The 54,669-nt window shown below is 52.4% G+C and carries 48 protein-coding genes and 3 tRNA genes; 32 read left to right on the forward strand and 19 right to left on the reverse strand.

The features are described from left to right. Window positions 1-628 precede the first annotated feature (628 nt). From iroB to HV477_RS24025, 4 genes are all read left to right on the forward strand, one after another. Window positions 629-1,744 (forward strand): salmochelin biosynthesis C-glycosyltransferase IroB, encoded by a 1,116-nt coding sequence (gene iroB / locus HV477_RS24010; RefSeq protein WP_001221110.1) that lies wholly within the window; start codon window positions 629-631, stop codon window positions 1,742-1,744. A gap of 80 nt (window positions 1,745-1,824) precedes the next feature. Next, window positions 1,825-5,481, forward strand: a complete 3,657-nt coding sequence (iroC, locus tag HV477_RS24015; RefSeq protein ID WP_079899040.1) for a salmochelin/enterobactin export ABC transporter IroC — start codon at window positions 1,825-1,827, stop codon at window positions 5,479-5,481. Between the two features lie 109 nt (window positions 5,482-5,590). Further along, entirely contained in the window at window positions 5,591-6,835 is a 1,245-nt protein-coding gene (locus tag HV477_RS24020; protein ID WP_079899039.1) for an esterase family protein, read from the forward strand. Window positions 6,836-6,866: 31 nt separating this feature from the next. After that, window positions 6,867-7,802, forward strand: coding sequence for an alpha/beta hydrolase (locus HV477_RS24025; RefSeq protein WP_079899038.1), 936 nt, complete (start codon window positions 6,867-6,869; stop codon window positions 7,800-7,802). A 41-nt stretch (window positions 7,803-7,843) separates the two neighbouring features. Here HV477_RS24025 and HV477_RS24030 read toward each other — a convergent pair whose 3' ends face one another. From HV477_RS24030 to pipB2, 3 genes are all read right to left on the reverse strand, one after another. Next, window positions 7,844-10,018, reverse strand: coding sequence for a TonB-dependent siderophore receptor (locus HV477_RS24030; protein WP_275888378.1), 2,175 nt, complete (start codon window positions 10,016-10,018; stop codon window positions 7,844-7,846). Between the two features lie 531 nt (window positions 10,019-10,549). After that, the gene (locus tag HV477_RS24035) at window positions 10,550-10,882 is read right to left on the reverse strand and encodes a hypothetical protein (protein ID WP_077463764.1); all 333 of its coding nucleotides are present in this window, start codon (window positions 10,880-10,882) and stop codon (window positions 10,550-10,552) included. A 174-nt stretch (window positions 10,883-11,056) separates the two neighbouring features. Continuing rightward, a complete protein-coding gene (pipB2, locus tag HV477_RS24040) occupies window positions 11,057-12,109 on the reverse strand; it encodes an SPI-2 type III secretion system effector PipB2 (RefSeq protein ID WP_001670212.1) in 1,053 nt (350 codons plus the stop codon). Between the two features lie 517 nt (window positions 12,110-12,626). Between pipB2 and HV477_RS24045 the strand changes: the two genes are divergently transcribed. Next, on the forward strand, window positions 12,627-13,556 hold the full coding sequence (locus tag HV477_RS24045) for a VirK family antimicrobial peptide resistance protein (RefSeq protein ID WP_000178734.1): 930 nt from the start codon (window positions 12,627-12,629) through the stop codon (window positions 13,554-13,556). A gap of 293 nt (window positions 13,557-13,849) precedes the next feature. Continuing rightward, window positions 13,850-14,746, forward strand: coding sequence for an antimicrobial resistance protein Mig-14 (locus tag HV477_RS24050; protein WP_024797803.1), 897 nt, complete (start codon window positions 13,850-13,852; stop codon window positions 14,744-14,746). 721 nt (window positions 14,747-15,467) lie between these two features. Here HV477_RS24050 and HV477_RS24055 read toward each other — a convergent pair. The 3 genes from HV477_RS24055 to tctD form a co-directional block, all read right to left on the reverse strand. Beyond that, complete coding sequence (locus tag HV477_RS24055; RefSeq protein ID WP_001059351.1) at window positions 15,468-16,481, reverse strand: HoxN/HupN/NixA family nickel/cobalt transporter; 1,014 nt, start codon at window positions 16,479-16,481, stop codon at window positions 15,468-15,470. Between the two features lie 132 nt (window positions 16,482-16,613). Next, window positions 16,614-18,029, reverse strand: coding sequence for a sensor histidine kinase (locus HV477_RS24060; protein ID WP_000872338.1), 1,416 nt, complete (start codon window positions 18,027-18,029; stop codon window positions 16,614-16,616). After that, window positions 18,016-18,690 (reverse strand): transcriptional regulator TctD, encoded by a 675-nt coding sequence (gene tctD / locus HV477_RS24065; protein WP_001237934.1) that lies wholly within the window; start codon window positions 18,688-18,690, stop codon window positions 18,016-18,018. Before tctD ends, HV477_RS24060 begins: the two co-directional genes overlap by 14 nt. 154 nt (window positions 18,691-18,844) lie before the next feature. Here tctD and HV477_RS24070 point away from each other — a divergent pair, with 154 nt between their 5' ends. The 9 genes from HV477_RS24070 (at window position 18,845) to csiR (ending at window position 29,385) form a co-directional block, all read left to right on the forward strand. Then, on the forward strand, window positions 18,845-19,822 hold the full coding sequence (locus HV477_RS24070; protein WP_000744416.1) for a tripartite tricarboxylate transporter substrate binding protein: 978 nt from the start codon (window positions 18,845-18,847) through the stop codon (window positions 19,820-19,822). An 11-nt stretch (window positions 19,823-19,833) separates the two neighbouring features. Then, window positions 19,834-20,268, forward strand: coding sequence for a tripartite tricarboxylate transporter TctB family protein (locus tag HV477_RS24075; protein ID WP_001574835.1), 435 nt, complete (start codon window positions 19,834-19,836; stop codon window positions 20,266-20,268). A 10-nt stretch (window positions 20,269-20,278) separates the two neighbouring features. Further along, window positions 20,279-21,793, forward strand: coding sequence for a tripartite tricarboxylate transporter permease (locus HV477_RS24080; protein ID WP_000382034.1), 1,515 nt, complete (start codon window positions 20,279-20,281; stop codon window positions 21,791-21,793). 303 nt (window positions 21,794-22,096) lie between these two features. Next, window positions 22,097-23,074 (forward strand): glutarate dioxygenase GlaH, encoded by a 978-nt coding sequence (glaH, locus tag HV477_RS24085; RefSeq protein WP_000993100.1) that lies wholly within the window; start codon window positions 22,097-22,099, stop codon window positions 23,072-23,074. A 25-nt stretch (window positions 23,075-23,099) separates the two neighbouring features. Beyond that, the gene (lhgO, locus tag HV477_RS24090) at window positions 23,100-24,368 is read left to right on the forward strand and encodes an L-2-hydroxyglutarate oxidase (protein WP_000271921.1); all 1,269 of its coding nucleotides are present in this window, start codon (window positions 23,100-23,102) and stop codon (window positions 24,366-24,368) included. Window positions 24,369-24,389: 21 nt separating this feature from the next. Beyond that, entirely contained in the window at window positions 24,390-25,838 is a 1,449-nt protein-coding gene (gene gabD / locus HV477_RS24095) for an NADP-dependent succinate-semialdehyde dehydrogenase (RefSeq protein ID WP_079899036.1), read from the forward strand. A gap of 14 nt (window positions 25,839-25,852) precedes the next feature. After that, window positions 25,853-27,136, forward strand: a complete 1,284-nt coding sequence (gene gabT / locus HV477_RS24100; protein WP_001095556.1) for a 4-aminobutyrate--2-oxoglutarate transaminase — start codon at window positions 25,853-25,855, stop codon at window positions 27,134-27,136. A 129-nt stretch (window positions 27,137-27,265) separates the two neighbouring features. Next, window positions 27,266-28,666 (forward strand): GABA permease, encoded by a 1,401-nt coding sequence (gabP, locus tag HV477_RS24105; protein WP_000531282.1) that lies wholly within the window; start codon window positions 27,266-27,268, stop codon window positions 28,664-28,666. A 41-nt stretch (window positions 28,667-28,707) separates the two neighbouring features. Further along, window positions 28,708-29,385 carry a DNA-binding transcriptional regulator CsiR gene (gene csiR / locus HV477_RS24110; RefSeq protein WP_000126152.1) on the forward strand — a complete coding sequence of 226 codons (678 nt, stop codon included), beginning with the start codon at window positions 28,708-28,710 and terminating at the stop codon, window positions 29,383-29,385. 21 nt (window positions 29,386-29,406) lie between these two features. On the opposite strand, the gene lysM is transcribed toward csiR, so the two are convergent. Then, on the reverse strand, window positions 29,407-29,856 hold the full coding sequence (lysM, locus tag HV477_RS24115; protein ID WP_000522406.1) for a peptidoglycan-binding protein LysM: 450 nt from the start codon (window positions 29,854-29,856) through the stop codon (window positions 29,407-29,409). A 99-nt stretch (window positions 29,857-29,955) separates the two neighbouring features. Next, a complete protein-coding gene (locus HV477_RS24120) occupies window positions 29,956-30,114 on the reverse strand; it encodes a YqaE/Pmp3 family membrane protein (protein WP_000508175.1) in 159 nt (52 codons plus the stop codon). A 182-nt stretch (window positions 30,115-30,296) separates the two neighbouring features. On the opposite strand from HV477_RS24120, the gene HV477_RS24125 reads away from it, so the two are divergent. The 3 genes from HV477_RS24125 (at window position 30,297) to HV477_RS24135 (ending at window position 31,391) form a co-directional block, all read left to right on the forward strand. Continuing rightward, complete coding sequence (locus HV477_RS24125) at window positions 30,297-30,596, forward strand: helix-turn-helix transcriptional regulator (protein ID WP_000137432.1); 300 nt, start codon at window positions 30,297-30,299, stop codon at window positions 30,594-30,596. A 9-nt stretch (window positions 30,597-30,605) separates the two neighbouring features. Further along, window positions 30,606-31,133, forward strand: a complete 528-nt coding sequence (locus HV477_RS24130) for a rhodanese family protein (RefSeq protein ID WP_000022011.1) — start codon at window positions 30,606-30,608, stop codon at window positions 31,131-31,133. Window positions 31,134-31,211: 78 nt separating this feature from the next. Next, window positions 31,212-31,391, forward strand: coding sequence for a hypothetical protein (locus HV477_RS24135; RefSeq protein WP_000494942.1), 180 nt, complete (start codon window positions 31,212-31,214; stop codon window positions 31,389-31,391). 89 nt (window positions 31,392-31,480) lie between these two features. Here the strand turns inward: HV477_RS24135 and stpA are convergent, their stop codons facing one another. Continuing rightward, a complete protein-coding gene (stpA, locus tag HV477_RS24140) occupies window positions 31,481-31,882 on the reverse strand; it encodes a DNA-binding protein StpA (protein WP_001051100.1) in 402 nt (133 codons plus the stop codon). Window positions 31,883-32,580: 698 nt separating this feature from the next. Here stpA and alaE point away from each other — a divergent pair. After that, window positions 32,581-33,030 carry an L-alanine exporter AlaE gene (alaE, locus tag HV477_RS24145; protein ID WP_000492669.1) on the forward strand — a complete coding sequence of 150 codons (450 nt, stop codon included), beginning with the start codon at window positions 32,581-32,583 and terminating at the stop codon, window positions 33,028-33,030. Window positions 33,031-33,064: 34 nt separating this feature from the next. On the opposite strand, the gene HV477_RS24150 is transcribed toward alaE, so the two are convergent. Continuing rightward, entirely contained in the window at window positions 33,065-33,415 is a 351-nt protein-coding gene (locus HV477_RS24150; RefSeq protein ID WP_000281304.1) for a DUF2002 family protein, read from the reverse strand. Window positions 33,416-33,576: 161 nt separating this feature from the next. Between HV477_RS24150 and HV477_RS24155 the strand changes: the two genes are divergently transcribed. Continuing rightward, window positions 33,577-33,903 carry a DUF883 domain-containing protein gene (locus HV477_RS24155; protein WP_001519557.1) on the forward strand — a complete coding sequence of 109 codons (327 nt, stop codon included), beginning with the start codon at window positions 33,577-33,579 and terminating at the stop codon, window positions 33,901-33,903. A gap of 83 nt (window positions 33,904-33,986) precedes the next feature. Here the strand turns inward: HV477_RS24155 and HV477_RS24160 are convergent, their stop codons facing one another. Continuing rightward, a complete protein-coding gene (locus HV477_RS24160) occupies window positions 33,987-35,321 on the reverse strand; it encodes a PLP-dependent aminotransferase family protein (RefSeq protein WP_001138467.1) in 1,335 nt (444 codons plus the stop codon). Window positions 35,322-35,409: 88 nt separating this feature from the next. Here HV477_RS24160 and HV477_RS24165 point away from each other — a divergent pair, with 88 nt between their 5' ends. The 12 genes from HV477_RS24165 to emrB all read left to right on the forward strand — a co-directional run bounded on the left by HV477_RS24165 (window position 35,410) and on the right by emrB (window position 48,761). Then, window positions 35,410-35,841, forward strand: a complete 432-nt coding sequence (locus tag HV477_RS24165) for a carboxymuconolactone decarboxylase family protein (protein ID WP_000209815.1) — start codon at window positions 35,410-35,412, stop codon at window positions 35,839-35,841. A 271-nt stretch (window positions 35,842-36,112) separates the two neighbouring features. Continuing rightward, entirely contained in the window at window positions 36,113-36,358 is a 246-nt protein-coding gene (gene nrdH / locus HV477_RS24170) for a glutaredoxin-like protein NrdH (protein ID WP_000028870.1), read from the forward strand. After that, window positions 36,355-36,765 carry a class Ib ribonucleoside-diphosphate reductase assembly flavoprotein NrdI gene (gene nrdI / locus HV477_RS24175; protein WP_001275401.1) on the forward strand — a complete coding sequence of 137 codons (411 nt, stop codon included), beginning with the start codon at window positions 36,355-36,357 and terminating at the stop codon, window positions 36,763-36,765. The genes nrdH and nrdI overlap by 4 nt, the downstream gene beginning before the upstream one ends. After that, window positions 36,738-38,882 carry a class 1b ribonucleoside-diphosphate reductase subunit alpha gene (nrdE, locus tag HV477_RS24180; RefSeq protein ID WP_052934597.1) on the forward strand — a complete coding sequence of 715 codons (2,145 nt, stop codon included), beginning with the start codon at window positions 36,738-36,740 and terminating at the stop codon, window positions 38,880-38,882. The genes nrdI and nrdE overlap by 28 nt, the downstream gene beginning before the upstream one ends. A gap of 10 nt (window positions 38,883-38,892) precedes the next feature. Then, window positions 38,893-39,852: a class 1b ribonucleoside-diphosphate reductase subunit beta gene (nrdF, locus tag HV477_RS24185; RefSeq protein ID WP_000777906.1), complete on the forward strand. Its 960-nt coding sequence runs from the start codon at window positions 38,893-38,895 to the stop codon at window positions 39,850-39,852. A gap of 354 nt (window positions 39,853-40,206) precedes the next feature. Further along, complete coding sequence (gene proV, locus HV477_RS24190) at window positions 40,207-41,409, forward strand: glycine betaine/L-proline ABC transporter ATP-binding protein ProV (protein ID WP_079899035.1); 1,203 nt, start codon at window positions 40,207-40,209, stop codon at window positions 41,407-41,409. Then, window positions 41,402-42,466: a glycine betaine/L-proline ABC transporter permease ProW gene (proW, locus tag HV477_RS24195; protein WP_079899034.1), complete on the forward strand. Its 1,065-nt coding sequence runs from the start codon at window positions 41,402-41,404 to the stop codon at window positions 42,464-42,466. Before proV ends, proW begins: the two co-directional genes overlap by 8 nt. A 69-nt stretch (window positions 42,467-42,535) precedes the next feature. Further along, window positions 42,536-43,531: a glycine betaine/L-proline ABC transporter substrate-binding protein ProX gene (gene proX, locus HV477_RS24200; protein WP_001216618.1), complete on the forward strand. Its 996-nt coding sequence runs from the start codon at window positions 42,536-42,538 to the stop codon at window positions 43,529-43,531. Window positions 43,532-43,695: 164 nt separating this feature from the next. Continuing rightward, window positions 43,696-44,880 carry an MFS transporter gene (locus HV477_RS24205; RefSeq protein WP_000165769.1) on the forward strand — a complete coding sequence of 395 codons (1,185 nt, stop codon included), beginning with the start codon at window positions 43,696-43,698 and terminating at the stop codon, window positions 44,878-44,880. 496 nt (window positions 44,881-45,376) lie between these two features. Beyond that, window positions 45,377-45,907: a transcriptional repressor MprA gene (gene mprA, locus HV477_RS24210; protein ID WP_000378431.1), complete on the forward strand. Its 531-nt coding sequence runs from the start codon at window positions 45,377-45,379 to the stop codon at window positions 45,905-45,907. 126 nt (window positions 45,908-46,033) lie between these two features. Beyond that, the gene (emrA, locus tag HV477_RS24215) at window positions 46,034-47,206 is read left to right on the forward strand and encodes a multidrug efflux MFS transporter periplasmic adaptor subunit EmrA (protein ID WP_001275606.1); all 1,173 of its coding nucleotides are present in this window, start codon (window positions 46,034-46,036) and stop codon (window positions 47,204-47,206) included. Window positions 47,207-47,222: 16 nt separating this feature from the next. Further along, window positions 47,223-48,761: a multidrug efflux MFS transporter permease subunit EmrB gene (emrB, locus tag HV477_RS24220; RefSeq protein WP_001187298.1), complete on the forward strand. Its 1,539-nt coding sequence runs from the start codon at window positions 47,223-47,225 to the stop codon at window positions 48,759-48,761. A gap of 48 nt (window positions 48,762-48,809) precedes the next feature. Here the strand turns inward: emrB and HV477_RS24225 are convergent, their stop codons facing one another. From HV477_RS24225 to HV477_RS24260, 8 genes are all read right to left on the reverse strand, one after another. Then, on the reverse strand, window positions 48,810-50,180 hold the full coding sequence (locus tag HV477_RS24225; RefSeq protein WP_000645137.1) for a carbohydrate porin: 1,371 nt from the start codon (window positions 50,178-50,180) through the stop codon (window positions 48,810-48,812). Window positions 50,181-50,525: 345 nt separating this feature from the next. After that, entirely contained in the window at window positions 50,526-51,041 is a 516-nt protein-coding gene (gene luxS / locus HV477_RS24230; RefSeq protein WP_001130194.1) for an S-ribosylhomocysteine lyase, read from the reverse strand. A gap of 149 nt (window positions 51,042-51,190) precedes the next feature. Then, window positions 51,191-52,747: a glutamate--cysteine ligase gene (gshA, locus tag HV477_RS24235; RefSeq protein WP_000611821.1), complete on the reverse strand. Its 1,557-nt coding sequence runs from the start codon at window positions 52,745-52,747 to the stop codon at window positions 51,191-51,193. Between the two features lie 76 nt (window positions 52,748-52,823). Next, complete coding sequence (locus HV477_RS24240; RefSeq protein ID WP_001279499.1) at window positions 52,824-53,249, reverse strand: YqaA family protein; 426 nt, start codon at window positions 53,247-53,249, stop codon at window positions 52,824-52,826. Then, window positions 53,246-53,812 carry a fructose-1-phosphate/6-phosphogluconate phosphatase gene (gene yqaB / locus HV477_RS24245; RefSeq protein WP_000271296.1) on the reverse strand — a complete coding sequence of 189 codons (567 nt, stop codon included), beginning with the start codon at window positions 53,810-53,812 and terminating at the stop codon, window positions 53,246-53,248. Before yqaB ends, HV477_RS24240 begins: the two co-directional genes overlap by 4 nt. 370 nt (window positions 53,813-54,182) lie before the next feature. Continuing rightward, window positions 54,183-54,259 (reverse strand) — tRNA-Arg (locus HV477_RS24250). A 193-nt stretch (window positions 54,260-54,452) separates the two neighbouring features. Further along, window positions 54,453-54,529, reverse strand: a tRNA-Arg gene (locus HV477_RS24255). A gap of 62 nt (window positions 54,530-54,591) precedes the next feature. Beyond that, a tRNA-Arg gene (locus HV477_RS24260) sits at window positions 54,592-54,668 on the reverse strand. Window position 54,669: the final 1 nt, after the last annotated feature.

Raw genomic sequence — 54,669 nt, forward strand, 5'->3', positions numbered from 1 at the left:
TTATCAAAAACCTTGGTTTTCAAGAACCAATAAATCGTGTGGCTGATGCGCTATAAAAATCGCAGAGCGGTGACGATATCCGCATAAGGAGCTGTTCGTTCGCAACATTCGAACGGTGACGTTAAAGCTGGTTTCATTGGTTAATGAAGACGAAGGGGACAAAATTACTACAGAGTTGATACCACAGAGATAGTCCAGGCTCGCAGGTGATACGGGATTTAACGCCGGAAAGTCCACACAGAACACGATCTGCCGCCGGACACCAGTAAATTGCCCCGCAACGCGTTATCAATACTACTCCCTACGTTTCCCGTTACCTTGCCGTTGGTACGTTTACCTCATTGTCTGAAAGGTTATTTGCGAAGTTATCATTAATAATCCACGGGCGTCTGGTATGCGAATCCAGTTCCCCAATCCTGGCGCTTTGCCTTTGCGACCATACGCGCGTAAATAAGCCTGAAACCAAACTTCACCGCTTAACGCTCTCCTCTTTCCCGATTTTTACGCAAAAAATCATCACATGATCAAGGGTCGTATTTGTTATTGCATTCTTCAAATGATATTGGTAATTATTATCATTCTCATTAGCGACTTGTTCGATTTATGACGTGGAGAGAGAGGATTTCTCATGCGTATTCTGTTTGTCGGTCCACCACTGTATGGACTGCTATACCCTGTGCTGTCCCTGGCGCAAGCGTTTCGTGTTAATGGCCATGAAGTGCTGATTGCAAGCGGTGGAAAATTTGCACAGAAAGCAGCAGAAGCTGGGTTGGTGGTATTTGACGCTGCGCCTGGTTTCGATTCGGAAGCGGGTTATCGCCGTCAGGAGGCATTACGAAAAGAAAATAACATTGGAACAAAAATGGGGAACTTCTCATTTTTCAGCGAAGAGATGACCGACCCGCTGGTCGCGTTCGCCGGACAGTGGCGGCCAGATCTCATCGTCTATCCTCCCCTTGGGGTCGTTGGACCACTGATTGCCGCTAAGTATGACATTCCAGTAGTGATGCAAACCGTCGGCTTCGGTCATACGCCCTGGCACATCAAAGGCGTGACGAAATCACTTTCTAACGCCTACCGCCGCCATGGGGTCAGCGCGCCACCAAGAGATCTGGCGTGGATAGACGTCACACCGCCCAGCATGAGCATACTGCAAAATGACGGAGAGCCGGTTATCTCCATGCAATACGTCCCGTATAACGGCGGCGCCGTCTGGGAAGAATGGTGGGAACGTACACCTGATCGCAAGCGTCTTCTGGTTAGCCTCGGCACCGTCAAACCGATGGTGGATGGCCTGGATCTGATTTCCTGGGTAATGGATTCTGCCGGCGAAGTAGATGCCGAAATCATCCTGCATCTTCCGGCAAACGCCCGCTCGGATTTACGTTCGCTGCCGCCGAATGTCCGTCTGGTCGACTGGCTTCCGATGGGCGTTTTCCTTAACGGCGCCGACGGTTTTATCCACCATGGCGGCGCAGGCAACACCCTGACGGCGCTGCATGCCGGCATTCCGCAGATAGTCTTTGGCCAGGGTGCCGACAGACCCGTCAATGCCCGCGCCGTGGTCGAGCGCGGATGCGGCATTATTCCCGGTAAGAGCGGGCTTACGAGCAGCATGATCAATACCTTCCTCGGTAATCGCGCGCTTCGCGAGGCGTCGCAGGAGGTCGCGGCGGAAATGGCGGCCCAGCCTTGCCCGACCGAGGTGGCAAAAAAACTGATCGCCATGCTGCAACACGGCTAACCGCGGCAGCGCAATGACAATATGGCGGCTGAGCCCAGACTGTGTCGCCATAACTCATCTTTCACCGATAAGGAGGCTTAATGCCCGCGACTCATTCCCCCATGCCCGCTCGTGCCTGGATAGTTCGCCTTGCCCGCGTGTGTTGGGAACGAAAAACACTGAGCATCATTGTCATCGTAGCATCAGTATCGACCATTTTACTGGCTGCGCTGACGCCGCTAATAACGCGTCAGGCCGTCAATGACGCAATAGCAGGCGAGACGACCCGCCTGCCGTTACTTGCCTGCGGCCTGCTGTTAATTGCCCTTTTTGATTTTATCGGGAATTACGTGCGCCGCGGCTATGCCGGGGAACTCTCGCTGTGGGTTCAGCATACGTTACGTAGCCGTGCGTTCGACAGTATTCAAAAACTGGACGGCGCAGGCCAGGACGCCTTGCGTACCGGGCAGGTCATTTCGCGTACCAACAGCGATCTTCAACAGGTACACACCTTGCTACAGATGTGTCCGGTGCCGCTGGCGGTGCTCACTTACTATGTGGCCGGTATCGCGGTGATGCTATGGATGTCGCCATCCATGACGCTTATCGTGATTTGCGTACTGGCCGCCCTTGCCATTACCGCCCTGCGCGCCCGTCGCCGTGTTTTCGCGCAAACGGGGCTTGCCTCAGACCGGCTGGCGCACATGACGGAACATATGCGCGAAGTATTGGAACAGATCTCAGTGGTGAAGTCCTGCGTGGCGGAGTTGCGCGAAACGCGTTGGCTCGATGGTCAGTCGCGGCAGATGGTGCGGGTACGCATCGGCGCCGCTATCTCGCAGGCGATGCCGGGCGCAACCATGCTGGCGCTACCGGTGATAGGGCAAATCGTCCTGCTGTGCTATGGCGGCTGGTCGGTAATGAATGGGCGCATCGATCTGGGAACCTTCGTTGCGTTCGCGAGTTTTCTCGCTATGCTGACCGGCCCTACCCGCGTACTGGCATCGTTTTTGGTTATCGCACAGCGCACACAGGCGTCGGTGGAGCGCGTCTTCGCGCTTATCGACACGCGTTCTCGCATGGAAGACGGTACTGAGTCGGTTGAAGGTCAGATTATCGGGCTGGACGTGGAGAAGATGAGTTTCCACTACGACAACGGTAACCGTATCCTCAATGAGATCTCGTTTTCCATTCACGCCGGTGAAACCGTGGCGGTGGTTGGCGCATCCGGCTCCGGGAAATCAACATTGCTGATGTTGCTGGCGCGCTTTTACGATCCCACCTCCGGCGGGGTGTGGCTCAACACCACTACGGGTCAACAGAATATTCGCGACCTGAAACTGACGGCGCTTCGTCGTCGCGTTGGCGTAGTGTTTGAAGACGCGTTTCTGTTTGCCGGTACGGTGGCGGAAAACATCGCCTATGGGCACCCGCAAGCGACTCAGGACGACATTCGACGCGCCGCCGATGCCGCAGGCGCCAGCGGGTTCATCAATGCGCTACCGCAGGGGTTCAACACCCGACTGGCCGAACGCGGAAGCAACCTCTCCGGCGGCCAACGCCAGCGTATTGCGCTAGCCCGGGCACTGATTACCGCGCCGGAACTGCTGATTCTCGATGACACCACCTCGGCGGTCGATGCCGGTACTGAAGCGGAAATTAATACGACTCTTGGTCGTTATGCCGATAATGAGCATATGCTGCTGGTGATTGCACGCCGCCGTTCAACACTGCAGTTAGCCGATCGGATCGTCGTACTGGATAAAGGCCGCGTCGTGGATATCGGTACCCAGGCGGAGCTGGATGCAAGGTGTCCGACGTTTCGCTCGCTGATGAGCGGCGAGGGGGATTTTCTCGCCCTCGCCCCGGCGGAACAACGTGAGCTATGGCCAACAACGCAGGCGGTAAAATCCGACGACGCGCATGAGCGCCAGACACCCGCTGGAAAAGGTTTTGTCGACCGAATGACGCGCGTTCCGGAACGCGCCGTACAGATGGCGCTGGCAGGCCACGGGCGTCAAGTCTCATCGCTGCTGACGCCAGTAGCCTGGATGTTCGTCATCGCCGCCCTGCTTATCGCGCTTGATTCCGCCGCAGGCGTTGGCGTGCTGGTGCTTTTGCAGCGCGGTATTGACTCAGGCGTTGCCGCAGGGGATATGTCGACTATTGGCATATGCGCTCTGCTCGCGCTGTGTCTGGTGGCGATTGGTTGGTGCTGCTATGCGCTGCAAACGATCTTCGCCGCCCGCGCGGCAGAGTCGGTACAGCATACGGTACGCTTACGCAGCTTCAGCCACCTGCTACGCCTGAGTCTTCCCTGGCACGAGAAGCACATCGACTCGCGTCTTACTCGCATGACCGTCGATGTTGATTCACTCGCCCGATTTCTGCAAAACGGTCTTGCCAGCGCGGCCACCAGCATCGTGACGATGGTCGCTATCGCCGCGGCAATGTTCTGGCTTGACCCCATTCTTGCATTAACGGCATTAAGCGCCGTGCCTGTAGTGGTGCTGGCGACGTGGATTTACCGCCGTTTGAGCTCGCCTGCCTACGCTCAGGCACGGCTGGAAATTGGTAAGGTGAACAGTACGCTTCAGGAAAAGGTCTCCGGTATGCGGGTAGTACAGTCACACGGCCAACAGAAGCAGGAAGCCGCCAGGCTACGGGCGTTATCAGATAACTTCCGCGCCACCCGCGTGCGGGCGCAAAAATACCTTGCTGTCTATTTTCCGTTCCTGACCTTCTGCACCGAGGCTGCCTATGCCGCCGTGCTTTTAATCGGGGCGACCCGGGTCGCCGGAGGCGAAATGACGCCCGGGATACTGGCGGCGTTCTTCCTGCTACTGGGACAATTTTATGGCCCGGTACAGCAGTTGTCAGGCATTGTTGATTCCTGGCAGCAGGCAACCGCCAGCGGCAAACATATCAATGCGCTATTGGCGACTGAGGAAACGGAGAATATTGAACCGTCCTCCATAACGCCTGACACTGGCGGCGCGCTACGTCTGGAGGCATTGACATTCCGCTATCCCGAAAAAACGCAACCTGTGCTTGATAATCTCTCGCTCACCATTCCGCCAGGAACGGTAGTCGCGGTGGTCGGACGTAGCGGCGCCGGCAAATCGACGCTGATCAAGCTGCTGGCCGGACTCTACTCTCCCGGTAGCGGGCAAATCCGTGTCGGTGAGCGCTTAATTGATGCCGCGTCGCTTAGTGATTATCGTCGCCAGACGGGGCTGGTCACTCAGGATGTCGCATTATTTAGCGGCGATATTGCCGAAAATATCCGCTATCCGCGGCCAGACAGCAGCAACACGGAGGTGGAGAACGCGGCGCGACGGGCGGGACTCTTTGAAACTGTGCAACATCTGCCGCTGGGGTTTCGTACTCCGGTCAATAACGGCGGCACGGATCTGTCCGCGGGCCAGCGTCAGTTGATTGCCCTCGCCCGCGCCCAACTGGCACAGGCGCACATTCTGCTGCTCGACGAGGCGACAGCGCGTATCGACCGCAGCGCCGAGGAGCGCTTAATAACCTCGCTTACCGGAGTGACGCATACCGAGAAACGCATCGCGCTTATCGTCGCGCACCGGCTGACCACCGCTCGCCGTTGCGATGTTATTGTCGTAATCGATAAAGGATGTATCGCTGAATATGGCAGCCATGAGCAGTTGATAGCGACTCATGGCCTGTATGCTCGTCTGTGGCGGGACAGCGTCGGCCAGACACGCGATACGCAAGAAGAGGTCATGGGATAGTTTTTATCGCCACGATTTACGCAAAAGAAAGCCCGCAAGCGGCTGTTCCTGTAACAGCCGCTTTAGCTATTAGTACTGACCGAAATATAAATGAGATGGAATACAAAGAATGAGACTGAGCCCGCCCGTCGCTCCTGTCGCTATACAGACCGCTACGCGCCTTCGCCGTCAACTCGCCGCCGGAAGCCAGGTTGACGCTTCTCACTTCTGGCGAGAAGCAAACTCGCTCGCGCTGCCGCTGGTGACAGCCATTAACGGCGCAGACGATGAACGGGAAGTCACCTTCCTGTGGCGTGCCGCCTCTCCTCTGCGGGGGGTTTATGTTCGCCTGAACCGTGTCACCGATAAAGATAACGTGGCGAAAGGTATGATGACGCAACTGCCCACAACGGATATCTGGCATCTGACGCTTCGCTTACCGGCGTCCTACTGCGGTTCCTATACGATGGTCGAAATACCACCGGAAACCCCGGACGAGACGGTGTTGCAGCTTGGAAGCCGTTTCGCCTCCCTTGTGGGGAAGGCGGATCCGCTGAACAGCGCGCCGGGAATAAATGTTCGGGGCAATGCGCAGGAATCCGTTCTGGCGCTGGATCATGCCCCGGCACAGGAGGAGTGGTCAGGCTGTCGCGCTTACGCCGGGCAGCTTTTCACCTCAGAGCATCGGCTCGCCGGACAACGTCGCCGTGTGCGGCTGTATCTTCCTGACGTTCCTGTCGAACAACCGCTGGGCTTGCTGGTACTCACGGATGGCGAGATCTGGTTCGACCATCTTGGGGTAAGCGCCGCCATTGACGCCGCCATCCGCAGCGGACGCATCGCGCCGGTGGCCGTACTCGGCATTGATAACATCAACGCGGGTGAACGCGTCGCAATCCTCGGCGGTCGCCGCGAGCTGGTGCTCGACATTGCCGAACGCCTGCTGCCAACCCTTCGCGCCAAATACCCGGAACGACAGTGGGCGGACCGTACACAAACGGTGCTGGCAGGGCAAAGCCTCGGCGGCGTGACCGCGCTGATGGCGGCCCGCCACGCGCCAGAGAGCTTCGGCCTGGTGCTGAGCCACTCCCCCTCAATGTGGTGGACGCCGGACAACCGCAATCGCCCGCCCCATTTCAGCGCAGAAGAGCGCTCATGGGTCAGCGAACATGTGTTATCCGCGCCCTCGCCAGCCGTACGTACGCATCTGTGCGTGGGATCGCTGGAAGGTTCGACGGTCCCGCAGGTCAAACAGTTGCATGAAAAATTGCGCGCCGCCGGCGTTGAAAGCCATTGCAGCGTGTACACCGGCGGTCACGATTATGCCTGGTGGCGCGGCGCGCTGATTGACGGATTACGTCTACTGCCCCGATAAAACTTCACCTGCCAAAAAGGAATCACATCCGATGTATGGTCGCCAGTACCACAACAAGTGCTATCGCATAGCGCTATTTTTAGTGAGTTTTTGTTTTAGCGCGCTGAGTTATGCGCAGCCGGATATGCAGCCATTAGGGCCGAATATCGCTGATAAAGGTTCGGGATATTACCATTTTAGGGTCAATGACTTTCAATCTGCCGATGGCGCAAGACATTACCGGGTATGGACCGCTATCCCCAATAAAGCCGCCCCGCCATCGGGTTATCCTGTCTTATATATGCTGGACGGCAACGCAGTGATGGACAGACTGCCGGAGACGCTGCTCAAACAGCTGGCAGACCACTCGCCGCCGGTGATTGTGGCGATTGGCTATCAGACTAACCTGCCGTTTGATCTTAACGGCAGAGCTTATGACTATACGCCGGCGCCGGGAATCGATCGCGATGACAGTGAAAATAGCCCGCGTTTTCATCGTAAAACCGGCGGCGGGCCAGCGTTCCGCCAGCTACTGGAGAGACATATCGCGCCGCAGGTGGAACAAGGAATAACCATCAACCCCGAACGGCGCGGGGTATGGGGACATTCTTATGGCGGCCTGTTCGTTTTGGACTCCTGGCTGTCGTCATCCTTCTTTCATATCTATTACAGCGCCAGCCCGTCACTCAGCAGGGATAACTTTGCCCTGTTGAATCGCCTTACGGCAGTGAAGCCGTCGCCGTTCTGCCATAAAAAACTCATTATAATGGAAGGTTCATCGTCGAATGGGGATAGCAGGCAACGCCAGATGGCCGAGCTCCTGCAAAAAGTTCAGGAGACCGTGAGAACGCTTGAGAACAACGGCGTTAACGCGGCCCTGCAGAATTACCCGGGCCTGGGCCACGGGCCCATGTTTAACGCCTCTTTTCGTAGTGCATTGCTGGATATCAGTCGCGAACCGGCAAGCCAAGAACCACGCTGCCATTAACCCGTCGCCAGAATATGCCCGCCAGCGGCGGGCATAACCCATCAAAACGAGGCCGTCACACCGGCATAATAAGCCCGCCCCGGTTCGTTATAGGTATTTGCCCCTTCGGCGGAGCGATAGATCTGTTTATCGAAGATATTGCTGATACCGACATTAAGACGCAGGTTCTTATTGATATCGTAGTTAACGTTAGCGCCGACCAGTGAGTAAGCCCCCAGCGCTTTCCCGGACAATCCTTTGGTCTCTTCACTACGCGACTCCGCATGTGTTCGCGGTTTTTGCTTGCCGTATAACGTCCAGTTGACGTTAGCGGAGAGCGCGCTGGTGATAGTCCAGTCGAGGAAGGTATTCACCGTATATTTCGGGATTATCGATAAGGGATTACCGGTATCTTTTTGCTCAGAAGCGATCATATAAGTCGCATTGGTATTCCAGTTCAGACGGTCCGGCATCAGCGGAACAGCCATGCTGGCTTCAATACCTTCAATCAGCGCCTTACCGCCGTTCTGCCACTGCAATACATAAGCGCCAGATGCGCTTCTGCCAATAATCTTATCACCTGCGACAATCTTATTCTGATAATCGTTACGGAAATACGTGACGCTTGCGTGGTAATCGTCTACGGTAAATTCCAGCCCGATCTCTTTATTGATGCTAATTTCAGGATCGAGGTTCTTATTACCGACCAGGTAACAGCCGCCTGACGTAATATCTTTTGGACAACCGTTGCCTTTCGAATAGAGTAAATACCCCTCACTGGTTTGATACAAGTTCGGTGCCTTAAAGGCCCGGGCAATACCGGCTTTCACCTTGACGTATTCACCTAACTCCTGGGAAAGGTTAAGACTGGGACTAAAATTACTCCCGGATTCGCTCAAATAGTCAAAACGCAGACCCGGAATAATATTGGTACCGGCCATGGGTTCGATATTATCTTCAACGTACAGCGCACTGATTTCCGATTTATTTTTGCTGCTACGGTTAGCCGCCGAACCGGGAATCCCGGCGATATTGCTATCCTTAACCGTCAGACTGGTAGAGGAAGGATCGTTCAGCTCATCGCGGTTCCATTCCGCGCCGACGGTGAGCGTTTGCTCAAATAGCCATATCACCGGGACATTCACCTCGCCGCTGGTGCGATACGAGGTCAGGCGGTTAGTGGTAAACGTCTGGTCGTTGGTAATACGCCCCTCGCCGCCGCCGGAGAGTCCCTCATTCATGCGGGTATTATCGGTTTTTTCATAGTAGAACCCCAGGCGGCTTTGCCCCCAGTCCCAGATGCCGTTATGAGTTAGACCGTAATTCTGCCGGTACAGGCGATTGGTCTCCCGCCCGGACTGCGCGAGACTTTTAGTAACCGCGTTCGAAGTACTGTTTTGCGTATCGCCGGCATAGATATTCCCCTGCCGACTGTATCCCGCTTCAAAATCAAGGATTTGCTGCGGGGTCATTTTCCATGAGAAGACGCTATTAATATCTTTATTGGTGACCCCCTCCCGTCCGGCGGCATTTTTGGTACCGGCGGAGGAGTTAATATCCCAGCTGTCGGCATCGGTTCTGTTGAGATTACCGTACAGGCGCATCGTCAACGTATCACCAGCCAACGGGCCGCTAAGGCTAAAGTTACCCCGCCGGGTGTCACCTTCTTTGCTGCTTTCCGGCTGGTTGGTATAGAGCGACAGCGAACCGTGCCAGTCGTTAGTCGGACGTTTGGTGATGATATTCACCACCCCACCTGCGGCACCGGAGCCATAGCGCGCGGCGGCGGGCCCACGGATAACTTCAATACGTTCTACCATCTCCGGCGGTACCCAGTTCGTATCGCCACGGGTGTCGCGTTCTCCGCGCCAGCTATAGCGAACCGAATTTCGCGACGTCACCGGCACGCCGTCAATCAGCACTAAGGTATTTTCCGGCCCCATACCACGAATATCAATTTGTCGGTTATTTCCGCGCGTCCCCGAGGCGCTATTGCCGGTAAGATTAACCCCAGGCATCTTACGAATAATATCGGCAAGATCGTTAACGGGAGGATTCTTCTGAATATCGTCACGAGTAATAATCGAAACGCCCGGCTGTTGCTTTAATACTTGCTCGGCAGTGGATTCAACCACCATCGTTTCGCCGTTGTCGTCAGTAGATTCTGCTGCTGATAATGGACTATTAACCCCTGTAGAAACCACGGTTATTAACCAGATGAACTTCTTAACTCTCATACCCATTCCCTAAATAATGTCTAAAGTAGCGCTGTTGCCCTCAAGCTCACATCCTTGCCAGGTTACGTCTATATAGTAATTATTATCATATGCTAATGATAATAATTATCATTCAATTAAGGAAAAGGCAATCTTTCGACCACAAAAATCTGGTAATAAAAAAACGGAAACGGGATTTTGCAATATGACTCTCTGTCCGGGCTCCGCTTTGCCAGTAAATCCGGGAAGGGGGGCATAATGCGCCTACTGAACGGAGGTTTTACAAAACAGAAATAGATAAAATAAAACTATTTTTCAGATCGTTAATCACAAGAAACACCCAGGTAAGATGGTATAGCACGGTTCAGGGTTCACCGCCGCTTCCCTGCCGACGGCGAACCATTCTTACAGTTTGCCAGCGACTTTCCGTCTGGGTAATGGTGGGATCGGATACGATTGTAGTCATTCGATATATGACGATGAAAGTGATGTTGGCGCCAAAATACAAAGCGCCTGGTAATATTTATCAGGCGCTTTGCAGACTGAAAACCATCAAACATCGGTTTCTCGTTCCCCAGGATCTACCGGGAAAAATGGCAACCCACAGTTAGTGGATTTTACTGTCGGGTCTTGCCAGGGATGTTGTGTTACCCCCAGATCTTTTAAAAGACCTCGTAACAGCACTAACTCGCTGGGTGTCATTTTTTGCTTTGATTCACCCCCTTTAGGTGGACGAATATCCTCCTGACTAGTACATGTAACACAATAACCTTTTAACTCTATCCATTTAGGCGCGGGGGGGCCCTTAGGATCGGGAGGCGTCGGGCTGGCAACGCACGAACAGGCACTTATACATCCAGGCATAACGTTTTCCTTTTCAAACAATTCACTTTAGTTGGAAGTTCTACTTGAGAAAATAGAAATAGTTATTCAGATATTTTTACCGTCGCATACTCCTGTAATAATAAAAGATACTGTAAATAATTTACTCCCAGCTACTATTCAGTAGCAGATTGTTATTCTTACATTGCTTTTATTTCAGATTTACGTCAAATAGGGCTAAATATTTTCACTATAAAATACGTTAAAGAGTGTTTGTGTACTCGTAGACATTGTGGCGTCTTCAGTACGCAAATCGGTTAGTGTACAATCTTTAAAACTGGTATTTTTTAAATTAGCTTCAGACAAATCAGCCTCGCCCAGGTTCGTAGAAATGAAACTCGCCTTTTGCAGGTTTGCCCGGGTTAAGATAGCGCCTTCCATATCAGCAGCCATTATAGTAGCACCCTGTAATGTCGCACCGCTCATATCGGCACGTATAAGGGTTGCGCCTGAAACATTAGCGTGATCCATATTTGCACCGGAGCAATTACATTCTATCATGCTACAGCCTAACAGACTCGCGTGTTGTAAATTGGCGCCAGTAAGATTAGCGTGATCGAGGGTAGCGCCACACATAATGCTATCTTCCAGACAGGCGTTCTTGAAATTACTGTCGCCTAGTGATGTTCCCGATAGATTTGCGCCCTTAAAATTTGCACCTTCACAATCCGCCATAAACAGCACTGCCCCCTCTAAATTTGCGCCGCTTAAGTCTGCGTCACATAAATTTTCTGACGTCAGATTTGCTCCGGTAAGGACAGCGCCTTTAAGATTCATGCCTCCCTGGGCAGTTAATATTACAGAATCCTGAGGGAGAGAAAATTCGCATCTGAATAGTAAAGCTCGGCATATTTTTTCAAAAGAGGCAAGCGGAATTTCTCTTGTCTCAGAATGGTCGCCTTTACTGACTCGTACAATAACTTGTCCAGCTTCGTTATTCTCACCAGGAAGATTAAATTCGACACGACACCCATCCATATCATCCAGGATGATGTTTTCTGGCAACGGAGCACCTCTGTCAGGCATTGTACTTTTCAATGTCTCAGCCATAGTCTCTATCAATTCCTGATATTGTGTTTCATTTCTCCGACGTATCCCACCACAGGTAAAAAAGTTAATGATATATTCCAGAATGGTTTTGGGCGAGGTAGCTTGCCGCATAGCAGCAGAAGTCCCCGCGCCAAAAGCAGATTTAGCCATACCAGCCAGACTATCGAGTGAACGCTCCATATATTTTCTCCCAGAGACAGCAACACAGTGCATGATAAAATTTATCATATAGATTTGCATTTAGAGATAAGGTGAATACCCCCTTTACGTCTGGTTACATAATAACGTATCACGACGCGTTGCTGTCTGGCTTACACAATACCAGCCAAATAAATATATTGGCTTATACTCGTCATACTTCAAGTTGCATGTGCTGCGGCTGCGTTCCCTCACCCCAGTCACTTACTTTAGTAAGCTCCTGGGGATTCGCTCGCTTGCCGCCTTTCTGCAACTCGAATTATTTAGAGTATAAACATCATTTAAAATAATAAACACGGCATTCGTTTTAATACTACGTTCAGGACTCATCCCACTCATTAGCAGAAAAACTATTAAAAAGCGTGTTCAGGCGTTTTATTACCGCCATTGATAAACTGTTTAACAACATCGTCTGTACAGACCTTCTTCGTTGCCTTTACGTTTAACTCAATCAGGCTACCGTCTCGGTTATAAGTCTATCGAGTAGTAGAGCCGTAGTATGACGATGCAGCAAAGTGATATGGAAAGATATAATCCATTATTAATGTTAAAAGAAGTCATGGCGCAGACGCCTTATCGCCATAAACGCTGGGGAGAGCGTAAGTTTCGCTATAAATTTTTATTACGTTGCCTTATTAACCCCGTAACGACAATTAAATACTTCAATGAATTATGCCATCTGTCTCAGCCCAGAACGCTGATTATTCATCGTCCACTGTTGCCGGCAAAAATCCAGCGGCCCTATTTGTATACCGGGCTTAGCATACGTTGCCGGGCAAAAGCTATTCTGGAACACTACCAGTTCGTTCAGTCCTTTCCGGAAAGTAAAATTAAAAAGATCCTCCTGTCCGAGGAACAAATCTTACTCGCTCACCTGGAAGGAAAAAACGGCGCTCTGGTAGATATCTACTGCGGTCCCTGTGGCTATGACAGGGAAGGTGAACTGACATTAACGCTGTGTTTCAATGATACGCCGTTGGCACGTTTATCATTTTCCTTTATCCGCCATGAAGGGAAGCAAATAGCGCTGGTTGCCGGGTTACAAGGGCCCAGTAAACATGTCGGCCCACAAGTCATACGTAACGCCACCAAAGATTGTTACGGTCTCTTTCCTAAACGGATGCTGTATGAAGCATTTGCGACATTGATGCAGGCCTGTAATGTCGACGAGATTTATGCGGTAAGTGAAAACAACCATGTTTATCGTCAACTCCGGTACTTATTCCAGAAGAAAAAAACTTTTGTGGCCAGCTATAGTGAATTCTGGGAGTCGCTAAACGGCGTTAAGAAAGGTGCCTTATATCATCTGCCATCACAGGTGATGCGTAAAGCGCCTGAAAGTATCCCCAGCAAAAAACGCGCAGAGTATCGGAAACGCTATCATATTCTGGATACAATAATACAAGAGGTTAACAGCCTCTCCCGGTAGAACTATTTCATACGCGGATGTGCAGATCCTGCTACCGTTCAGCGGAGCTCTTTGAAATCTGTATCGCTACTGGATGGTTAAATACAGAATGGCTTGCGAGTGAAAAGCGCGGCATTAAACCGTCGCTTTCACTCATGCTATGATCAACATCTTAATCTTATTCCCTTCACCATAACGCCATCGATTAGCATGTTAACCATTAAATACAAGCTAAACATTTTTCACTTTTTTATTTGGTTGAGCGAAAAAATAATACAAAATAGAATTTTCAGTAAGCTAAGTCAGGAGTTTTGGTGAAAATACAAGAAGTTAAGCGTATATTAACCCGCTGGCAACCGTCTTCCTTTTCCCTATACCGGGAGGTGTTTACGCAATACGGCGGTAGTATCAATATGCACCCAGATATTGTGGATTATTTCATGAAGCGCTATAACTGGCATTTTAAATTCTTCCACTATAAAGAAGATGATAAGATTAAAGGCGCCTACTTTATCTGTAATGATCAGAATATTGGCATCCTGACGCGCAGAACCTTCCCGCTATCGTCAGATGAGATACTTATTCCGATGGCGCCAGATTTACGCTGCTTCTTGCCCGATCGTACTAACCGACTTTCGGCGTTGCATCAGCCACAAATACGCAATGCCATATGGAAACTCGCCAGAAAGAAACAAAATTGTCTGGTCAAAGAAACGTTCTCTTCTAAGTTTGAAAAAACACGCCGTAATGAATATCAGCGGTTTCTTAAAAAAGGCGGAAGTGTAAAAAGCGTTGCTGATTGTTCTTCTGATGAACTGACTCATATTTTTATCGAGTTATTTCGGTCTCGTTTCGGCAATACTTCATCCTGCTATCCCGCTGATAACCTTACCAACTTTTTTAGTCAACTGCATCACCTTCTGTTTGGGCATATTCTTTATATTGAAGGGATACCCTGTGCATTTGATATCGTACTGAAATCTGAAAGCCAGATGAACGTCTACTTTGACGTATCTAATGGTGCAATTAAAAATGAGTTCAGGCCACTCAGTCCCGGCAGCATACTAATGTGGCTAAATATTAACCGTGCCAGACATTACTGCCAGGAAAGACAAAAAAAATTACTTTTTTCCATCGGCATACTAAGGCCTGAATGGGAATATAAGCGCATGTGGTCGACCCCCTATTTTACCGGAAAATCGATTTGCTAAAAAGAAAGCCTGGACGTAAATATGTTTTTTACGTCCAGATTTTTCATAAGTCCTGATGAACTGATAAAAAACGAAAGTTTAATCATAATTTGAAAAATAAGTTAACCACCATATAATCATAATGACAATTACTCGAAATTCACTTACACTATACTCGGTTTTATGGAATTGATTAACACGGTATGTTACAGATAACGTGCTAAAAAGCGTGCAGCGGTTATACATTTTCATATGTGTGTGTCATTAACCTGGCGTCAGGAACAGATGATGATGACAACTACCCTTTTATCTCTTCTGGCCTGGCATACAGTCAGTAGATTAAAGGAGTAGCCTTGCTTTATGGCATTACAAAAATGCGGGTGGGGTCTATGCTCAATGTATACGTTATTTGTAACAACGCTCTTGTGCATAAACAATACGTTATTGCCAACAGCACTGAACGGGTACAGTGGTTCTTGCTGACAACAGGCTTAAAGATCGCCTTAACACGGGATACCTGATAACTGGATTATATTATGACACATGCAGACTGGCTGATTCTTGGGTATACAACTGTTATTATTATTTTTGGTATTGTATGTTATATCGGATTGCTTAAATTGATAACGAAAGGCAAGCATGAAAAATAACGCACTTACCGGGAAGAATATACTCTCAGGAGATAAAATGCTTCGGCAATGATATGACACCACTGCCGAAATGCTATTTTTACAGAAATCAATCAGGTATTGAGGGTGATTTTATCATAGCCGCGCCAGCGATAATTCAACAACGAGAGCAGCCAGAATAGCACAAAAGCCCCCACTACCCAGAAGCCCACGTTCCCCATATGATCGTTAAGCGTGCTTACGGTCTGCCAAAATGTTCCGCTTAACTGTAACGCATCATCAATCAACCCCAGCGCCTCAAGCCCGCCAATCGCCAGCGCGACAATGACGGATGCGGCGGTAATGGTCATATTATAATAAAGCTTACGTAATGGATGCGAGAAAGCCCAACCGTAAGCGCCGACCATGACAAAGTTATCCAGGGAATCCACCAGCGCCATCCCGGCGGTAAACAGCACAGGAAAAATCATCATCGACCAGAGAGATAGCCCCTGGTTGGCTGCTGAAGCGGAAATGCCCAGCAACCCAACCTCGGTTGCGGTATCAAATCCCAGACCAAACAGAAAACCGACAAAATACATATGCCAACTGGAAGTGACCAAACGAAACGTACGCTGAAATATACGCGTCATCAGCCCGCCAGGTATCGCCTCGTCATGCGCCCTCACTGACTCGCCGCGGGTAACCGAGCGAAATTGCCGCCAGACGTTGAACAAAATAAACAGGTTAAGCAGGGCCATCGCCAGCAAAAAAAAAGCGGAAACAGCCGTACCAATCAACGAACCATATTGATGCAAAACATCAATACGATCGCGAAATGCCATCGACGTCACAACAATCGCCAGACATGCCAGAACGACAATGGTCGAATGACCCAATGAAAAAAACGCCCCCACGCCTAAAGGCGTTTTACCCTGCTGCATCAGTTTACGGGTGACGGTATCGATGGCTGCGATATGATCGGCATCAACCGCATGACGCAGCCCAAAGCTATACGCCAGTATGGCTGCACTTAGCATGACGGCATGGTGATGAAAAACACAGAACGCCCAAATCCAGGCCAGGATGTTAACCCCGACAAGAAAGACGGTTAATGCTATTCCCCGTCGTTTAGTATGATTATTCATGCCCCTGCACCCACTATAGTTTTAATTAACGCTACGGTTTGTAGGGGGAATGTATGATCATTTGATTAAAACGTCACACCTCAAGATGCGACTTTTTGTAAACGTGCTTTACCGCTGACACATTTGTGCGCATTACTGCGGGACAAGGCTTAAAAAGCGTATCCGAACGTATAACCCTCCCAACGCTTCGCTACGGGAAAAATGGGGATGAGTACGGTGCAGGCGTGCGATATCATTGACCAAAGCCAGACCAATGCCCGCCCCGGCCACATTTCCTACGTTATCGAGCCGGTGGAACGGCTGTAGCGCCAGATGGATGTGTTCATCATCGATGCCGGGACCGCTATCTTCGACAACCAGCGTCACGGCATCGCCATCCCGTTCAAGCCGCGCGGTGACGATGCCTTGCTCAGGCGTGTATTTCAGCGCATTATCCAGCAAGTTTCCGCATAGCTCGCTAAGCAGTACCTCATCCCCCTCGATCCACATCGCTTCCTGTTCGCCTTCGTAGCCCAGGTCGATATGTTTACTTCGCGCCTGCGCCAGGCGGGTAAAGCAGCCGCTCTGTACGATATCGTACAGATTCACTGGGGAAAAACGCCGCTCGCCCTGCTCTTTATGCTTTACCGCAGAAAGTTGCAACAATCTTTCCGTGAGCTGAATGGTGCTATCCAGCGTTACGCTCATCGCCTGCAGACTTTCGTACCAGTGATGAGGATGCTGGCTGGCTAACGCCACCGCCGCCTGCGTTTTTAACACCGCCAGCGGCGTTTTTAACTGGTGAGAAGCATCGGCGCTAAAGCGTTCCTGCCGGGAGAGGATGCCGCGGAGCCTGTCAATGTAGCGATTAAACGCCACGATTAACAAGCGTGTTTCCGACCACGGCAGCAGTTCCGGCAGCGGCGTTAACAGACCCGGTTCGCGGCGTACCATTAATGACGAAAGTTGACGCATAGGGCGCAGGATCCGGCGTAATAACCAGCCAACCAGCACCAGGGTTAGCAGCACCAGCAGACCCTGTGAGATCCAGGAAGAGAACAGCAGTTGGCCCGCCAGATAACGACGGGACTGCAGCGTCTCTGCGACATAAATCTCCGCCATGCCGATAATGCCGCCTTCGTTGACCGGCTGTAGCAAACGCGCCACGCGGATCGCCTCGCCGCGATACTCGGTATGATAGAACCACGCCAGCGCCGGATAAAGCCGGGTACGGGGCGTAGCGGGCGGCATGGCAGGCAGATCGTCATAACCGGAAATGACCTTTCCGGAAGGGTCGACGACTTTGTAATAGAGTCGATCATTCATATTAAGCTCGAAGCTATCCAGCACCACCCAGGGCACGTTAACTTCCAGATGGTTATTGCGCACCACCAGCCGTTCCGATACCGTTCGCGCCGAGGAGAGCAATGTACGATCATAAGCCTGAGTGGCGGCCTGTAGCGCATTGACATAACTGTTAAACGCCGACAGCCCCCATAGCAGAATCAGCGGCAACCCCAGGAACAGTAAGAGTTGCAGGTACAACGATTGCGGCTTAACCCACTTCATCGCCGCGCTCCAGCACATAACCCAGGCCGCGCAGCGTCGTAATTCGTACATCGCTTCCCTGGAGTTTTTTACGCAGTCGATGAATATAAAGTTCGATGCTTTCAGGGCTTACCTCATCGTTCAGGCTGAACACCTGTTCAAAAAGCTGCTGACGCGAGACCGGCCGCGTTCGTCGGTACATCAATACGGTTAAGAGCGCCTGCTCACGCGGCGTCAGCGCTAACGGCTGCCCCTGTAACAGAAAATACCCTTCATCATGAAAGATCAATTCCCCCAGTTGCTGAACTTCATGAACCTGCCCAGCGCTGCGTCGCAGCAAGGCCCGTAAACGGGCATCCAGCTCTTCCAGTTCAAAGGGTTTCGGCAGATAGTCATCCGCGCCGACGTTGAGACCTTTTACGCGATCCGCCACCGCGCTTCGCGCCGTGAGCAACAAAACGGGCAAGGTCTGACCGCGTTTACGCAGCCGTTGCACCACCTCCAGTCCATCCATTCCCGGCATATTGATATCCAGCACCGCCAGCGCGTACATTTCACTGTGCAGAAGATGGTCAGCCGCCAGGCCGTCAAATACGCAGTCCACGGCAAAGCCGTTTTGCACCAGCGCTTTCTCCAGCCAGTGAGCCAGCTCACGGTTATCTTCCGCCAATAAGAGACGCATATCACATCCTGTAAAGTTTCTGCCGCATTGAAAGGGAATTGAAAGGTTATTGTTTTAACAATCACGCAACCGAACTGCTACATGTCGGCTCACATAATCCCAAAAATCTTCTTCCGAACCTGAAAAATCCGGACGTCCGGCGTGAGGATAAAAAATGAAAAAACAATTACTTCGTACCCTTACTGCAAGCATTTTATTAATGAGTACCTCTGTTCTGGCGCAGGAGGCGCCGTCGCGAACGGAATGTATCGCGCCAGCCAAACCTGGCGGCGGCTTCGACCTCACCTGTAAGCTGATTCAGGTGAGTTTGCTGGAGACTGGCGCTATCGAGAAACCCATGCGGGTAACGTATATGCCCGGCGGCGTCGGCGCTGTGGCCTATAACGCGATAGTCGCCCAACGCCCTGGCGAACCCGGGACTGTGGTCGCCTTTTCCGGCGGTTCGCTGCTCAACCTGTCGCAGGGGAAATTTGGTCGCTACGGCGTGGATGATGTGCGCTGGCTGGCAAGCGTGGGCACTGATTACGGCATGATCGCCGTGCGTGCGGATTCCCCGTGGAAAACGCTGAAAGATCTGATGACAGCGATGGAAAAAGATCCCAACAGCGTGGTCATTGGCGCTGGCGCCTCTATTGGCAGCCAGGACTGGATGAAGTCGGCGTTGCTGGCGCAAAAGGCGAACGTCGACCCGCACAAGATGCGCTACGTTGCCTTTGAGGGCGGCGGCGAGCCGGTGACGGCATTAATGGGCAACCATGTTCAGGTTGTCTCCGGCGATCTCAGTGAAATGGTGCCTTATCTGGGCGGCGACAAAATCCGCGTGCTTGCCGTCTTTTCAGAAAATCGTCTGCCGGGCCAGCTTGCCAATGTCCCTACCGCTAAAGAACAGGGCTACGACCTGGTGTGGCCGATTATTCGCGGCTTCTATGTCGGGCCCAAAGTCAGCGATGCCGATTACCAGTGGTGGGTGGATACCTTCAAGAAGCTCCAGCAAACCGACGAGTTTAAAAAGCAGCGCGATCTGCGCGGCCTGTTTGAGTTCGACATGACCGGCCAGCAGCTCGATGACTACGTGAAAAAACAGGTTACTGATTACCGTGAACAGGCGAAAGCCTTCGGACTCGCGAAATAATCGCGGAGGCAATGATGAGCGATCGTATCTTTGCGGGTATCTGGCTGTTGCTCTGTATCGCCGGGCTATTCATCGCCTGGCAGATCCAAAGCGAATACAGCTATGAACCCGTCGGCCCCCGCCCTTTTCCGCTGGGGATTATCGGCCTGATGGCGCTCTGCGCGCTAGCGCTGTTATTACGCCATCCCGACACGGTTAGCTGGCCGCGCCGCCATGTTCTGCAAAAGCTAATTACCATGATCATCATCCTGTTGATGTATGCCTGGGGATTCGAATGGCTGGGTTTTCCCATCGCCACCGCGCTTCTCACCATGGTTATCGGGATGCTGTTCGGCGCCACGATTCCGGCGGCGGGTATCTCCGGCGCGGTATTGGGCATTCTGCTGTGGTATGCCTTTGACCGGCTGCTTGATGTCACCTTACCTCTCGGCGCCTGGCTGAGTTAACGGAGCAACGATGGATACCTGGATATATCTTTCTCAGGGCTTTGCGGTGGCGATGACGCCGGAAAACCTGGTTATCGCGTTGATTGGCTGCTTCGTGGGCACGATTGTCGGTCTGCTGCCGGGCCTGGGACCGATCAACGGCGTGGCAATCTTACTGCCGCTGGCCTTTGCGTTGCATCTGCCTGCGGAGTCGGCGCTAATTCTGCTGGCGACGGTGTACATTGGCTGTGAGTATGGCGGCAGGATCTCCTCCATATTGCTCAACGTCCCCGGCGATGCGGCGGCGATCATGACGGCGCTGGACGGTTACCCGATGGCGCAGCAAGGGAAAGGCGGCGTAGCGCTGTCGATTTCCGCAGTCAGCTCGTTTTTCGGTTCATTAATCGCTATCGGCGGCATCATTCTGTTCGCCCCTTTACTGGCGCAATGGTCGCTGGCCTTTGGTCCGGCGGAATATTTCGCCTTAATGGTTTTTGCCATCGCCTGTCTTGGCAGCATGATGGCGCAAAACCCGCTTAAATCATTTCTGGCAGCGCTGATCGGTCTTGGCCTTGCGACCGTCGGCGTGGACGCCAACACCGGGGTTTATCGCTTTACCTTTGACAGCGTTCATCTTTCCGACGGCGTACAGTTTATCGTCGTGGTGATCGGCCTGTTCTCGGTATCAGAAATACTTTTAATGCTGGAACATACCAGCAGCGGGCAAACAATGGTCCGCAAAACGGGTCGAATGTTGTTCAACCTGAAAGAAGGCGCGCAGTGTATCGGCACCACCCTGCGTTCCTCCGTGATCGGCTTTTTTGTCGGCGTATTGCCCGGCGCCGGAGCGACCATCGCCAGCGCCATTACCTATATGACCGAGAAAAAACTCAGCGGCAACAGCGATAGCTTCGGCAAAGGGGATATTCGCGGCGTCGCGGCGCCGGAGGCGGCAAACAACGCCTCTGCCTGCGGCTCCTTCATCCCGATGCTGACGCTGGGCGTTCCCGGTTCCGGCACTACGGCAGTGATGATGGGGGCGCTGACGCTGTACAACATCACTCCAGGCCCGGCGATGTTCACCGAACAGCCGGATATCGTCTGGGGACTCATCGCTGCGCTGCTGATTGCGAACGTGATGCTGCTGATCATGAATATCCCGTTGATCGGTCTGTTCACCCGTATGCTCACCATTCCGCTGTGGTTCCTGGTACCCGCCATCGCTGCCGTATCGGCGGTAGGGGTGTATGCGGTACACAGCACCACCTTCGATCTGGTGCTGATGGTCGCGCTCGGCGTGTTAGGGTACATTTTACGTAAAATGCACTTCCCCATGTCGCCGCTGATCCTGGGATTCGTACTGGGGGAAATGCTGGAGCAGAACCTGCGTCGCGCACTCTCCATCAGTAACGGCAATATGGCGATTTTGTGGCAAAGCGGCGTTGCCAAAGCCCTGCTGATCATGGCGATCATGGTCATTGTCGTACCGCCAGTGTTACGTCTGATCCGTAAACACAGCCGTAAACCGCAGGTTGACGCCGGTTAATTGACTGCTGAAATACGTTGTACTTGTCCGGCCTACGCGCTCATGTGCCAGGCCGGGCAACCCCGCCAGCATCACTCTTTTCATAACTCGCTCATTTTACACCCCTTCTTGCCGTTGTCAGGCTCGTGGCGCCGTTAACCTCACTATTCACATTGTTAAATATTTGTTGTTTTTGATCACAATAATTAAACAAAAGCGGTTGTTTCATACGCGTTCCTGGAAAATGTCGATATTTTTAATTTATGGCTACGAAATGAGCATCGCCATGTCTCCCTGACCATCTTACCGAGAGGAATGATTCTGATGAATGCACTGACTGCCGTAAAAGCGAACACAGATGATTTAGCCCAACGCCATACTGGTTTCACCCTTGCCCCTTCGGCGCAGTCGCCGCGCCTGCTGGCGTTAACGTTTACGGCGGATACCACAAGACAATTTCTCCATCAGGTTGCGCAATGGCCGGTGCAGGCGCTGGAATACAAATCTTTCTTACGTTTCAAAATCGGCAAGATCCTCGACGATCTGTGCGGCAATCAGCTACAACCGCTGTTGATCAAAACGCTCCTCAACCGTGCACAAGGCGCGCTGTTGATCAGCGCCGAAGGGATCGATGATGTCGCACAGGCAGAAGAGATGGTCAAACTGGCGACGGCGGTGGCGCATCTTATTGGTCGCTCCAACTACGATGCGATGAGCGGCCAGTATTACGCGCGTTTCGTGGTCAAAAACGTCGACAACTCCGACAGTTATCTGCGCCAGCCCCACCGCGTAATGGAACTGCACAATGACGGTACCTATGTTGAGGAGGTGACCGACTACGTATTGATGATGAAAATCGACGAACAAAATATGGAAGGCGGTAACTCGCTGCTGCTGCACCTTGATGACTGGGAACATCTGGAGTCGTTTTTTACCCATCCGCTGGCGCGTCGCGTCATGCGCTGGGCGGCGCCGCCAAGCAAGAATGTTAGCCATGACGTCTGGCACCCGGTGTTTGATGTCGACCAACAAGGCCGCCCGGTCATGCGTTATATCGACCAGTTCGTCCAGCCAAAAGACTTTGAAGAAGGCGTCTGGCTCAGCGAGCTTTCAGACGCGCTGGAAACCAGTCAAAACATCCTCTCCGTACCGGTACCGGTCGGCAAATTCCTGTTGATTAACAATCTGTTCTGGCTACATGGACGCGATCGTTTTACGCCGCATCCTGACTTGCGTCGCGAGCTGATGCGCCAGCGCGGTTACTTCGCCTACGCCGCCAGCCATTATCAAACTCACCAATAAGCGCCACGGCGAAGGAATTACGCGGATGTATGATTTTGTGATTATCGGCGGCGGCATTATCGGCATGTCGACCGCCATGCAACTTATTGATGTCTACCCGGATGCGCGCATCGCGTTGCTGGAAAAAGAGTCCGCGCCAGCCTGCCACCAGACCGGGCATAACAGCGGCGTGATCCATGCCGGGGTGTACTACACGCCCGGCAGCCTCAAAGCGCGGTTTTGTCTGGCGGGCAATCAGGCGACCAAAACCTTTTGCGATCAAAACAACATCCGCTACGACACCTGCGGCAAAATGTTGGTCGCCACCTCGGAGCTGGAAATGGCGCGGATGCGCGCGCTATGGGAGCGGACGGCGGCCAACGGCTTAGAGCGCGAGTGGTTAAGCGCGGCGGAGCTGCGTGAACGCGAACCCAATATCATTGGCCTGGGCGGGATTTTTGTCCCTTCCAGCGGGATTGTCAGCTATCGCGATGTCGCGACGGCCATGGCGAACCGCTTTCAGGCCAAAGGCGGCGAGATCATCTACCATGCCGAGGTCAGCGCGCTAACAGAACATGCCGCTGGCGTTGTTATTCGCACCTCGCAAGGTCGGGAAATCGAAACCGCTACGCTTATCGGCTGTGCAGGGCTGATGGCGGATCGGCTGGTCAAAATGCTGGGCGTGGAGCCCGGTTTTATTATCTGCCCTTTCCGCGGCGAGTACTTTCGTCTGGCCCCGCGACACAACCGGATCGTTAACCATTTGATCTACCCGATCCCCGATCCGGCAATGCCGTTTCTCGGCGTCCATCTTACCCGCATGATCGACGGCAGCGTTACGGTCGGGCCGAATGCGGTGCTGGCGCTTAAACGCGAAGGCTACCGTAAGCGCGACGTTTCCTTCACCGACACCCTGGAGATTTTCCGCTCCGCCGGCATTCGCCGCGTACTGCAAAACCATCTGCTTTCCGGACTGGGCGAGATGAAAAACTCGCTGTGCAAAAGCGGCTATTTGCGGCGAGTACAAAAGTATTGCCCCAGCCTGACCGTCAACGATCTCCAGCCCTGGCCGGCAGGCGTGCGGGCGCAGGCGGTTTCACCGGACGGCAAACTGATTGATGATTTTCTGTTTGTCACAACGCCGCGTTCCATTCACACCTGTAACGCCCCCTCCCCGGCGGCGACATCCGCGATACCTATCGGCGCGCATATCGTCAGTAAAGTTCAGGCGCTACGCGAAAGCCAGAGCAACCCCGGACGTGCGCTGCGTGCGGCACGCAGCGTGGACGCATTACACGCCGCATTTACCCGTTAACCCTTCAGACAGGAAGCAATTATGCAACTTAACGACTCTACCCTGTTCCGTCAGCAGGCCTTTATCGATGGTGACTGGCGCGACGCGCGCGGCGGCGATGTCATCCCCGTTAGCAACCCCGCCAACGGGAAACCGCTCGGCAATGTGCCAAAAATGGGGGCGGAAGAGACGCGCGACGCCATCGACGCCGCCAATCGCGCCCTGCCCGCCTGGCGCGCGCTCACCGCCAAAGAGCGAGCCAATATCCTGCGTCGCTGGTTCAATCTGATGATAGAACATCAGGACGATTTGGCGCGTCTGATGACGCTGGAACAGGGTAAACCGCTGGCGGAAGCGAAAGGCGAAATTAGCTACGCCGCCTCGTTTATTGAATGGTTCGCCGAAGAGGGGAAGCGTATCTATGGCGACACGATTCCAGGCCATCAGGCCGATAAACGGCTGCTGGTGATTAAACAGCCCATCGGCGTCACCGCCGCGATTACCCCGTGGAACTTTCCCTCGGCAATGATCACCCGTAAAGCCGGCCCCGCGCTGGCCGCAGGCTGCACAATGGTACTCAAACCCGCCAGCCAGACGCCGTTTTCCGCGCTGGCGCTGGCGGAACTGGCCCAGCGCGCCGGAATTCCCGCAGGCGTATTTAACGTCGTTACCGGTTCGGCAGGCGATATCGGCGGCGAGCTGACCAGCAACCCGCTGGTACGCAAACTGTCGTTTACCGGCTCGACGGAGATTGGCCGCCAGCTAATGGAACAATGCGCCAAAGACATTAAAAAAGTATCGCTGGAGTTGGGCGGCAATGCGCCGTTTATCGTCTTTGACGATGCCGATCTGGATAAAGCCGTCGAGGGCGCGCTGGCTTCGAAGTTTCGCAACGCCGGGCAGACCTGTGTCTGCGCCAATAGATTGTATGTTCAGGACGGCGTTTACGATCGTTTTGCGGAAAAACTCAACCAGGCGGTAAATAAGCTCGCGGTCGGCGACGGTCTGCAAGCCGACGTTGCTATCGGGCCGCTGATTGATGAAAAAGCCGTGGCGAAAGTCCAGGAGCATATCGCCGATGCGCTGGAAAAAGGCGCCCGCGTCATTACGGGTGGTGAAGCGCACAAATTGGGCGGCAACTTCTTTCAACCGACCATTCTGGCGGATGTTCCTGATAACGCGAAAGTCGCCAAAGAAGAGACATTCGGGCCGCTCGCGCCTCTGTTCCGCTTCAGCGACGAGGCGGATGTCATCAGGCAGGCTAACGATACCGAGTTCGGCCTGGCAGCCTATTTTTATGCACGCGATTTAAGCCGCGTTTTCCGCGTCGGCGAAGCGCTGGAATACGGCATCGTCGGTATTAATACCGGCATTATCTCCAACGAAGTCGCGCCTTTCGGCGGCATTAAGGCCTCCGGATTAGGCCGTGAAGGTTCCAAATACGGCATCGAAGATTATTTAGAAATCAAATATATGTGCATCGGCCTTTAACAGGAGAGTCGCTAATGAATACCAATAACGCTTTAATGCAGCGCCGTCATAACGCCGTTCCTCGCGGCGTGGGGCAGATTCACCCGATTTTCGCCGAGCGGGCGGAAAATTGTCGGGTCTGGGATGTCGAAGGCCGTGAGTATCTCGATTTCGCGGGCGGCATTGCCGTCCTGAACACCGGTCATTTACATCCGGGCATTGTTTCAGCGGTCGAAGCGCAGTTGAAGAAATTGTCCCATACCTGTTTTCAGGTGCTGGCCTATGAACCGTACCTGGCGTTGTGCGAACGCATGAACCAGAAGGTACCGGGCGATTTCGCCAAAAAAACGTTGCTGGTCACGACCGGTTCAGAAGCGGTTGAAAACGCGGTGAAAATCGCCCGCGCGGCGACAAAACGCAGCGGCGCTATCGCGTTTAGCGGCGCTTACCACGGTCGTACCCACTACACGCTCTCTCTGACCGGGAAAGTACACCCGTACTCTGCTGGTATGGGATTGATGCCAGGCCATGTCTACCGCGCGCTTTATCCTTGCCCGCTACACAACATCAGCGACGACGACGCGATCGCCAGCATTGAGCGCATCTTTAAAAATGATGCCGCGCCGGAAGATATCGCCGCCATTATTATTGAGCCGGTACAGGGCGAAGGCGGATTTTACGCCGCCTCTCCCGCGTTTATGCAGCGACTGCGCGCGCTATGCGACCAACACGGCATTATGTTGATTGCCGACGAAGTGCAAAGCGGCGCGGGCCGGACCGGTACGCTGTTCGCCATGGAACAGATGGGCGTTGCGGCAGATATTACCACGTTTGCGAAATCGATCGCCGGCGGCTTTCCGCTGGCAGGCGTTACCGGCCGGGCAGACGTGATGGACGCTATCGCGCCGGGCGGTCTGGGCGGCACCTATGCCGGAAACCCGATTGCCTGCGCCGCCGCGCTGGCGGTACTGGACATTTTCGAGCAGGAAAATCTACTGCAAAAGGCGAATACGCTTGGCAAAACGCTGCGCGATGGCCTGATGGAGATAGCGGAAACGCACCGTGAGATTGGCGACGTGCGCGGACTGGGCGCCATGATCGCCATTGAGTTGTTTGAAAATGGCGACCCCGGCAAACCGAACGCGGCTCTGACCGCCGACATTGTGACCCGCGCCCGCGAGAAAGGGTTAATTCTGCTCTCCTGCGGTCCTTACTACAACATCTTGCGCATCCTCGTTCCACTCACTATTGAGGCCTCGCAGATTCGGCAAGGCCTGGAGATTATCGCCCAGTGCTTTGATGAGGCGAAACAAGCGTAATGTCCAATAAGCAGCGTCGGGTGGCGACGTAACTGTCTTATCCGGCCTACAAAAACCGTTTCGATTGTAGGCCGAATAAGCCAGGCGCCATCCGGTAAACGAGCGCAATAACAATAAAGAGGTTTTAGGATGGGGCAATTGTCAGAATCACATGCATTAGGGGGCGGGCTGAAATCACGCCACGTCACCATGTTATCGATCGCCGGCGTCATCGGCGCCAGCCTGTTTGTCGGTTCCAGCGTGGCGATTGCGGAGGCCGGCCCTGCGGTACTGCTGGCCTATCTGTTCGCAGGACTTTTAGTCGTCATGATTATGCGAATGCTGGCTGAAATGGCCGTCGCCACACCGGATACCGGTTCTTTTTCCACCTATGCGGATAAAGCGATCGGCCCCTGGGCCGGGTATACCATCGGCTGGTTATACTGGTGGTTTTGGGTGCTGGTTATTCCGCTGGAGGCCAATATTGCCGCCATTATTCTAAATTCATGGATACCGGGTATTCCGGTGTGGCTATTTTCATTAGTGATTACGCTTGCCTTAACCGGAAGCAATTTATTGAGCGTCAAAAATTACGGTGAATTCGAATTCTGGCTGGCGCTATGTAAAGTAATTGCCATTCTGGCGTTTATCGCGCTGGGCGCGACGGCGATTAGCGGTTTTTATCCGTATGCCGAGGTAAGCGGTATCTCCCGGCTCTGGGATCACGGCGGTTTTATGCCTAACGGCTTCGGCGCGGTGTTAAGCGCCATGTTGATCACCATGTTCTCTTTTATGGGCGCGGAAATCGTTACTATTGCTGCCGCGGAATCCGATACGCCGGATAAACATATCGTACGCGCCACCAATTCTGTTATCTGGCGAATTTCCATCTTTTACCTGTGTTCCATTTTTGTGGTGGTGGCGCTGATCCCGTGGAATATGCCGGGTCTGAAAAGCGTAGGTTCGTACCGTTCGGTACTGGAGCTGCTTCATATTCCGCACGCAAAATTCATTATGGACTGCGTGATTTTGTTGTCGGTGACCAGTTGTCTGAACTCCGCATTATATACCGCCTCCCGGATGCTCTATTCCCTTAGCCGCCGCGGCGATGCGCCTGCGATAATGGGAAAAACTAACCGTAGCAAAACGCCCTGGGTAGCGGTTCTCCTCTCTACCGGCGCGGCCTTTTTAACCGTTATCGTCAATTATTACGCCCCGGCAAAAGTGTTTAAATTTCTTATCGACAGTTCTGGCGCCATCGCGCTGCTGGTCTATCTGGTGATTGCGATTTCGCAATTGCGGATGCGTAAAATTCTGCTGGCGCAGGGCGGAGAAATTAAGTTGAAAATGTGGCTTTATCCGTGGCTCACCTGGCTGGTTATCGGCTTTATCTGCTTTGTTCTGGTGGTGATGCTATTTCGACCGGCACAGCAACTGGAAGTCATTTCAACGGGGCTGTTAGGGCTGGGCATAATAGGTACTGTCCCCATTATGTCTCGCTGGAAAAAACTGATAAGGTGGCAAAAAGCCCCCCTGCAAAACCTACGTTAGTTATTCCCGGCGTCAGCCGGGAAGCTTCTCAGGAGTAAAAGATGACCGCCCTTTCCCAACCGACGGCCATAGATGGCTATCGCTGGCTTAAAAATGACATTATTCGCGGCACTTATCAGCCGGATGAGAAACTGCGGATGAGTTTATTAACCGCCCGCTATGCGCTCGGCGTAGGGCCGCTGCGCGAGGCGCTGTCACAACTGGTGGCGGAACGGCTGGTCACCGTGGTGAATCAAAAAGGCTATCGCGTGGCATCCATGTCAGAGGCGGAACTCCTCGATATTTTTGACGCGCGCGCCAATATGGAAGCGATGCTGGTACGCCTGGCGATTGAACGCGGCGATGATGCGTGGGAGGCGGAGATCCTGGCGCGAGCGCATATGCTCAGTAAACTGGAAGCCAGCGATGCCAGTGAACATATGCTCGATGAATGGGATCAGCGCCACCAGGCGTTCCATTCCGCCATTGTCGCCGGGTGCGGCTCCCACTATCTGCTACAGATGCGCGAACGCTTATTTGACCTGGCGGCCCGCTACCGCTTTATTTGGTTACGTGAAACCGTTCTGTCCGTCGAGATGCTGGAAGATAAACATATCCAGCATCACACGCTAACCGAAGCGATACTGGCGCGCGAGGCGGCACGCGCCAGCGAATTAATGCGTCAGCATTTGCTGACGCCGATTCCCATTATTCGCCAGGCGATGGCAGGAAAAATGTAGCCTGGCGCGACCTGATAGCCATTATTCTTCAGGAATACGCAACACTTGTCCCGGATATATTTTTTCCGGGCTTTTCAGCATCGGTTTATTTGCCTCGAAAATTTTATTATACAGATTGGCGTTACCATACACTTGCTTTGAAATAGCGCTCAGGGTGTCGCCTGATTTTACGGTATAAAACTGACTTTCAGCCGCTGGCGTCGTGGTTTTAACCTGATCGTCAACGCTGCTAATCCCGGCGATATTCCCCACGGCAACCAGAATTTTTTCTTTTGCCTCCTGACTCAGCCCATCACCCGTCACTGTCGCTTTTCCATCAGCTATTTGCACATTCACTTTGTCAGCGTCGGGTATTCCCGTTTTATTTAAATGTTCCTGGACTTTTTTCGCCTGATCGTCCTTATCATGATTAGCGGTTACCGCGTCCCAGAGTTTTTCACCTGCATCTTTTACAAAATTGAAAAGTCCCATATTCACCTCGCTTGTCAAAAATACACACAAAGAAAAGTGTAGCAGAGGGAATGAGGTTATCCTGATAAGCGGCGCTTATGCGCCGCCGGTGGCCGGTAATTAATGACGCATCTGAACCCAAAATGCGTGGATAAGCCCCGGAATATATCCGAGTAATGTCAGCAGGATATTAAGGATAAATGCCCAACCGAACCCTTTTCCTAAAAGTACGCCGAGCGGAGGCAAAATAATCGTAAATACAATTCTCCAGAAACCCATATACACTCCATACAAGCAAAATTAGTCATTGTTTAAAAAGAGATTTTATCTCTAAGCATAGTCAGTTTACCTGAGCCTGCCAGTCGCGCGCCGCGCTTTTACCCTCCTTTACGCTTTTTACGCTGGCATCAGGTTGACGTTTATTTTAGAATTAACTAAATTTAGAAAACACTTAAATAACTATGACAGAGCTTGAACAACTTCAGGCCAGCGCAGAACAGGCGGCGGCCCTGCTCAAAGCGATGAGCCACCCAAAAAGATTACTGATTTTATGTATGCTTTGCGGTTCGCCAAAAACCAGCGCAGGCGAACTGGCGCGCATTACCGGGCTTAGCCCCTCCGCGACGTCGCAACATCTGGCGCGGATGCGGGAAGAAGGGCTGATTGATAGTCAACGCGATGCCCAGCGCATTCACTATTTCATTAAAAATGAGGCGGTTAATACGATTATCGCCACGTTAAAGAATCTCTATTGTCCATAAGGAGGCACGATGTCCATTGGGATAGTTTCCCCCCGTGAGGCGCAAGCGCTGATAGCGCAAGGCGCGAAACTGATTGATGTACGCGACGCCGACGAATATCTGCGCGAGCATATTCCACATGCGCAACTGGCGCCGCTTTCCCGGCTTGAACAGGGCGATTTGCCCGCCAACCTGCGAGCGGAACAGATTATTTTTCACTGTCAGTCAGGTAAACGAACCAGCAGCAATGCAGCAAAACTACAAGCCATTGCCGCCCCAGCTCAGGTCAGTCTACTGGAAGGCGGTATCGACGGATGGAAAGCGGCAGGATTGCCCGTCACAGAAGACAAATCGCAACCGTTGCCACTGATGCGTCAGGTGCAAATCGCCGCCGGCGGGTTGACGTTGCTTGGGGTGATTCTGGGCTATACGGTCCACGGCGGCTTTTTCCTCATTAGCGGTTTTGTCGGGGCCGGGTTAATGCTGGCAGGCATGACCGGCTTCTGCGGAATGGCGCGACTACTGGAAAAAATGCCCTGGAATACCCGTACTCATTAAGCGGTACCTTCACCGCGCGTCGGTAGGTGTGTAGTAGACTGAAGGCGGGTTTATACCATTGTTCAACAGGAGGGCGTGATGTTCACACCAGGCGATATCGTACAGCCCCGAATGGGTGGGCCGAAACTGAAAGTGATTGAAGTCAACGAGGATCATATTGTCGCGGTACAGGTCGGTAATGAACCGGGCGAAAAATTGATCCTCAAAGCGGCAGATGTCACCCCCTATTGCGAAGAGGGCGATTTTGGCGTGTGCTGATTTATCAGAATGAGCATGGCGCAACGTTCCCTGAGTCCCGGTTAATAGAGTCAGGAAACGAAGCGCCATCTGTTAAAAGCTATCCGTGATTAGATTAAGAAATCATCCAGAGATTTCCCCGCCGCCAGCGCCTGGGCAATCGGTTTAGGCGTACGACCTTGTCCGGTCCAGGTTTTTTCTTCGCCATTGAAATCAGTAAAACGATATTTTGCCGGACGCGGCTGGCGCTTTTTAGCAGAACGCGGCATTGCTGAATCCATGGCAAATAACTCTTCCGGGTTAATACCGTCTGCTTTCATCAGCTCCAGAAAGGCATTAATTTTCTCCTGCTTCTCGGCAAGCTGGCGTTGCTGCAATTCTTCTTCTTCGCGTCTTTCTTTAGTGACAACCCTGAATTTTTCGAGCATTTCTTCAAGAACGTCAATGGAGAATTCGCGAGCCATAGCGCGCAGCGTGCGGATATTATTTAAGTTCTGTAACATCAAATTCATATCAATAAAAACCTTTTAACGCAGAAAACAAAAAACTATTACAGACGGTATTGTATGCGATTGTTGATTATATTTCCAGATCCTAAAGTTCATACAGATATACACAGCATAACTCGATTAATTATATTAATCTGTTAACCAGAAGGTTATATTCATTACCCCCTGCGTGTTTCAGGTTATTCTGCCTACGGTATATCTGTAGGTTTCCCGTTTGGCTGTTTATAGCGTATTGCGTATCTCAGTAACCGAGGTGACCCTCACGGTGGCTGACCTTATACAGAAGTGAATATTTCAGCACAATAAGAGATTAACCATTCAAAAATCATCATCAGAGCTTTATGCTAAAAATCAGCCTGCAATAGCTATAATTATGCTGAGAAAAGTAGAGCGCGTGCCGTTAGCCGAGAATACATCGCATCTGACAACATTTGGAATGTGGCTGAAAATCGCCAGAAAAACAATGCATTATAATGCATTGATTTAAAAGTAATTAATGACTAACAACAACGAAAATCTCGCCGCGAGCAAAAAACACACAATCACAGAGTATTTTATCGACAAAAAGCCTATAAATAAAAATATTACACTAGTTGATAGTTATTATATAGGGATATACTCTATGCAAAGACAAAAGTGCTTTATGATTTCACTACCAACCATCACCTCATTCTGATCGATACGCTACAAGGAGCATTAACATGTTCTCTCCACAGTCACGCTTGCGTCATGCCGTAGCAGACACGTTTGCGATGGTTGTTTACTGTTCTGTTGTGAACATGTTGATCGAGATATTCCTCTCCGGAATGAGCTTTGAGCAGTCGCTTTCTTCCAGGCTGGTGGCGATACCTGTCAACATTTTGATTGCATGGCCATACGGCGTTTACCGCGATCTGATTATGCGCGTCGCGCGTAAGGCAAGCCCGGCGGGATGGGCCAAAAACCTGGCGGATGTATTGGCTTATGTCACCTTTCAGTCACCCGTTTATATTATCATCTTGCTGACCGTCGGCGCCGGCTGGCATCAGATAGTGGCCGCCGTGAGTTCAAACATTGTTGTTTCAATGTTAATGGGCGCGGTTTATGGCTACTTCCTGGATTATTGTCGCCGCCTGTTTAAAGTGAGCAGCTATCATCAGGCTAAGGCATAAGTTAACGTCGCGACTGGCATTGCCAGTCGCGCTTTTAGTCGCTTTTTTCGTCGCCAAAAAGCCCGTTCAGATAACGTTCTAACGCTATTCGGGAGCTAAAGCCGTGGGGAATACCGTAATGTTCGTGGGTCTCGCCGCCTAAATAGAGCGGAAAATTTTGGTAATGATCGCAGGTTTTAATATCCGAAGCCGGGTCAGCCAGTGATGAGCTACGGTCTTTTAATCTGGGATGAATGATCAGCGCGGTACGCCCCATACGCGCCTCGCGGTTAACATAAACATAATTTTCGCCGCGTCGATAACCATACGTCTTATTCGTCACCACATCGACGGTAAACCCTGCCTTTTCCAGTACCCGCGCCACCTCGTCAGGTCGTAAATACATATTTTATCCTCATTCTCTTTTACTGCGGGCTTACCTTACCCGATAGCGCGTTATCAACGCTTTCAGAAAAGTCCAGAAACGCATGATATCGCCGTAACAAGCCTCAGCAGGTAAAAATATGAACTACACTGAAAGCTACATCGAAATCAATGGAGGATCATATGCTTAACAAACCGAACCGAAACGACGTCGATGATGGTGTTCAGGATATTCAGAATGATGTCAATCGATTAGCCGACAGTCTGGAAGATGTCCTTAAATCCTGGGGAAGCGATGCGAAAGACGAAGCTGAGGCTGCGCGACGCAAAGCACAGGCGTTGCTGAAAGAGACCCGGGCGCGGATGCAGGGTCGTACTCGCGTAAAACAAGCCGCCTGTGATGCGATGGGATGCGCGGATACGTTTGTGCGTGAAAAACCCTGGTGTAGCGTAGGAACCGCCGCAGCGGTAGGGATTTTTATCGGGGCGCTGCTTAGCCTGCGTCGCTAACGACGTGCGCAGCCGGATGGCGACATACTTTATGGGGCCTGCATCATTGCCGCAGGCCCAGGTCGCGCCATTCGGCGAAACGGTTACCGTATCACCTGTCGAAGCTGCCATGCGACCTGTTTCGCCATGCCAGCGGAAGTAATATTGGTAAACGACAGTAAAATGCCCCCCTTTCCTGACGAAACCACTCGCCAACGGCTTAGCGCCTGTACCGCCAGTCCGGCCTGATTCGCTTTTGCTACCTGCGCTTTATCATCACCTTCAACCTCAATAACCAATTGAATACCGCCTTTCTGTAATGTCACGACAAATCCCTGTTCTGCCAGCGCCTCTTCAATCCATAACCGTCGCTGAGCATAATGTTGGCGCATCTTTTTCAGATGCCGCCAGAAATGGCCATCACGGATAAAATCAGCCAGCGTGTGCTGCCATAACAACGGTACGCTACAGGGCATCAGCGACGCCTGCTGGCGGAAATGCTCAATCTGCTTTATCGGCACCACCAGCCAGGCGGTACGTAATGCCGGAAAGAGCGACTTACTGAACGTTCCGGCGTAAATCACTCGCTGCGGGGCATCCAGACTCTTGAGCGGCGGAAGCGGTTTACCGTGATAACGAAATTCGCTGTCGTAGTCATCTTCAATAATCCAGGCCTGCACATTCGCCGCCCATGCCAGAAGTTGCCGTCGGCGAGTTAACGACAGCGCCACCCCCAACGGACTTTGATGGGCGGGCGTCACCAATGCAAAGCGTCCCTGCGGGCAATCCCGCATCCCCGCCGCGACATTCAGCCCATCGGCATCGACCGGAATCGGCGCCAGCGTAATCCCCTCCTGCGTTATCACCGGGCGAATTAACGGAAAGCCGGGATCTTCCACCCACATGCTGTCTCCCGGCACAGACAATGTACGCAGGATTAGCCGCATAGAATCCGCATATCCGGAGGTAATAAATACCTGTTCCGGCAGACATTCAATGCTACGCGAAACCCGCAGGTAATCGACTATCGCCTGGCGCAAAATCGCCTCGCCGCAGACGTCGCCTAATGCCAGATCGAAGCGTGTCTGCGTGCGCAACCGACGCCCCATTACTCGCGCCCACTTCTCGCGTGGAAAGAGATCCAGCGCCGGTAACCCCATCTGAAAGGGTTTCGGTTCCGGACTTTCTCCGGCAAAAACAGCGGGTATCGGCGGCGCCGTCTCAAACCGTAGAGCGTTGCTCACAAACGTGCCTGCCTGGCCACGTCGCTCCAGCCAGCCCTGCGCCACCAGCTCGCCATAGGCATTTTCCACCGTGGCGCGAGAAACGCCCAGTTCCTGCGCCCACGTCCGACTGGAAGGCAAACGCGTTCCGGGCGCGAGTTCTCCTTGCTCAATGGCCGTTTTTAACTGACGAGCGATGTGCTGATAGCGCGGCATATGGTCTGCTTTTTCTGTAAAAATATGGCCCTCTTTTACAGACCATTATAGTGCTACAGTGCTCGTCATCAACACGAGGAGAAACATGATGACGACGTTACGCCAACCCTATTATGAACTGAGCCCGGAGGTTTACAGCGCTCTGGTGCAGGCGAAAAACGCGCTGGAAAAGAGCACGCTTGACCCCACGCTGATGGAGCTGATTTACCTGCGTGTTTCGCAAATAAATGGTTGTGCATTTTGCCTGGAGATGCACAGCAAAGCGCTGCGTAAGGCTGGCGTGAATCAAGCTAAATTAGATGCGCTGGCAGGATGGCGAGTAAGCCACCATTTCAGCGAGCAAGAGTGCGCGGCGTTAGCCTGGGCGGAATCGGTGACGCACATTGCTGAAACCCACGCCGAAGATAATGTTTACTTGCCGCTGCTCGATCATTTCAGCGCGCGTGAAATCAGCGATCTGACCTTCGCCATCGGTTTAATGAACTGCTTTAACCGTCTGGCGATCGGTATGCGAATGTGACGCATTGTTGCCGGATGGCGCGGATGCCAGCCAACTCTGTTATGCGTGAACCTGCAGGCCGGATCGGGCGTTCACGCCGCCATCCGGCAAAAATTAGCCATGCCGCCCCTACCCCGCTGCGTTCATCTGCGGCGTTAAAATCAATCGAAAATTCCCATATCTTGTATGGTTGAATCTTAATTCAACTACATCTAGTATTTCCTGTATCAACACCCGACAATCCGACGCGTTTCATCGCGCCGTTTTCTCATTTTAAATGGAAATACGAATCATGAGCATTACTATTTACACTCGCAATAACTGTGTTCAGTGCCACGCCACAAAGCGGGCGATGGAAAGCCGTGGATTTGAATTTGAGATGGTGAACGTCGATCTGGTGCCGGATGCAGCGGATACGCTCCGGGCGCAAGGATTTCGTCAATTACCGGTGGTGATGGCGGGCGATTTGAGCTGGTCTGGCTTCCGCCCGGACATGATTAACCGTCTGCACCCGACACCCCACGCGGCAAACGCATGAGCGCGCTCGTCTACTTCTCCAGCAGCTCTGAAAATACGCACCGTTTTATGCAGCGTCTGGGGCTGCCTGCCACGCGTATCCCGCTCAATGAACGGGAGCGAATTCAGGTAGACGAACCGTACATTCTGGTTGTGCCGTCATACGGCGGCGGCGGGATGGCCGGTGCAGTGCCGCGACAGGTGATCCGCTTTTTAAATGATGAACACAACCGGGCGCGCATTCGCGGCGTCATCGCCTCCGGTAACCGCAATTTCGGCGATGCCTGGGGATGCGCTGGCGATGTGATAGCACAAAAATGCGGCGTCCCCTGGCTGTACCGCTTTGAGCTCATGGGCACACAACGCGACATCGATAACGTCCGAAAAGGAGTAAATGAATTTTGGCAACAACTACCCCGGAGCGCGTAATGCAGGAAACCATGGATTACCACGCCCTGAACGCGATGCTGAATCTTTATGATAAAGCAGGCCATATTCAGTTCGACAAGGACCAGCAGGCGATCGACGCCTTCTTTGCCGCCCACGTCCGCCCGCATTCCGTGACGTTTGCCAGCCAGCATGAACGTCTGGAGACGCTGGTTCGGGAAGGGTATTACGATGACGCTGTCCTCGCGCGTTACGACCGCGCCTTCGTCTTCCGCCTGTTCGAGCACGCCCACGCCAGCGGCTTTCGCTTCCAGACGTTTCTTGGCGCCTGGAAGTTCTATACCAGTTACACGCTGAAAACCTTCGACGGCAAACGTTATCTGGAACACTTTGAAGATCGGGTGACAATGGTGGCGTTGACGCTGGCGCAGGGTGACGAAACGCTGGCCACCCAACTGACCGATGAAATGCTTTCTGGTCGCTTTCAGCCCGCTACCCCGACTTTTTTAAATTGCGGTAAGCAGCAGCGTGGGGAACTGGTCTCCTGCTTCCTGCTCCGTATCGAAGACAACATGGAGTCGATCGGGCGGGCGGTGAATTCGGCGCTGCAACTCTCCAAACGCGGCGGCGGCGTCGCGTTTTTACTCTCCAATCTGCGCGAGGCGGGCGCGCCGATCAAACGCATTGAGAATCAGTCTTCCGGCGTGATCCCGGTGATGAAAATGCTGGAAGACGCGTTTTCGTATGCCAACCAGCTTGGCGCGCGCCAGGGGGCCGGCGCGGTTTATCTCCATGCGCACCACCCGGATATTCTGCGTTTTCTGGATACCAAACGAGAAAACGCTGACGAAAAAATCCGGATCAAAACGCTCTCTCTCGGCGTGGTGATCCCGGATATCACCTTCCGGCTGGCGAAAGAAAACGCGCAAATGGCGCTCTTTTCGCCCTATGACATACAACGACGCTACGGCAAACCGTTTGGCGATATCGCCATTAGCGAACGGTACGATGAATTAATTGCCGATCCGCACGTGCGCAAAACCTATATTAACGCCCGTGACTTTTTTCAAACACTGGCGGAGATTCAGTTCGAATCCGGGTATCCCTACATCATGTTTGAAGATACGGTAAACCGCGCGAATCCTATTGCTGGTCGCATTAATATGAGCAACCTGTGCTCGGAAATTTTACAGGTCAATAGCGCCTCCCGTTACGACGATAACCTTGACTATACCCACATCGGGCATGACATCTCCTGCAATCTCGGCTCGCTGAATATCGCTCACGTCATGGATTCACCGGACATTGGCCGTACCGTAGAAACCGCTATTCGCGGCCTGACGGCGGTGTCGGACATGAGCCATATACGCAGCGTGCCCTCAATAGCCGCCGGTAATGCCGCCTCTCATGCCATCGGTCTGGGCCAGATGAATCTGCATGGCTATCTGGCGAGAGAAGGCATTGCCTACGGTTCGCCGGAGGCGTTGGATTTCACCAATCTCTATTTTTACACCATTACCTGGCATGCCGTGCATACTTCAATGCGGCTGGCCCGCGAACGCGGCAAAACCTTCGCCGGATTTGCGCAGTCGCGCTATGCCAGCGGCGACTATTTTACGCAGTATTTACAGGACGACTGGCAACCGAAAACGGCGAAAGTCAGAACGCTATTTGCCCGCAGCGGCATTACGCTACCTACACGAGAAATGTGGCTAAAGCTGCGCGACGATGTGATGCGCTATGGCATCTATAACCAAAATTTGCAGGCGGTGCCGCCGACCGGTTCGATTTCTTACATTAATCATGCGACCTCCAGCATTCATCCGATTGTGGCCAAAATTGAAATTCGCAAAGAGGGCAAAACCGGGCGTGTGTATTACCCCGCGCCGTTTATGACCAATGAAAACCTGGACATGTATCAGGATGCTTACGATATCGGTCCGGAAAAAATTATTGATACCTATGCCGAGGCCACGCGCCACGTCGATCAAGGGCTGTCGCTCACCCTGTTTTTCCCCGATACCGCCACGACCCGCGATATCAACAAAGCGCAGATCTATGCCTGGCGAAAAGGTATTAAGTCACTGTATTACATCCGGCTTCGCCAGTTGGCGCTGGAAGGTACTGAAATTGAAGGCTGCGTATCCTGCGCGCTATAAGGAAAGCCATATGAAATTATCTCGTATTAGCGCCATCAACTGGAACAAGATCCAGGACGACAAAGATCTGGAGGTGTGGAACCGGCTGACCAGTAACTTCTGGCTGCCGGAAAAAGTGCCGTTATCGAATGATATTCCGGCCTGGCAGACGCTGAGCGCCGCCGAACAGCAGCTCACTATTCGCGTGTTTACGGGTCTTACGCTGCTCGACACTATCCAGAACATCGCTGGCGCGCCGTCGTTAATGGCAGATGCCATCACGCCGCATGAAGAGGCAGTACTGTCGAACATCAGCTTTATGGAAGCGGTACACGCCCGCTCTTACAGTTCTATTTTTTCCACGCTGTGCCAGACGAAAGAGGTTGATGCCGCCTACGCCTGGAGCGAAGAAAACCCGCCGCTTCAGCGTAAGGCGCAGATTATTTTGGCTCATTACGTCAGCGATGAACCGCTAAAGAAAAAGATTGCCAGCGTCTTTTTAGAGTCTTTTCTGTTCTATTCCGGCTTCTGGCTGCCGATGTATTTCTCCAGCCGCGGTAAGCTCACGAACACTGCCGACCTGATTCGTTTAATCATTCGCGATGAAGCGGTTCACGGTTATTATATTGGCTATAAGTATCAGATAGCGCTACAAAAACTATCGGCAATCGAGCGTAAAGAGTTAAAGCTTTTCGCGCTGGATTTGTTGATGGAACTGTACGACAACGAAATCTGCTACACAGAAGCGTTATATGCGGAAACCGGCTGGGTTAACGACGTCAAAGCCTTCTTGTGCTACAACGCCAATAAAGCCTTAATGAACCTGGGTTATGAGGCGTTATTTCCGCCAGAGATGGCTGACGTGAATCCCGCAATCCTTGCCGCGCTCTCGCCGAATGCCGACGAAAATCATGATTTCTTTTCCGGATCAGGTTCATCTTATGTGATGGGGAAAACAGTCGAAACCGAAGACGAAGACTGGAATTTTTAACCTTACGGGCATGGGAAATAACGTTACATTTCCCATGCCTTTATTTCAAGCAATAGGGAGTCAAATCGCGCAAATATTACAACATGTCCTACACTCAATACGAGTGAGATTATTCACCTGAATCCCCCCAATTCAGGTGGATTTTTGCTGGTTGTTCCAAAAAATATCTCTCCCTCCCCATTCGCGTTCAGCCCTTATATCATGGGAAATCACAGCCAATAGCACCTCGCAATATTCATGCCAGAAGCAAATTCAGGGTTGTCTCAGATTCTGAGTATGTTAGGGTAGAAAAAGGTAACTATTTCTATCAGGTAACATATCGACATAAGTAAATAACAGGAATCGTTCTATTGCATGGCAATTAAATTAGAAGTGAAGAATCTGTATAAAATATTTGGAGAGCATCCACAGCGTGCCTTCAAATATATTGAAAAGGGACTATCGAAAGAGCAAATACTGGAAAAAACGGGGCTATCGCTTGGCGTTAAAGACGCCAGTCTGGCCATTGAAGAAGGCGAGATATTTGTCATCATGGGATTATCCGGTTCGGGTAAATCCACAATGGTACGCCTTCTCAATCGCCTGATTGAACCCACCCGCGGACAGGTACTGATCGCCGGCGTTGATATTGCCAAAATATCAGACGCTGAGCTTCGCGAGGTGCGCAGGAAAAAGATTGCGATGGTCTTCCAGTCATTTGCGCTCATGCCCCATATGACCGTGCTGGATAATACGGCATTCGGTATGGAATTAGCGGGCATCGCAGCGCAAGAGCGTCGCGAAAAAGCGCTGGACGCCTTGCGTCAGGTGGGGCTTGAAAATTACGCTCATGCCTATCCGGATGAACTTTCCGGTGGGATGCGTCAGCGTGTTGGACTTGCCCGCGCGCTGGCAATCAACCCTGATATCTTATTAATGGATGAAGCGTTTTCCGCCCTCGATCCATTAATTCGTACCGAAATGCAGGATGAGCTGGTGAAATTACAGGCGAAACATCAGCGCACCATTGTCTTTATTTCCCACGATCTTGATGAGGCTATGCGTATTGGCGACAGGATTGCCATTATGCAAAATGGCGAGGTCGTACAGGTTGGTACGCCGGATGAGATCCTGAATAATCCGGCAAATGATTATGTCCGCACGTTCTTCCGTGGCGTGGATATTAGTCAGGTATTTAGCGCCAAAGATATTGCCCGTCGCAGCCCGGTCGGATTAATTCGTAAAACGCCAGGTTTTGGTCCCCGTTCGGCACTGAAATTATTACAGGATGAAGACCGTGAATATGGTTACGTCATTGAGCGTGGCAATAAATTCGTGGGCGTCGTGTCCATCGACTCATTAAAAGCGGCATTAAGCCAGGCGCAAGGGATTGAAGCGGCGCTTATCGACGACCCTTTAGTCGTTGACGCGCAAACCCCACTCAGCGAGTTGCTCTCTCACGTCGGCCAGGCGCCCTGCGCGGTGCCGGTTGTCGATGAAGAACATCAGTATGTTGGCATTATTTCAAAACGTATGTTGCTACAGGCTTTAGATCGCGAGGGGGGTAACAATGGCTGATCAAACGAATCCGTGGGATACCGCACAGGTGGCCGATACTACGACGCAAACGGCTGATGCCTGGGGAACACCGGCAGGCGTAGCCACGGACGGCGGCAGTACCGACTGGTTGAACAGCGCGCCCGCGCCAGCCCCTGAACACTTTTCTCTTCTGGACCCGTTCCATAAAACGCTGATCCCACTGGATAGCTGGGTCACAGAGGGAATTGACTGGGTCGTCACCCATTTCCGTCCCCTTTTTCAGGGGATTCGTGTGCCGGTGGATTACATCCTTAACGGCTTTCAGCAACTGCTGCTGGGAATGCCCGCCCCTGTGGCGATTATTCTCTTTGCGCTGATTGCCTGGCAGGTTTCCGGCGTGGGCATGGGGATCGCAACGCTGATATCGCTGATCGCCATCGGCGCGATCGGCGCCTGGTCACAGGCGATGATTACCCTGGCGCTGGTATTGACCGCCCTGTTGTTCTGCGTCGTGATCGGATTACCGATGGGAATCTGGCTGGCGCGCAGCCCGCGCGCAGCCAAAATAGTTCGTCCGCTGCTGGATGCGATGCAGACCACGCCCGCGTTTGTCTATCTGGTGCCGATTGTCATGTTATTCGGCATCGGTAACGTGCCGGGCGTGGTGGTGACGATTATTTTTGCTCTACCGCCGATTGTACGCCTGACGATCCTGGGCATTAACCAGGTGCCTGCCGACTTAATTGAAGCGTCGCGCTCGTTCGGCGCCAGCCCGCGCCAAATGTTGTTCAAAGTGCAACTACCGCTGGCGATGCCCACCATTATGGCAGGCGTTAATCAGACGCTGATGCTGGCTCTCTCGATGGTCGTCATCGCCTCGATGATTGCGGTCGGCGGGCTTGGTCAGATGGTACTACGCGGCATTGGTCGTCTTGATATGGGGCTGGCAACCGTCGGCGGCGTCGGCATTGTGATTCTCGCCATCATTCTGGACCGTCTGACGCAGGCCGTCGGGCGCGACTCACGTAGCCGCGGTAACCGTTGCTGGTATACCACCGGTCCTGTTGGGCTAATCACCCGCCCTTTCGTTAAGTAACTCTCCTGACGCCCGGTGACCCTGCGCTTACCGGGCTTACAACTCCCTACCATAATTAAAGGAACAACGATGCGACATACTGTGATATTTGCCTCAGCGTTTGCCACCCTTGTCACCGCCAGCGCTTTCGCTGCCGACCTGCCTGGCAAAGGCATTACCGTTCAACCTATCCAAAGCACGATTTCTGAAGAGTCCTTCCAGACGTTACTGGTCAGCCGGGCGCTGGAAAAGTTGGGTTATACCGTAAATAAGCCGAGTGAAGTCGATTACAACGTAGGCTACACCTCCATCGCCTCTGGCGATGCGACGTTTACCGCCGTGAACTGGCAGCCGCTGCATGATGATATGTATGCCGCAGCAGGCGGAGACAACAAGTTTTACCGCGAGGGCGTCTTCGTCTCCGGCGCTGCGCAGGGCTATCTGATCGATAAAAAAACCGCCGAGCAGTACAACATCACCAATATCGCTCAGCTAAAAGATCCGAAAATCGCCAAAATCTTCGACACTAATGGCGACGGAAAAGCGGACATGATGGGCTGCTCGCCGGGCTGGGGCTGCGAAGCCGTAATCAATCACCAGAATAAAGCGTTTGATCTGCAAAAAACCGTTGAGGTCAGCCACGGTAACTATGCGGCGATGATGGCTGATACCATTACCCGTTTTAAAGAAGGCAAGCCGGTGCTGTATTACACCTGGACCCCGTACTGGGTGAGCGACGTAATGAAGCCGGGTAAAGATGTCGTCTGGCTACAGGTGCCGTTCTCCTCCCTGCCGGGCGAACAGAAAAATATTGATACTAAACTGCCGAACGGCGCGAACTATGGGTTCCCGGTCAATACTATGCATATTGTCGCCAATAAGGCATGGGCGGAGAAAAACCCGGCGGCGGCGAAACTGTTCGCCATCATGAAGCTGCCGCTGGCGGATATCAACGCGCAGAACGCCATGATGCATGCCGGTAAATCGTCTGAAGCCGATGTTCAGGGCCACGTAGACGGCTGGATCAACGCCCACCAGCAGCAGTTTGACGGCTGGGTGAAAGAAGCGCTGGCCGCGCAGAAATAATATCGTTTTTTATGCCGGATAAGGCGCAGTTCATGCGCCGCTATCCGGTCTATTCAATCTCTCCTCAAAGCGCACGATTCATCACGTCACTGTTCCCCTTTATTCATCAACATCCGCTATGATTGTTTTCCCAGGAAATAATTATCTAAATCACGATTACCATCATGACGAAACCCACTCATGGGCTTAGCCCGGCGCTGATCGTTTTAATGTCTGTGGCCACGGGTCTGGCGGTCGCCAGCAACTACTACGCCCAGCCGCTGCTTGATACCATCGCGCATCACTTTTCGCTTTCCGCCAGCTCCGCAGGGTTTATCGTTACCGCCGCGCAGTTGGGCTATGCCGCTGGCCTGTTGTTTCTGGTGCCGCTCGGCGACATGTTTGAACGCCGAACGCTGATTGTCTCCATGACGTTGCTGGCGGCTGGCGGAATGCTGATCACCGCCAGCAGTCAGTCGCTTAGCATGATGATACTCGGAACGGCCTTAACCGGACTGTTCTCCGTGGTGGCGCAGATTCTGGTTCCGCTGGCCGCCACACTTGCGACGCCCGCCACCCGCGGTAAAGTGGTCGGCACCATTATGAGCGGCCTGTTGCTGGGGATCCTGCTGGCGCGAACGGTCGCCGGACTGCTGGCAAACCTCGGCGGTTGGCGCACCGTATTTTGGGTAGCGTCGGCGCTGATGGCGCTGATGGCCGTCGCGTTGTGGCGCGGACTGCCAAAGCTCAAATCCGACACCCATCTTAACTACCCGCAACTGTTGGGTTCTGTATTCAGCCTGTTTATTCACGATAAGCTGCTGCGTACCCGCGCGCTGCTGGGCTGTCTGACCTTTGCTAATTTCAGCATCCTCTGGACGTCAATGGCCTTTTTGCTCGCCGCGCCGCCGTTTAGCTATTCCGAGGGGATGATTGGCCTGTTTGGCCTGGCGGGGGCCGCCGGCGCTTTAGGCGCGCGTCCGGCTGGCGGATTTGCCGATAAAGGTAAATCTCACCTCACCACCACGTTCGGCTTACTGCTGCTGTTACTCTCCTGGCTGGCTATCTGGCTTGGGCACACCTCGGTACTGGCGCTGATTATTGGCATTCTGGTACTGGACCTCACCGTTCAGGGGGTACATATCACCAATCAGACGGTCATCTATCGTTTGCATCCGGATGCGCGTAACCGGCTCACCGCCGGCTATATGACCAGCTACTTTATCGGTGGCGCCGCGGGGTCGCTGATTTCCGCCTCCGCCTGGCAACATGCTGGCTGGGCCGGCGTTTGTCTGGCGGGTGTCACGGTAGCCTTACTTAATTTACTGGTCTGGTGGCGAGGTTTTCACCGACAGGAAGCCGTAAATTAAGCGGATAGTGAGCGTTTACCTTTGTTTAAGCTCCTTAGGGTGTTAAGGAGCTCCCCAGTCTGTTAAGGTTATGCTATTCATTTATCATGGTTATTTTTATACCGGTGAAGAATAATATAATTCTATGGAAAGCCCTGCATCCCCATCTGCTCCCAGGCCAATAGCGCCCGTTCAAGGATTCGAAGGTCGTTCACCGATAGCTATCCGTGATATTCCGGTGGCTTTTGCATCGGGTTGTAAGGCCGTTTACCCGGCTTTCGCCCCTCCCGCTTATCGTTCTCTCCTGATTTTTTCATGCAGGCACTCACGCTTTTCTCGTCATTCCTGGATTTGCCGCAGGCGGCGCTTTACCGGGCCCAATGTTCCCGCTGGCGTCTCAGTCTGCGTATCATTGGTTGCTTTATAGCCTGAAAGAATGATTTTGTATTAATAATACATTTACTTTATTTGTCACTGTCGTTACTATATCGGCTGAAATTAATGAGGTCATGCCCAAATGGATAGTTCGTTTACGCCCATTGAACAAATGCTAAAATTTCGCGCCAGCCGTCACGAAGACTTTCCTTATCAGGAAATTCTTTTGACTCGTCTTTGTATGCACATGCAAGGCAAGCTCCTGGAAAACCGCAATAAGATGCTGAAGGCTCAAGGGATTAACGAGACGTTGTTTATGGCGTTGATTACGCTGGAGTCTCAGGAAAACCACAGTATTCAGCCGTCTGAATTAAGCTGCGCGCTGGGTTCATCTCGCACCAATGCGACACGCATTGCAGATGAGCTGGAAAAACGCGGCTGGATTGAGCGTCGTGAGAGCGATAACGACCGCCGTTGCCTGCATCTGCAATTAACGGAGAAAGGCCAGGCATTTTTGCAAGAAGTGCTTCCGCCTCAGCATCATTGTCTGCATCAACTCTGGTCATCACTTAGCACAGCCGAAAAAGATCAACTTGAGCACATCACTCGTAAACTCCTGACGCGTCTTGATCAAATGGAGCAGGAAGGCACTGTTCTTGAGGCGCTGCGCTAAAGCGCCGACCCGCTCAAAAATCCAGATTAATAACAGGAAAGCGGACAGGCCGGCACGCATTACTGCTGGCCTTTCTGACAACAGGTCGGCTCAGCCGATGTGAATAATAAGATCGTGGAGAACAACATGAGCGCAAATGCGGAGATCCAAACCCCGCAGCAACCGGCTAAGAAGAAAGGCAAACGCAAAACAGCGCTGCTACTTCTTACCTTGCTCTTTGTTATTATTGCCGTGGCATATGGAATTTATTGGTTTTTAGTATTGCGTCATATTGAAGAGACAGATGATGCTTACGTGGCAGGGAACCAGGTTCAAATCATGGCGCAGGTGTCAGGCAGCGTGACGAAAGTCTGGGCTGATAACACCGACTTTGTAAAAGAGGGCGATGTTCTGGTCACGCTCGATCAGACTGACGCCAAACAAGCGTTTGAAAGAGCCAAAACGGCGCTGGCCTCCAGCGTGCGCCAAACGCACCAGTTGATGATTAACAGTAAGCAGTTGCAGGCGAATATCGACGTGCAAAAAACCGCCCTGGCGCAAGCGCAGAGCGACCTTAACCGTCGTGTGCCGCTGGGTAATGCCAATCTTATTGGCCGGGAAGAGCTGCAACACGCCCGCGATGCCGTCGCCAGCGCGCAGGCACAGCTGGATGTCGCCATTCAACAGTACAATGCCAACCAGGCAATGATACTCAACAGTAATCTGGAAGATCAGCCTGCGGTTCAACAAGCGGCGACCGAAGTGCGTAACGCCTGGCTGGCGCTGGAGCGTACTCGCATCGTCAGTCCAATGACCGGTTATGTCTCCCGCCGCGCCGTCCAGCCTGGCGCGCAGATCAGCCCCACCACGCCGCTGATGGCCGTGGTGCCTGCAACCGATCTGTGGGTGGACGCTAACTTTAAAGAGACTCAATTAGCGAATATGCGCATTGGGCAGCCAGTGACGGTGATTACTGATATTTATGGCGACGACGTAAAATACACCGGTAAAGTCGTCGGTCTGGATATGGGAACAGGCAGCGCCTTCTCTCTGCTGCCCGCGCAAAATGCGACGGGTAACTGGATTAAAGTAGTTCAACGTCTGCCGGTACGCGTCGAACTGGACGCCCGACAGTTAGAACAACATCCGCTGCGTATTGGTTTATCGACGCTGGTCACCGTGGATACCGCTAATCGCGACGGTCAGGTACTGGCCAGCCAGGTACGAACGACGCCGGTTGCCGAAAGTAACGCACGCGAAATTAATCTCGCGCCGGTCAATAAACTGATCGACGACATCGTACAGGCTAACGCGGGTTAATCCTGAGGTGCGTGTGATGCAACAGCAAAAACCGCTGGAGGGCGCGCAGCTCGTCATCATGACGATCGCGCTGTCGCTGGCGACATTCATGCAGGTGCTGGACTCCACCATTGCCAACGTGGCGATTCCGACCATCGCCGGGAACCTGGGTTCTTCCCTAAGCCAGGGGACATGGGTTATCACCTCTTTCGGGGTGGCGAACGCTATCTCGATTCCCTTAACCGGCTGGCTGGCGAAACGTTTTGGCGAAGTCAAACTGTTCATGTGGTCGACGGTCGCCTTTGCCGCGGCCTCCTGGGCCTGTGGCGTATCCAGCAGCCTGAATATGCTGATCTTCTTCCGCGTGGTGCAGGGCGTGGTCGCCGGGCCGCTGATTCCGCTCTCGCAAAGCCTGTTGCTGAATAACTATCCGCCTGCAAAGCGCTCCATTGCGCTGGCGCTCTGGTCAATGACCGTCATTGTCGCGCCGATTTGCGGCCCGATTCTGGGGGGCTACATCAGTGATAATTACCACTGGGGATGGATTTTCTTCATCAACGTGCCGATTGGCATCGCCGTCGTCCTGATGACGTTACACACGCTGCGCGGACGTGAAACGCATACCGAACGGCGACGTATTGACGCCGTCGGGCTGGCGTTACTGGTGATTGGCATCGGCAGCCTGCAAATTATGCTCGATCGCGGTAAAGAGCTGGACTGGTTCTCCTCGCAGGAAATTATCATCCTGACCGTGGTCGCCGTCATCGCCATCAGTTTCCTGATCGTCTGGGAACTGACCGACGATCACCCTATCGTCGATCTTTCTCTTTTTAAATCGCGTAACTTCACGATTGGCTGCCTGTGCATCAGCCTTGCCTATATGCTCTATTTCGGCGCCATTGTTCTATTGCCGCAGCTTTTGCAAGAGGTGTACGGCTATACCGCAACGTGGGCAGGTCTGGCGTCAGCGCCAGTCGGTATTATTCCGGTAATTTTGTCGCCGATTATCGGACGCTTCGCGCATAAACTGGATATGCGCAGGCTGGTCACGTTCAGCTTCATTATGTACGCCGTCTGTTTTTACTGGCGCGCCTGGACGTTCGAACCGGGTATGGATTTCGGCGCTTCCGCATGGCCGCAGTTTATTCAGGGATTTGCCGTCGCCTGCTTCTTTATGCCGCTGACCACCATTACGCTCTCCGGGTTACCGCCAGAACGGCTGGCGGCGGCATCAAGCCTGTCGAACTTCACGCGAACGCTGGCAGGTTCCATCGGCACCTCGATTACCACCACTATGTGGACCGATCGTGAGTCGCTACACCATGCTCAGCTCACCGAGTCGGTTACGGCGTATAATCCAAACGCTCAGGCTATGTACGATAAACTGGAAGGCTTAGGGATGACGCACCAACAGGCGTCAGGCTGGATAGCCCAGCAAATCACGAATCAGGGGCTGATTATTTCCGCCAACGAAATCTTCTGGATGTCGGCGGGGATCTTCCTGGTGCTGCTCGGCCTGGTGTGGTTCGCCAAACCGCCCTTCGGTGCGGGCGGCGGCGGTGGCGGCGCGCACTAACTATCTGATAAAAGGGATCTGCGGATCCCTTTTTTAATAGATCAACAATCAGAAGAAATATTTGAATCTCAGACGCCCGCCGTAACGCGCATCTTCACTGTTATCGCCATTATTCGGATTGGCCTCTACCCATGAAGCATAGGCACCGAGGTAGATGTTAAAGTTTTTCATATCCATCACGTTGGGGAATAAATATGAGGCATGAATAGTGTGAATATCATAATTGCCGGGATCGGTGATCCAACAATCGTCCTCACAAACGGCATCGATATTGGTAGCATTGAAGGCTTCGATTTTGTTATGCGCATAGATATAACCCAGTTCAAATCGATGCCACAGCGCATTCACCCCAGCGGTAAAATCTGTCTCATCGGTCGCATCCATATAGGCGGTATTCAGGTTAATCACTGCGCCATCTTCCGGGTCAGTTTTTTGACCATTCCAGGTCATGGTAAAACCATAGCCCGTACGATCTGACTGATCGATCCACTTCCCATTCTCATAATAGCCATAGGCGTTGTTAACGACGTTACTTTCCATCGCTATCGCCGTTGAAAAACGCCCGTTTTGCCAGGCGATAACCGGACGGACGTAAGCCACGTTTTTATCGTTGGTTAAATCCATTCCGTGGTACTGCTTCTCGGTATATAACGTACTACCATTTTCCAGCAATGTGTTAACTTCGAAATACCAGTTGTCGATGGTTTTACTCAGCAGGAAGTTACCCCCACTGTCGCTACGTCCCCGTCCTTCTTTCATCATATAGATATAGCCGTAACCGTCACTGTAAAGATCGTTCGCTGTATTCCCCGAATATTCAATAAACGTATCCTGATTCAGCGGGAACATATCGTAGGCTTCAAAACGACCAACCTTAATTTTCCAGTCATTCTCACGACCAAAGAAGAAAACGGCATCATCGAGGTTCATTTTTCCGGTCAGGTCCGCCAGAGGCTGTACAGAGAATCCGGCAAAATTACCGTTGTCCAGCCGCTGGTAGCCATCAAAGCCCAGCAACAGGCGTCCGTTAATATCCCAGCGTTCATTGGTTCCTGATGCCCAATCTTTATTCGCTGACGTTCTCATCGAGGTCAGGCTACCGGAACGGCTTGCCGCATCCATATTAAATTCGACATCGCCATAGAACTTAATATCGCTGAATCCGGATAAGGTCAGCTTCGGCGGCGTTTTATCTGCTGCAATGGGCTCGGCGGACTGGACATTCACCGTCGGCGTAGCGGCGACCTGCTGCTGTTTCAGCGAGCGAATTTGCGCCTCGGCATCGGATGCCCGTTTTTCAGCATTAACAACACGTTGCTCCAGTTCAGCCAGACGCTGCTCAATAGTGATATTATTCGCTGCCCAAAGGTTATGAGAAAAGCAAGCACCGATCATCAGCGCCAAATATTTAGCCTTCATTTTTTATCCCTTAAGTTTGATGTATACCAGATAAGATTTGCTAAAAACCCCATCGACCGGCTATTAGTAGAGTCTTGTTATTACCTGGATATCTGGCGCATTCCATTATGTTTTTCTATTAATTATTTATGATTTTTAGTTTATGTGATCAATACACTCTGGCATCGTGAGTTATCCGCCTTTTCTGTTTACCAGATCACATTTTATTATTTAACAGGCCAGGCATTACTTAATTTAAAATTTATTCTTGCCGCAAATATAATAAATACAAATTATATTAAGCAATAAAAAACCCCGGTCATAAACCGGGGTTAATTTAAATACTGGAACCGCTCACCAATAAGACTAAATATGCAATTCCTGCAGTTTTTCTTTCGGCAGCGCCAGCTCTTTATTGCTGTTCACGCGCACATCACGCTCCAGAATATGACGGGCAATGTCCTGCGCTTCACTGAGCGAGTGCATCTGATACGTACCGCACTGGTAAACGTTCAGCTCCGGGATCTGGTTTTGATCCTGCACTTTCAGCACATCCGCCATCGCCGCTTTCCACGCGTCGGCAACACGCTGCTCGTCCGGCGTGCCAATCAGGCTCATGTAGAAACCGGTACGGCAGCCCATCGGCGAGATATCGATAATCTCAACGCCGTTACCGTTGAGGTGGTCGCGCATAAAGCCAGCAAACAGATGCTCAAGCGTATGAATCCCTTTTTCCGGCATCACTTCTTTGTTCGGAATGCAAAAACGCAGATCAAACACGGTGATTGCGTCGCCATGCGGGGTGTTCATCGTTTTTGCAACCCGGACCGCCGGCGCTTGCATCCGGGTATGATCGACTGCGAAGCTATCTAATAATGGCATTTAGTCACCTCCGATAATTTTTTAAAAATAAACTGAACTCTTTGTTCCGGGGCGAGTCTGAGTATATGAAAGACGCGCATTTGTTATCATCATCCCTGTTTTCAGCGATGAAATTTTGGCCACTCCGTGAGTGGCCTTTTTCTTTTGGGTCAGGCGTGTTTTGCAAGCCACGCGGCAAACGGCTCGGTATCCGCCGCCTCAATCTCCTGCTGACGACGTACTGAAGCGTCACGTTCAGCAATAAACTCTTCTTCCTGTAAAATCTCCAGCGGCTCTTCGCGTAACAGATTACGGTAAGCCTCACCGAACGCTTTCCCGGTGCCGCCAATGCCTTCATCAATCATAGACCGTAGGATCCGGGCGGAGAATGTCAGTTCAGGATTATCAAAGCAGGCGACCAACTCATCACACACCTTTTGATACTCCTCTCCCCCGTGGATACTGTCCAGCGTTTGCGCCACGCGTTTCAGATCGCGGAAGAGATCTTTCCCTACTTTGGGCAGCGGGAACTGCGCGGTTTCACAGCCAATCCCCAGGGTAAGGCCCGGCTTACGCCCTTCCAGAATAACGCGATTCCAGTTAGTACGCGTACATAACAGCTCATCGCTACTCATTTCCGGCGCATCGGCCAATACGCACCAGACCATAAACAGATCGAGGAAGCGCACCTGTTGCTCGTCTACGCCGATCGGTGAGAACGGGTTAATATCGAGAGAACGAACTTCAATATACTCAATACCGCCACGCAGAAGCGCATCTGAAGGCGATTCGCCGCTGCGCGTCACGCGCTTGGGACGAATGGGCGCGTACAGCTCATTTTCAATTTGCAGAACGTTGCTGTTAATCTGTAGCCGCTTACCGTCTTTTTCCACACCAATCCGCGCGTACTCTTCTGACGGCGTTTTAATCGCCCGCTTCAGACCTGCCACATACTCATGCAAATCGTTAAACGTAATACCCAGATTGCTTTGCGACTTATTGGTATAGCCCAAATCACTCAAACGCAGCGACGTCGCATATGGCAGGTAGTACATGCCGCAGTCCGTTTTTTCAAACGGTAATGTGGTTGGCTTCCCTTGCAGGAAAGAGGAGCAAATGGCCGGAGACGCGCCAAACAGATAGGGGATGACCCAGCCAAAACGGTAATAGTTGCGAATCAGACGAAAATAGCCGGCAGAAATTTTTTCTTTTGCCGCTTCACCTTCCGTAACGCCGCATTTCGCCTGCCAGAACGCCATCGGTAATGAAAAATTGTAATGTACGCCGGAGATGGTTTGCATCAAAGCGCCATAACGATTTTTCAGCCCTTCGCGATAGAGCGTCTTAAAACGCCCGGTATTGGATGTGCCGTACTGCGCCAGCTCTATGTCCTGCCCTTCCGCAATATAGCAGGGCATACTTAATGGCCACATCCGCTCATCGCCCAGTTTCCTGGCCGTATACCGATGGAGATCGCGCATAAAAGTGAGCATATGCTGGATATCGCCATCGACTGGCGTAATAAACTCCAGTAGGGCTTCCGCAAAATCCGTGGTAATCCATTTATGGGTCAGCGCTGAACCTAACGCTTCAGGATGACCTGTTGTCGCCAGCGTGCCATCAGCATTGACACGCAGCGTTTCGCGCTCTAACCCGCGCTGTATCCCCTTTAACGCCTGAGGATGTTTTTCCAGCCAGGCCAGAGCCTGTGATACGTCCGGGATCAAATTGACCTCCCGCCTGTCCAAATCGTTTTAATAAGCATAACTGTAATGGCGGCCATACATGCCAAACCTACAATTATTACCACCACATCATGCCCTGAACCGTCGCCGCTGCGAGCGCAACATAGCGCAGCGCCTTACCAAGACACAAAAAAAAGATCGTCCGCCCCCACGGGATGCGCATCCATCCCGCTAACAGGCACAACAAATCACCGATGACCGGCATCCAGCTTAATAATAGTGTGGCTGCGCCATAACGCTTTAGCCAGCCAGTCGCTTTTTCCTGCCAGCGCGACGTTTTGCGCAGCGGAAAGAAACGCCCAAGAATAACGTTAGTTACCCCTCCAAGGCTATTACCCATTGTTGCTGTTAAGACTAAGACCCAGGGATGGCTGACGCCGGAGACCAGCATAGCAACCAAAACCACCTCAGAATTACCGGGTAACAGCGTCGCGCTGAGAAAACTACTGGCAAACAGAGACAGGAGCGACAGTCCGTCACTCACAATAGTCGGACATCCACGGCATCCATTCCCGCCGCCCGCGCCGCCTGTAAACCAAAATCGGCATCTTCAAATACCACGCACTGCGTCGGCATGACGCCCATCCGCTGGGCGCACAGTAGGAAGGTGTCAGGCGCAGGTTTGTGATGCTGTACGTGATCTGCCGCCACAACCGCATCAAAATAACGACGCAGCCCCAGATGCGCTAACAAGGCTTCCGCGATAGCGCTTTCGCTACCGGTACCGACCGACATGGGACGCCGCCCATGCCACGCTTTGACCACCTCAACCAGCGGCAGCGGTTCTACGCAGTCCAGCAGGATGCTTTTTACCGCGTCGGTTTTCTCACGCGCCAGTGACAGGGGATCAAGATCGGCATGGTTAAGCTCAATGATTGACTGGGCGATAAGCCAGGTTGGCGAACCGTTAAGCGCGACCATTGCCTGTTCATCAAAACGAAGACCATAGCGCCCCAAAACCTCACGCCACGCTTTGCGATGCGTGGGTTCGGTATCCAGGAGAGTACCGTCCATATCAAAAATCAAACCAGCATAACGTGCGTACATCGTGTTCTCGCAAACCGAATAACCAGACAGTACTTTATCGCAATTGGTTGATTTTGTCGCTAATAGAGATGAAGAGGTGTGTTCAGGATAAGGGGAAAAGCGATTGCGGGGCAGTGACGTATCCGGGAGGATTATTCGCCTTATGGGCCGTTGCTGACGCAACGTTATCCTTCCTGGTGCCAGCGGGGATTATAGCTATCTTATCTGCATCTTCATCGCTGAAAGTACGGAGAATATGGTGCATCCGGGAGGATTACTCGCCTTACGGCTCGCCCTTCGGGCCGTTGCTGACGCAACGTTATCCTTCCTGGTGCCTGCGGTGATTACCGCTATCTTATCCGCATCTTTATCGCTGAAAGTACGGAGAATATGGTGCATCCGGGAGGATTCGAACCTCCGACCGCTCGGTTCGTAGCCGAGTACTCTATCCAGCTGAGCTACGGATGCATTGGAAATGATGTTTACTACAAGATTTGATGTCGCATTTACTGCCACACTAAATAAGATGGTGCATCCGGGAGGATTACTCGCCTTAAGGCTCGCCCTTCGGGCCGTTGCTGATGCAACGTTATCCTTCCTGGTGCCAGCGGTGATTACCGCTATCTTATCCGTATCTTCATCACTGAAAGTACGGAGAATATGGTGCATCCGGGAGGATTCGAACCTCCGACCGCTCGGTTCGTAGCCGAGTACTCTATCCAGCTGAGCTACGGATGCATCGGAAAACTTGCTTTACTGCCGATATTGATACCGCGGTGAAAGCCGTATCAAGTAAGAGATGGTGCATCCGGGAGGATTCGAACCTCCGACCGCTCGGTTCGTAGCCGAGTACTCTATCCAGCTGAGCTACGGATGCA

Source organism: Salmonella sp. SG203, from assembly GCF_013350575.1.
Classification (GTDB): domain Bacteria; phylum Pseudomonadota; class Gammaproteobacteria; order Enterobacterales; family Enterobacteriaceae; genus Salmonella; species Salmonella enterica.

Excerpts from the sequence above, each read along its gene's own strand:
- iroB (WP_001221110.1), top strand. The coding sequence starts at position 629 with ATGCGTATTCTGTTTGTCGGTCCACCACTGTATGGACTGCTATACCCT.
- iroC (WP_079899040.1), top strand. The coding sequence starts at position 1,825 with ATGCCCGCGACTCATTCCCCCATGCCCGCTCGTGCCTGGATAGTTCGC.
- HV477_RS24020 (WP_079899039.1), top strand. The coding sequence starts at position 5,591 with ATGAGACTGAGCCCGCCCGTCGCTCCTGTCGCTATACAGACCGCTACG.
- HV477_RS24025 (WP_079899038.1), top strand. The coding sequence starts at position 6,867 with ATGTATGGTCGCCAGTACCACAACAAGTGCTATCGCATAGCGCTATTT.
- HV477_RS24030 (WP_275888378.1), bottom strand. The coding sequence starts at position 10,018 with ATGAGAGTTAAGAAGTTCATCTGGTTAATAACCGTGGTTTCTACAGGG.
- pipB2 (WP_001670212.1), bottom strand. The coding sequence starts at position 12,109 with ATGGAGCGTTCACTCGATAGTCTGGCTGGTATGGCTAAATCTGCTTTT.
- HV477_RS24045 (WP_000178734.1), top strand. The coding sequence starts at position 12,627 with ATGACGATGCAGCAAAGTGATATGGAAAGATATAATCCATTATTAATG.
- HV477_RS24055 (WP_001059351.1), bottom strand. The coding sequence starts at position 16,481 with ATGAATAATCATACTAAACGACGGGGAATAGCATTAACCGTCTTTCTT.
- HV477_RS24060 (WP_000872338.1), bottom strand. The coding sequence starts at position 18,029 with ATGAAGTGGGTTAAGCCGCAATCGTTGTACCTGCAACTCTTACTGTTC.
- tctD (WP_001237934.1), bottom strand. The coding sequence starts at position 18,690 with ATGCGTCTCTTATTGGCGGAAGATAACCGTGAGCTGGCTCACTGGCTG.
- HV477_RS24070 (WP_000744416.1), top strand. The coding sequence starts at position 18,845 with ATGAAAAAACAATTACTTCGTACCCTTACTGCAAGCATTTTATTAATG.
- HV477_RS24075 (WP_001574835.1), top strand. The coding sequence starts at position 19,834 with ATGATGAGCGATCGTATCTTTGCGGGTATCTGGCTGTTGCTCTGTATC.
- HV477_RS24080 (WP_000382034.1), top strand. The coding sequence starts at position 20,279 with ATGGATACCTGGATATATCTTTCTCAGGGCTTTGCGGTGGCGATGACG.
- glaH (WP_000993100.1), top strand. The coding sequence starts at position 22,097 with ATGAATGCACTGACTGCCGTAAAAGCGAACACAGATGATTTAGCCCAA.
- lhgO (WP_000271921.1), top strand. The coding sequence starts at position 23,100 with ATGTATGATTTTGTGATTATCGGCGGCGGCATTATCGGCATGTCGACC.
- gabD (WP_079899036.1), top strand. The coding sequence starts at position 24,390 with ATGCAACTTAACGACTCTACCCTGTTCCGTCAGCAGGCCTTTATCGAT.
- gabT (WP_001095556.1), top strand. The coding sequence starts at position 25,853 with ATGAATACCAATAACGCTTTAATGCAGCGCCGTCATAACGCCGTTCCT.
- gabP (WP_000531282.1), top strand. The coding sequence starts at position 27,266 with ATGGGGCAATTGTCAGAATCACATGCATTAGGGGGCGGGCTGAAATCA.
- csiR (WP_000126152.1), top strand. The coding sequence starts at position 28,708 with ATGACCGCCCTTTCCCAACCGACGGCCATAGATGGCTATCGCTGGCTT.
- lysM (WP_000522406.1), bottom strand. The coding sequence starts at position 29,856 with ATGGGACTTTTCAATTTTGTAAAAGATGCAGGTGAAAAACTCTGGGAC.
- HV477_RS24120 (WP_000508175.1), bottom strand. The coding sequence starts at position 30,114 with ATGGGTTTCTGGAGAATTGTATTTACGATTATTTTGCCTCCGCTCGGC.
- HV477_RS24125 (WP_000137432.1), top strand. The coding sequence starts at position 30,297 with ATGACAGAGCTTGAACAACTTCAGGCCAGCGCAGAACAGGCGGCGGCC.
- HV477_RS24130 (WP_000022011.1), top strand. The coding sequence starts at position 30,606 with ATGTCCATTGGGATAGTTTCCCCCCGTGAGGCGCAAGCGCTGATAGCG.
- HV477_RS24135 (WP_000494942.1), top strand. The coding sequence starts at position 31,212 with ATGTTCACACCAGGCGATATCGTACAGCCCCGAATGGGTGGGCCGAAA.
- stpA (WP_001051100.1), bottom strand. The coding sequence starts at position 31,882 with ATGAATTTGATGTTACAGAACTTAAATAATATCCGCACGCTGCGCGCT.
- alaE (WP_000492669.1), top strand. The coding sequence starts at position 32,581 with ATGTTCTCTCCACAGTCACGCTTGCGTCATGCCGTAGCAGACACGTTT.
- HV477_RS24150 (WP_000281304.1), bottom strand. The coding sequence starts at position 33,415 with ATGTATTTACGACCTGACGAGGTGGCGCGGGTACTGGAAAAGGCAGGG.
- HV477_RS24155 (WP_001519557.1), top strand. The coding sequence starts at position 33,577 with ATGCTTAACAAACCGAACCGAAACGACGTCGATGATGGTGTTCAGGAT.
- HV477_RS24160 (WP_001138467.1), bottom strand. The coding sequence starts at position 35,321 with ATGCCGCGCTATCAGCACATCGCTCGTCAGTTAAAAACGGCCATTGAG.
- HV477_RS24165 (WP_000209815.1), top strand. The coding sequence starts at position 35,410 with ATGACGACGTTACGCCAACCCTATTATGAACTGAGCCCGGAGGTTTAC.
- nrdH (WP_000028870.1), top strand. The coding sequence starts at position 36,113 with ATGAGCATTACTATTTACACTCGCAATAACTGTGTTCAGTGCCACGCC.
- nrdI (WP_001275401.1), top strand. The coding sequence starts at position 36,355 with ATGAGCGCGCTCGTCTACTTCTCCAGCAGCTCTGAAAATACGCACCGT.
- nrdF (WP_000777906.1), top strand. The coding sequence starts at position 38,893 with ATGAAATTATCTCGTATTAGCGCCATCAACTGGAACAAGATCCAGGAC.
- proV (WP_079899035.1), top strand. The coding sequence starts at position 40,207 with ATGGCAATTAAATTAGAAGTGAAGAATCTGTATAAAATATTTGGAGAG.
- proW (WP_079899034.1), top strand. The coding sequence starts at position 41,402 with ATGGCTGATCAAACGAATCCGTGGGATACCGCACAGGTGGCCGATACT.
- proX (WP_001216618.1), top strand. The coding sequence starts at position 42,536 with ATGCGACATACTGTGATATTTGCCTCAGCGTTTGCCACCCTTGTCACC.
- HV477_RS24205 (WP_000165769.1), top strand. The coding sequence starts at position 43,696 with ATGACGAAACCCACTCATGGGCTTAGCCCGGCGCTGATCGTTTTAATG.
- mprA (WP_000378431.1), top strand. The coding sequence starts at position 45,377 with ATGGATAGTTCGTTTACGCCCATTGAACAAATGCTAAAATTTCGCGCC.
- emrA (WP_001275606.1), top strand. The coding sequence starts at position 46,034 with ATGAGCGCAAATGCGGAGATCCAAACCCCGCAGCAACCGGCTAAGAAG.
- emrB (WP_001187298.1), top strand. The coding sequence starts at position 47,223 with ATGCAACAGCAAAAACCGCTGGAGGGCGCGCAGCTCGTCATCATGACG.
- HV477_RS24225 (WP_000645137.1), bottom strand. The coding sequence starts at position 50,180 with ATGAAGGCTAAATATTTGGCGCTGATGATCGGTGCTTGCTTTTCTCAT.
- luxS (WP_001130194.1), bottom strand. The coding sequence starts at position 51,041 with ATGCCATTATTAGATAGCTTCGCAGTCGATCATACCCGGATGCAAGCG.
- yqaB (WP_000271296.1), bottom strand. The coding sequence starts at position 53,812 with ATGTACGCACGTTATGCTGGTTTGATTTTTGATATGGACGGTACTCTC.